Source organism: Streptomyces achromogenes (assembly GCF_030816715.1).
Classification (GTDB): domain Bacteria; phylum Actinomycetota; class Actinomycetes; order Streptomycetales; family Streptomycetaceae; genus Streptomyces; species Streptomyces achromogenes_A.
Genome location: NZ_JAUSYH010000001.1, coordinates 345,819 through 402,279, shown reverse-complemented (window position 1 = coordinate 402,279; position 56,461 = coordinate 345,819). Strand labels below are relative to the sequence as shown.

The 56,461-nt window shown below is 71.3% G+C and carries 51 protein-coding genes and 2 pseudogenes (1 of these 53 running past the window's edge); 15 read left to right on the top strand and 38 right to left on the bottom strand.

Annotation, left to right across the window (positions count from 1 at the left end):
- On the top strand, positions 1-676 hold the 3' portion of the coding sequence (locus QF032_RS01700; protein ID WP_307054562.1) for a response regulator transcription factor. Its footprint begins 50 nt before the window's first position; the window shows 676 of its 726 coding nt (coding positions 51-726); its start codon lies beyond the left edge, outside the window; its stop codon occupies positions 674-676.
- A gap of 33 nt (positions 677-709) precedes the next feature.
- On the opposite strand, the gene QF032_RS01695 is transcribed toward QF032_RS01700, so the two are convergent.
- Positions 710-1,717: a TauD/TfdA family dioxygenase gene (locus QF032_RS01695; protein WP_307039344.1), complete on the bottom strand. Its 1,008-nt coding sequence runs from the start codon at positions 1,715-1,717 to the stop codon at positions 710-712.
- A 113-nt stretch (positions 1,718-1,830) separates the two neighbouring features.
- Complete coding sequence (locus QF032_RS01690) at positions 1,831-2,670, bottom strand: ArsR/SmtB family transcription factor (RefSeq protein ID WP_307039341.1); 840 nt, start codon at positions 2,668-2,670, stop codon at positions 1,831-1,833.
- 64 nt (positions 2,671-2,734) lie between these two features.
- On the opposite strand from QF032_RS01690, the gene QF032_RS01685 reads away from it, so the two are divergent.
- Positions 2,735-4,210, top strand: a complete 1,476-nt coding sequence (locus QF032_RS01685) for an MFS transporter (protein WP_307054560.1) — start codon at positions 2,735-2,737, stop codon at positions 4,208-4,210.
- Between the two features lie 22 nt (positions 4,211-4,232).
- On the opposite strand, the gene QF032_RS01680 is transcribed toward QF032_RS01685, so the two are convergent.
- Entirely contained in the window at positions 4,233-5,414 is a 1,182-nt protein-coding gene (locus tag QF032_RS01680; RefSeq protein ID WP_307054559.1) for a pyridoxal phosphate-dependent aminotransferase, read from the bottom strand.
- Positions 5,411-6,067 (bottom strand): cysteine hydrolase family protein, encoded by a 657-nt coding sequence (locus tag QF032_RS01675; RefSeq protein ID WP_307039335.1) that lies wholly within the window; start codon positions 6,065-6,067, stop codon positions 5,411-5,413. The genes QF032_RS01680 and QF032_RS01675 overlap by 4 nt, the downstream gene beginning before the upstream one ends.
- Before the next feature lie 143 nt (positions 6,068-6,210).
- On the opposite strand from QF032_RS01675, the gene QF032_RS01670 reads away from it, so the two are divergent.
- On the top strand, positions 6,211-8,109 hold the full coding sequence (locus QF032_RS01670; RefSeq protein ID WP_307054557.1) for an FAD/NAD(P)-binding protein: 1,899 nt from the start codon (positions 6,211-6,213) through the stop codon (positions 8,107-8,109).
- Positions 8,110-8,172: 63 nt separating this feature from the next.
- Positions 8,173-8,583 carry a cupin domain-containing protein gene (locus QF032_RS01665; protein WP_306955534.1) on the top strand — a complete coding sequence of 137 codons (411 nt, stop codon included), beginning with the start codon at positions 8,173-8,175 and terminating at the stop codon, positions 8,581-8,583.
- Between the two features lie 76 nt (positions 8,584-8,659).
- Here QF032_RS01665 and QF032_RS01660 read toward each other — a convergent pair whose 3' ends face one another.
- From QF032_RS01660 to QF032_RS01595, 14 genes are all read right to left on the bottom strand, one after another.
- Complete coding sequence (locus QF032_RS01660) at positions 8,660-9,556, bottom strand: LysR family transcriptional regulator (RefSeq protein WP_307054556.1); 897 nt, start codon at positions 9,554-9,556, stop codon at positions 8,660-8,662.
- The gene (leuD, locus tag QF032_RS01655) at positions 9,553-10,161 is read right to left on the bottom strand and encodes a 3-isopropylmalate dehydratase small subunit (protein ID WP_307039331.1); all 609 of its coding nucleotides are present in this window, start codon (positions 10,159-10,161) and stop codon (positions 9,553-9,555) included. The genes QF032_RS01660 and leuD overlap by 4 nt, the downstream gene beginning before the upstream one ends.
- Positions 10,162-10,184: 23 nt before the next feature.
- Complete coding sequence (leuC, locus tag QF032_RS01650; protein WP_307054554.1) at positions 10,185-11,585, bottom strand: 3-isopropylmalate dehydratase large subunit; 1,401 nt, start codon at positions 11,583-11,585, stop codon at positions 10,185-10,187.
- A gap of 370 nt (positions 11,586-11,955) precedes the next feature.
- Positions 11,956-12,996, bottom strand: coding sequence for a TauD/TfdA family dioxygenase (locus QF032_RS01645; RefSeq protein WP_307054552.1), 1,041 nt, complete (start codon positions 12,994-12,996; stop codon positions 11,956-11,958).
- A 5-nt stretch (positions 12,997-13,001) separates the two neighbouring features.
- A complete protein-coding gene (locus QF032_RS01640; RefSeq protein ID WP_307054551.1) occupies positions 13,002-14,141 on the bottom strand; it encodes an amino acid kinase family protein in 1,140 nt (379 codons plus the stop codon).
- Positions 14,138-15,181: an aspartate-semialdehyde dehydrogenase gene (locus QF032_RS01635; RefSeq protein ID WP_307054549.1), complete on the bottom strand. Its 1,044-nt coding sequence runs from the start codon at positions 15,179-15,181 to the stop codon at positions 14,138-14,140. The genes QF032_RS01640 and QF032_RS01635 overlap by 4 nt, the downstream gene beginning before the upstream one ends.
- Entirely contained in the window at positions 15,178-16,170 is a 993-nt protein-coding gene (locus QF032_RS01630; RefSeq protein WP_306955543.1) for a DMT family transporter, read from the bottom strand. The genes QF032_RS01635 and QF032_RS01630 overlap by 4 nt, the downstream gene beginning before the upstream one ends.
- 38 nt (positions 16,171-16,208) lie before the next feature.
- Positions 16,209-17,147, bottom strand: a complete 939-nt coding sequence (locus QF032_RS01625) for a transporter substrate-binding domain-containing protein (protein WP_307054547.1) — start codon at positions 17,145-17,147, stop codon at positions 16,209-16,211.
- 127 nt (positions 17,148-17,274) lie between these two features.
- Positions 17,275-18,612, bottom strand: a complete 1,338-nt coding sequence (locus QF032_RS01620; protein WP_307054545.1) for a methylaspartate mutase — start codon at positions 18,610-18,612, stop codon at positions 17,275-17,277.
- Complete coding sequence (locus tag QF032_RS01615) at positions 18,609-19,061, bottom strand: cobalamin B12-binding domain-containing protein (protein ID WP_307049859.1); 453 nt, start codon at positions 19,059-19,061, stop codon at positions 18,609-18,611. Before QF032_RS01615 ends, QF032_RS01620 begins: the two co-directional genes overlap by 4 nt.
- Before the next feature lie 207 nt (positions 19,062-19,268).
- A complete protein-coding gene (locus QF032_RS01610; RefSeq protein ID WP_307039317.1) occupies positions 19,269-20,168 on the bottom strand; it encodes a LysR family transcriptional regulator in 900 nt (299 codons plus the stop codon).
- A 516-nt stretch (positions 20,169-20,684) separates the two neighbouring features.
- Positions 20,685-21,248, bottom strand: a complete 564-nt coding sequence (locus QF032_RS01605) for a CGNR zinc finger domain-containing protein (RefSeq protein WP_307039315.1) — start codon at positions 21,246-21,248, stop codon at positions 20,685-20,687.
- Positions 21,249-21,424: 176 nt separating this feature from the next.
- On the bottom strand, positions 21,425-21,853 hold the full coding sequence (locus QF032_RS01600) for a hypothetical protein (protein ID WP_307054544.1): 429 nt from the start codon (positions 21,851-21,853) through the stop codon (positions 21,425-21,427).
- Positions 21,854-22,042: 189 nt separating this feature from the next.
- A complete protein-coding gene (locus QF032_RS01595) occupies positions 22,043-23,110 on the bottom strand; it encodes an alpha/beta fold hydrolase (protein ID WP_307054542.1) in 1,068 nt (355 codons plus the stop codon).
- 348 nt (positions 23,111-23,458) lie between these two features.
- Here QF032_RS01595 and QF032_RS01590 point away from each other — a divergent pair, with 348 nt between their 5' ends.
- The 3 genes from QF032_RS01590 to QF032_RS01580 all read left to right on the top strand — a co-directional run bounded on the left by QF032_RS01590 (position 23,459) and on the right by QF032_RS01580 (position 26,334).
- A complete protein-coding gene (locus tag QF032_RS01590) occupies positions 23,459-23,662 on the top strand; it encodes a hypothetical protein (protein ID WP_307054540.1) in 204 nt (67 codons plus the stop codon).
- A gap of 237 nt (positions 23,663-23,899) precedes the next feature.
- A complete protein-coding gene (locus QF032_RS01585; RefSeq protein ID WP_307054538.1) occupies positions 23,900-24,619 on the top strand; it encodes a flavodoxin family protein in 720 nt (239 codons plus the stop codon).
- Between the two features lie 350 nt (positions 24,620-24,969).
- Positions 24,970-26,334: a glutamate decarboxylase gene (locus tag QF032_RS01580; protein WP_307054536.1), complete on the top strand. Its 1,365-nt coding sequence runs from the start codon at positions 24,970-24,972 to the stop codon at positions 26,332-26,334.
- A gap of 293 nt (positions 26,335-26,627) precedes the next feature.
- Here QF032_RS01580 and QF032_RS01575 read toward each other — a convergent pair whose 3' ends face one another.
- From QF032_RS01575 to QF032_RS01565, 3 genes are all read right to left on the bottom strand, one after another.
- Positions 26,628-27,677: a GDSL-type esterase/lipase family protein gene (locus tag QF032_RS01575; RefSeq protein WP_307039307.1), complete on the bottom strand. Its 1,050-nt coding sequence runs from the start codon at positions 27,675-27,677 to the stop codon at positions 26,628-26,630.
- 230 nt (positions 27,678-27,907) lie between these two features.
- The gene (locus tag QF032_RS01570) at positions 27,908-28,750 is read right to left on the bottom strand and encodes a hypothetical protein (protein WP_307039305.1); all 843 of its coding nucleotides are present in this window, start codon (positions 28,748-28,750) and stop codon (positions 27,908-27,910) included.
- A gap of 185 nt (positions 28,751-28,935) precedes the next feature.
- On the bottom strand, positions 28,936-29,103 hold the full coding sequence (locus tag QF032_RS01565) for a hypothetical protein (RefSeq protein WP_307054534.1): 168 nt from the start codon (positions 29,101-29,103) through the stop codon (positions 28,936-28,938).
- Between the two features lie 483 nt (positions 29,104-29,586).
- Between QF032_RS01565 and QF032_RS01560 the strand changes: the two genes are divergently transcribed.
- Together QF032_RS01560 and QF032_RS01555 are read left to right on the top strand one after the other, a co-directional pair.
- Positions 29,587-30,081 (top strand): hypothetical protein, encoded by a 495-nt coding sequence (locus QF032_RS01560; RefSeq protein WP_306945898.1) that lies wholly within the window; start codon positions 29,587-29,589, stop codon positions 30,079-30,081.
- A 42-nt stretch (positions 30,082-30,123) separates the two neighbouring features.
- Entirely contained in the window at positions 30,124-30,492 is a 369-nt protein-coding gene (locus QF032_RS01555) for a hypothetical protein (RefSeq protein ID WP_307054532.1), read from the top strand.
- Between the two features lie 214 nt (positions 30,493-30,706).
- Here QF032_RS01555 and pip read toward each other — a convergent pair whose 3' ends face one another.
- Positions 30,707-31,666: a prolyl aminopeptidase gene (gene pip / locus QF032_RS01550; RefSeq protein ID WP_307039300.1), complete on the bottom strand. Its 960-nt coding sequence runs from the start codon at positions 31,664-31,666 to the stop codon at positions 30,707-30,709.
- Between the two features lie 363 nt (positions 31,667-32,029).
- Here pip and QF032_RS01545 point away from each other — a divergent pair, with 363 nt between their 5' ends.
- Together QF032_RS01545 and QF032_RS01540 are read left to right on the top strand one after the other, a co-directional pair.
- The gene (locus QF032_RS01545; RefSeq protein WP_307039299.1) at positions 32,030-33,001 is read left to right on the top strand and encodes a glycoside hydrolase family 11 protein; all 972 of its coding nucleotides are present in this window, start codon (positions 32,030-32,032) and stop codon (positions 32,999-33,001) included.
- 80 nt (positions 33,002-33,081) lie between these two features.
- Positions 33,082-34,059 (top strand): polysaccharide deacetylase family protein, encoded by a 978-nt coding sequence (locus QF032_RS01540; RefSeq protein WP_307054530.1) that lies wholly within the window; start codon positions 33,082-33,084, stop codon positions 34,057-34,059.
- A 229-nt stretch (positions 34,060-34,288) separates the two neighbouring features.
- On the opposite strand, the gene QF032_RS01535 is transcribed toward QF032_RS01540, so the two are convergent.
- The 3 genes and pseudogenes from QF032_RS01535 to QF032_RS01525 form a co-directional block, all read right to left on the bottom strand.
- Positions 34,289-34,717: a hypothetical protein gene (locus QF032_RS01535; protein WP_307039295.1), complete on the bottom strand. Its 429-nt coding sequence runs from the start codon at positions 34,715-34,717 to the stop codon at positions 34,289-34,291.
- A 246-nt stretch (positions 34,718-34,963) separates the two neighbouring features.
- A pseudogene (locus QF032_RS01530) lies at positions 34,964-35,850 on the bottom strand (IS5 family transposase).
- A 33-nt stretch (positions 35,851-35,883) separates the two neighbouring features.
- Complete coding sequence (locus tag QF032_RS01525) at positions 35,884-36,273, bottom strand: RidA family protein (RefSeq protein ID WP_307039293.1); 390 nt, start codon at positions 36,271-36,273, stop codon at positions 35,884-35,886.
- A 72-nt stretch (positions 36,274-36,345) separates the two neighbouring features.
- On the opposite strand from QF032_RS01525, the gene QF032_RS01520 reads away from it, so the two are divergent.
- On the top strand, positions 36,346-37,257 hold the full coding sequence (locus QF032_RS01520; RefSeq protein WP_307049855.1) for a LysR family transcriptional regulator: 912 nt from the start codon (positions 36,346-36,348) through the stop codon (positions 37,255-37,257).
- A 168-nt stretch (positions 37,258-37,425) separates the two neighbouring features.
- Here QF032_RS01520 and QF032_RS01515 read toward each other — a convergent pair.
- Positions 37,426-37,733: pseudogene (locus tag QF032_RS01515) on the bottom strand (hypothetical protein); the annotation flags it as partial.
- 260 nt (positions 37,734-37,993) lie between these two features.
- Here QF032_RS01515 and QF032_RS01510 point away from each other — a divergent pair.
- Genes QF032_RS01510 through QF032_RS01500 form a run of 3 tightly spaced genes read left to right on the top strand, consistent with a single transcriptional unit; the run spans position 37,994 to position 41,139 of the window.
- On the top strand, positions 37,994-38,365 hold the full coding sequence (locus QF032_RS01510; protein ID WP_307039291.1) for a DUF4333 domain-containing protein: 372 nt from the start codon (positions 37,994-37,996) through the stop codon (positions 38,363-38,365).
- 19 nt (positions 38,366-38,384) lie between these two features.
- The gene (locus tag QF032_RS01505) at positions 38,385-39,104 is read left to right on the top strand and encodes an ABC transporter ATP-binding protein (RefSeq protein WP_307039288.1); all 720 of its coding nucleotides are present in this window, start codon (positions 38,385-38,387) and stop codon (positions 39,102-39,104) included.
- 19 nt (positions 39,105-39,123) lie between these two features.
- A complete protein-coding gene (locus tag QF032_RS01500; RefSeq protein ID WP_307039286.1) occupies positions 39,124-41,139 on the top strand; it encodes an FtsX-like permease family protein in 2,016 nt (671 codons plus the stop codon).
- 273 nt (positions 41,140-41,412) lie between these two features.
- Here the strand turns inward: QF032_RS01500 and QF032_RS01495 are convergent, their stop codons facing one another.
- The 12 genes from QF032_RS01495 to QF032_RS01440 form a co-directional block, all read right to left on the bottom strand.
- Positions 41,413-41,976 (bottom strand): snapalysin family zinc-dependent metalloprotease, encoded by a 564-nt coding sequence (locus QF032_RS01495; protein WP_307039284.1) that lies wholly within the window; start codon positions 41,974-41,976, stop codon positions 41,413-41,415.
- 99 nt (positions 41,977-42,075) lie between these two features.
- Positions 42,076-42,429: a hypothetical protein gene (locus tag QF032_RS01490; RefSeq protein ID WP_307039282.1), complete on the bottom strand. Its 354-nt coding sequence runs from the start codon at positions 42,427-42,429 to the stop codon at positions 42,076-42,078.
- A gap of 177 nt (positions 42,430-42,606) precedes the next feature.
- Positions 42,607-43,266, bottom strand: a complete 660-nt coding sequence (locus QF032_RS01485) for a DUF5825 family protein (RefSeq protein ID WP_307039280.1) — start codon at positions 43,264-43,266, stop codon at positions 42,607-42,609.
- Positions 43,267-43,317: 51 nt separating this feature from the next.
- A complete protein-coding gene (locus tag QF032_RS01480; RefSeq protein ID WP_307054528.1) occupies positions 43,318-45,270 on the bottom strand; it encodes a RiPP maturation radical SAM C-methyltransferase in 1,953 nt (650 codons plus the stop codon).
- Between the two features lie 92 nt (positions 45,271-45,362).
- Positions 45,363-45,485 (bottom strand): hypothetical protein, encoded by a 123-nt coding sequence (locus QF032_RS01475; protein WP_266720057.1) that lies wholly within the window; start codon positions 45,483-45,485, stop codon positions 45,363-45,365.
- 77 nt (positions 45,486-45,562) lie between these two features.
- Complete coding sequence (locus tag QF032_RS01470; RefSeq protein ID WP_307054526.1) at positions 45,563-47,410, bottom strand: alpha/beta hydrolase family protein; 1,848 nt, start codon at positions 47,408-47,410, stop codon at positions 45,563-45,565.
- Entirely contained in the window at positions 47,403-48,788 is a 1,386-nt protein-coding gene (locus QF032_RS01465; RefSeq protein WP_307054524.1) for an MFS transporter, read from the bottom strand. The genes QF032_RS01470 and QF032_RS01465 overlap by 8 nt, the downstream gene beginning before the upstream one ends.
- An 835-nt stretch (positions 48,789-49,623) precedes the next feature.
- Positions 49,624-51,534 (bottom strand): SMI1/KNR4 family protein, encoded by a 1,911-nt coding sequence (locus tag QF032_RS01460; RefSeq protein WP_307054522.1) that lies wholly within the window; start codon positions 51,532-51,534, stop codon positions 49,624-49,626.
- Between the two features lie 100 nt (positions 51,535-51,634).
- Complete coding sequence (locus QF032_RS01455; RefSeq protein WP_307054520.1) at positions 51,635-52,750, bottom strand: S8 family peptidase; 1,116 nt, start codon at positions 52,748-52,750, stop codon at positions 51,635-51,637.
- Between the two features lie 178 nt (positions 52,751-52,928).
- A complete protein-coding gene (locus QF032_RS01450) occupies positions 52,929-54,239 on the bottom strand; it encodes a glycoside hydrolase family 30 beta sandwich domain-containing protein (RefSeq protein WP_307054519.1) in 1,311 nt (436 codons plus the stop codon).
- Between the two features lie 309 nt (positions 54,240-54,548).
- Complete coding sequence (locus QF032_RS01445; RefSeq protein ID WP_307039265.1) at positions 54,549-54,896, bottom strand: DUF1330 domain-containing protein; 348 nt, start codon at positions 54,894-54,896, stop codon at positions 54,549-54,551.
- A gap of 168 nt (positions 54,897-55,064) precedes the next feature.
- Positions 55,065-56,264 (bottom strand): serine hydrolase domain-containing protein, encoded by a 1,200-nt coding sequence (locus QF032_RS01440; protein WP_373430274.1) that lies wholly within the window; start codon positions 56,262-56,264, stop codon positions 55,065-55,067.
- Positions 56,265-56,461: the final 197 nt, after the last annotated feature.

Genomic DNA, 56,461 nt, shown 5'->3' with positions numbered 1-56,461 from the left:
GGCCTGCGACGTCAGCGTCCTGCTCGCCGACGCCGATCCGGTGTCCCGGCACGTCCTGGCGACGGCCCTGGACGGAGCCGACCGGATCACGGTGCTGGACACCGCCGACAGCGGCCGGCCCCTGCACCGCTGGCCCCTGGACGGCGTCGACGTCGTCGTGCTCGCCGACGCCTTCCGGCCCAGGCCGGCCTCGCTCGTCCCCGGCCTGGTGCACAAGGGGGTGCGCGTGCTGCTCCTCGACACGCGGTGGACGGCGCGGACCGTCGGGGACGCGCTGGCCGCGGGCTGCGCGGGAGTACTGGTCAAGGACCCGGAGATCGGCCGACTCGCCGCCGCCGTACGGGCGGCGGCCGCCGGCTACGTCGTGGTGTCGCCCGAGCTGGTGGGCCTGTGCCCGCCCGCGCGTCGCACGGCCACACCCGCGCCCGCGCGCCCGCGCGGCGACCGCTCGGCCGGCCTGCGGCTGCGCTCCCTGACCGAACGCGAGCGCGAGGTGCTCACGGTGCTCGCGGCGGGCCTGTCCACCCGCGAGGCGGCCGGCCGGCTCGAGGTCACCCCGGCGACCGTCAAGAGCCATGTGTCGCACGCGCTGGCCAAGCTGTCCGTCCGCAACCGCCTGGAGGCGGTCCTGCTGATGCGCCAGGCGCTCGACGAGGACCGCCCACCCTGGTCGTGACGGCGCGCGCCGGGGACCGGCGCGCCCGGCACGTCAGTCGCCCACGCGTCCGCGCACCCCGTCCAGCCAGCGGTCCGCGTGGCGCTCGGCGGCCGCCTCGTCACGGAAGGCGTACGTCTTGAGCAGCCAGCGCTGCCGCGCCCGCGCCGCGTCGTTGATCTCCATCCTGTCGCGGCTGTGCAGACCGTCCTGGTTGGCGAAGACGAACAGGTCTCCGGTGCGGATGCGATGACGGGTCTTGTCCGCGCGCACCAGGGCGTCCTTCAGAGCCAGCAGCGCGTCCTTGGCGGACTCGGGAGCGTCCGGCGCGGCCGCCGTGCACGTGTCGAGGTAGCGGAAACTGTGGTGGTTCTCCAGGATCGGATGGACCTCGGAGACGGTCAGCTCCTTGTTGTTGTCCCGCGAGAACACGTCGAACGGTGTGACGAACTGCGCCGTCCTGAGCTGCCGTTGCTCCTCGTCCGTCAGATGCGCGAGCAGGTCACGCCCGTCGACGAACCCGGTGTAGATGAACTCGCCCTCGGGGCAGTGCATGCCGAGCAGCGAGATGAAGTCGGCCCGCACGGGATGGGCCGTGCGGTCGTTGTGGTAGACCAGCTCGCTGTCGCTGAACCCCGTCTGCATCCCGCTGTAGCGGTTGATGGCGACGACGTCCGTGAAGAAGTCCCCGTTGAAACGGGTCGCGTAGGACAGCAGGGGAGTCCTCACCAGCTGGGCGAACAGCTCCAGGAACGCCTCGCCGACGAACGTCTTCTTGCGCGCGTGCTTGTCCGCGACCGGATCGTCCAGGTCGAGCAGCGGAATGTCATCGTCCAGCGGGCAGTTGCGCAGCACGTGCGCGTCGGAGACGCCCGTCGCCCGGTCGCGGCGGACGCGTGCGCAGACGTCGGCGAAGAAGGCGGGCACCTCGCCGCGCGCGATCACGTCACCGACGGCGCGTGAGAAGTCCTCGTAGTCCTCGTAGGGGTTCTTGGCCACGGAGCGCAGCACCGCGGTCAGTTGCTCGCGTTCCGGCCCGGACAGTTCGTGGATGGGTTCCATGCCCCGAGCCTCGCCGCCGCATCGCCGTCGCACATCGGCCGTCGGAGGAGGCCCCCTCCACCGCGTCCGCCCCTGTCCTGTCGCGCCTCCACCGAAGTGGAGGCGGGGCCCCCTCAAGCGAACACGAGCCCCAGGGTCCGCTCCAGGCCGGCCGAGCCCTCGTCCGTCAGGTGCACCACGCGCGGCGCGGCGCCCCACCGCACCCAACCGCGTTCGAAGAGAGCCGCCTTGAGGGTCGCGCCGAGCCCGCCCGCGAGGTGGTGCTGGTGCTCGCTCCAGTCGACGCAGTAGCGGATCGCCGGGCGGCGCGGCGGCAACCGGTCCGTGTCGACGCCCAGTTCAGCGAGGACCGACGGTCCTTCGGCGGAGAGTTCGTAGACGATGTCGCGGCCGTACGACGAGGGCCGGTCCCGTACCGCCTCGGCGGGCCGGTGGATGCCGTCGTGGCCGGTGAGCACCCCATGGTCGAGCAGCGACTGCATCAGGGCGACGCCGAGCCGCCCGGCCAGATGGTCGTAGCAGGTCCGTGAGCGGTGCAGGGCGTTGGTGCGGCTGCTCTGCTTGAGGGAGGTGATGGCCAGCGGCGGGGCGATCAGCGCGAGCGCCTCCAGCGCGGCGCTCACGTCCGGCCCGAACAGACGGTAGTAGCGGTGCCGGCCCCGCGCCTCGACGGTGACGAACTCGCCCTCGACGAGCTTGGCGAGGTGCGCGCTGGCCGTGGCGGCGCCCACCCCCGCCTCGCCGGCCAGGGCGCTCGCCGGCAGGGCGCGGCCGTCGGCCAGGCACTTCAGGATGCGGGCGCGCGACGGATCGGCGATCAGGGCCGCGGCGCGGGCGATGTCGGTCTGGTGCTTGAGCGGCGCACCGGCCTGTTCGCCGGATGCGCGGCCGGGGTGCGATGAGGCGCCCGCGTCGCGGGCGGACGCCCTCGTGGCGCTGCTGCGGTTCGGCATGGCTCCACCGTACGACAACGACACTTCGCCCCGTGACGAAGTGTCCGGCGTCGATGCTCGTGGCATGACCACCACCGACCTCACCCCCGAAGGCGGGCGGACCGCCACAGCGCCCCGCGCCGCGGCCGCGGCGCCCGCCCCGGCCGTCCGGCCCGCGGTCACCCTGCCCCCGCTGATCGCCCTCAGCCTCGGCTACTTCCTCGTGATGCTGGACGTCACCGTCGTCAACGTCGCCGTCCCCGAGATCCGCACCGCCCTCGACACCGGGGCCTCCGCCCTGCAGTGGATCGTCGACGGCTACAGCACCGTCTTCGCCGGGCTGCTGCTCCTGGGCGGCGGGCTCGCCGACCGGCTCGGCCACCGGCGCATGTTCCTCACCGGACTCGGCGTCTTCACCGCGGCCTCCCTGGTCTGCGGCCTCGCCGGCACCTCCGGCGCCCTGATCGCCGGACGGCTCGCCCAGGGCGCCGGCGCCGCCCTGCTCGTGCCCGCCTCGCTCGCACTGCTCCAGGCCACCTACTCCGACCGCGCGGTGCGGGCCCGGGCGATCGCCGTGTGGGGCGCCGTCGCCTCGATCGCCTTCGGCGCCGGACCGGCGGTGGGCGGCCTCCTCGTCTCCGGGCTCGAGTGGCGCTCGGTGTTCTGGCTGAACCTGCCGGTCGCCGCGCTCGCCGTCGTCCTGACCGTCCGTCATATCCCGGCCACTGCCCGCAAGAAGCCGGCCCGCCGCATGGACCCGGCAGGCCAGATGCTGGGCATCGTCGGTCTCGTCGCCCTGGCCGGCGGCCTCAACGAGGCCGGATCCCACGGCTGGACCTCCCCGCTGGTCCTGGCGGCGTTCGGCACGGGCGCGGCCTGCCTGACCGCCTTCGCGCTGGTCGAACGCGCCCTGGAAGCACGCGAACGGGCCGGACAAGGCCGGCGGGCGCCACTGCTGCCGCCGTCCCTGTTCCGCTCGGGCGCGTTCACCGCGACCGCCGCGATCGGCCTGCTGATCAGCCTCGGCTACTACGGCATGCTCTTCCTGACCACCCTCTACTTCCAGCAGGAGCGCGGCTTCACCGTCCTCGACACCGGCCTCGCCCTGCTGCCGTCGGTGTGCATGGGCCTCGTCGCGGCCCCGTTCTTCAGCCGCCTGGCCGCCCGCACCGGCCCGTACGTCCCGATGGCCGGCGGGCTGGCCCTGGGCGCCGTGGGCTTCCTCGGCTGGCTGACCGCCCGGCCCGACACCCCGTACCCCGTCCTGCTGTTCGCCCTGGTCGCCACCGGGCTGGGCCAGACCATGACCGCCCTCGCCGCCACCGCCGCCATCATCGAGACCGCGCCCGCCTCCGGCGCGGGCATCGCCTCCGCCGTCTTCAACGTCGCCCGGCAGGTCGGCAGCGCGGTGGGGGTGGCCCTGTTCGGTACCCTCGCGGCGGCTGCGGGAGACTTCACCTCCGGGCTGCGTCTGTCGGCGGGCATCGCGGCGGCCGCCTTCGCCGTCGGCGCCGTGCTGGCCGTGGGCGTCCGGCGCCGTGCCGCCGGACGCACCACGTGACCCGCGGTCCGCGCGCCGGGTGTCAGCCCCGGCCGGCCAGCGCCCGCGCCATGCGCTCCAGCGCCGCCCGCAGTACCTCGGGCGACGTGGCGAACGACAGCCGGACGAAGCCCTCACCGCCCGGCCCGAACGCGGAACCCGGCATCACCGCCACCGCGGTCTCCCGCAGCAGCCACCGCGCGAACGTCGCCGAGTCCGCGAACCCGGTGCCACGTATGTCGGCGAAGGCGTAGAACGCCCCGTCGGGCGGCGAACAGGACACCCCGGGCAGCGAGTTCAGCCCGCGCACGAGGAGATCCCGGCGGGCCGTGTACTGCGCGGTCATCCACTCGACCGGCTCCTGCGAGCCGGTCAGCGCGGCGATCCCGCCCCGCTGCACGAAGGACGCCGTGCAGCCCACCGTGTGCTGCTGCACCTTCACCAACTGCGCCATTAGATCGGTGGGCCCGGCCGCGTAGCCCAGGCGCCAGCCGGTCATGGCGTAGCCCTTCGAGAACCCGTTCACCGTGATGGTGCGTTCGGCGCAGCCCGGCTGCGCGGCGAGGCTGAGGTGACGGCGGCCGCCGTAGAGGATCTTCTCGTAGATCTCGTCCGAGATCAGCAGGATGTCGTGCTCCTGCGCGAACCGGGCGATCACGGCCGCCTCCCCGGCGGTCAGCGACCGGCCCGTGGGATTGTTCGGCGAGTTGACCAGCAGCGCCTTCGTCCGCCCGGAGACGTGCCGCTCCAGCAGTTCCGCCGTGATCCGGAAGCCGTCCGCGCCGTCGAGGGCTACCTGCACGGGCCGCGCGCCGATCAACCGCGCCATCTCCGTGTAGCTGACCCAGCTCGGCGTCGGCACGAGCAGCTCGTCACCGGGGTCGAGCACCGTCACCAGCGCGGCGAACAGGGCGTGCTTCGCCGACGGCGTGACGACGATGTCGGTGGCCGCGGCCGCGGTGACACCGTTGTCCGCCGCGAGCTTCGCGGAGACCGCCCGCAGCAGCGCGGGCAGCCCACGGCTCGGCGTGTAGTGCGTGAAACCCTCGCGCAGGGCGCCCACCGCCTCGTCCACGACATGTCCGGCGGTGTCGAAGTCCGGCTCCCCGCCGCCCAGATCCACCACCTCCGTGCCCCGCGCGCGCATCCGCGCCACCATGTCGAAGACCGCGTACGTCGCCGATTCCTCCACGGCGTGGAAACGGGCCGCGGCGCGCGCGCTCACGACCGGACGCCCTGCGGCTCGGTGGCGCAGACCGGCCCCGGGGCCGGCAGCGCCTCGGCGACCGTGGTGACCGTCGAGATCCGGGACAGGATCTTCAGCGCGGCTTCGTGGATCTCGGCGTCGCCCGCCAGCGTCGCGTCCTCGAGCACCCGCACGCGGTAGTCCCGGTCGTGGGCGGCCTGAGCGGTGCTGAGCACCACCAGTTCCGTGGAGACGCCGGTGAGCAGCAGCGTGTCGATGCCCGCCGTACGCAGCAGCACCTCCAGGTTCGTGCCGTGGAACGGGCTGACGCGGTGCTTGACGACCACCGGTTCCCCGGGCCGTGGCGCGAGTGCGTCGTGCACCTGCGTCGCCCAGGACCCCAGGGCGAGACGGCCGTCGTCCCTCGCCTTCTCGAAGACCGCGGAACCGGCCGGCCACTCCGGATAACCGGGGGAGAAGCCCACGACGACGTAGATCACCGGTATGTCCGCGGCGCGGGCCCGCCGGATCGCGTCGGCGGCCGTGGCCAGGACACGCCGCTCACGCGCCTGCGTGCCGTAACCGTCGGCCGCGTACTTGCCGTCCGGGTGGACGATCTCGTTGATGAGGTCCAGCACGAGCAGCGCGGGTCGCCCGCCCGGGGCCCGCCGCGGTGTTCCAGCCCAGTCCATTCGCTTCTCTCTCCCTTTTCGCTCGCGCATTGCATGAGAAAAGCTCATGCAATGCATCAATGAATCAGTGTTGAACCCGGAAGTCGGAACTCCTACCTTCGAAATACGAGAGGACGGAAATTCGATTCCCGGAAGGGGTGCACATGAAGGTGGCTATCGTCGGCAGCGGTCCGCGCGGGGTGTCCGTGCTCGAACGCATCGCGGCGCGCCTCGCCGAAGGGCCGGTCCACGAGGCCGTGGAGATCTTCCTCATCGACTCCCACCGGGTCGGCACCGGCCGCATCTGGCGCGAAGACCAGCCGCGATGGTTCCTGATGAACACCGTCGCCGACGAGGTCTCGGCATTCTCCGGCCCACCCGACGGCGGCCCCGCCAGACCCGGCGCCGGCCCGTCGCTCGCCCAGTGGTGGAGTTCCGTCGACCCGGAATACCCGGGGCCCAACAGTTACGCACCGCGCGCCCTCCACGGACGCTATATGAGGTTTCTTCTCGACACGATCGAAAAGCATCTCCCGGAAAGAGTCCGGCTGAGTCCGGTCCATGATTGCGTGGACGCGCTGGAGCGCTCCGGCGGCGGATACCGGCTCACCCTCCGCGGCGGCACCCGTCTCACCGCCGACCGCGTCGTGCTCACCACCGGACACACCCGCCCCGAACTCACCGGCAACCAGCGGCTCCTCGCCGCCCACGCCGCCGGCCACCCCGGGCTGCGCCACATCGCGGGGGACAGCGCCGCCGACATGCCTCTGGACGAGATACCCGCCGGGTCGACGGTCGGCGTCCTCGGCCTCGGCCTGTCCTTCTACGACGTGATGGCCGCGCTCACCGAGGGCCGCGGCGGACACTACGACGAGGACGGGGACCGGCTCGTCTACCGGCCCAGCGGCAGCGAACCCGTCATCGTGGCCGGCTCCCGCAGCGGGATGCCGCTGCCCGCCCGCGGACGCAACCAGAAACACCACGACCACCGCCACCGCCACGTGCTGTTCACCACCGAGCGGGTCCTGGCCCGCGGCCGGCACGGCAGGCTCTCCTTCGCCGACGACGCCCTGCCCTGGCTGCTCGCCGAGGTCGAACTCGTCTACTACGCCACGATGCTGACCGCGCGCGGAGAACCGGGGAAGGCCGCCGCGTTCGAGGCGGAGGTCGTCGCCGCCGCCGAGAGCGGCGTACCCGACGTCCCCGCCCTCGCCGCCGGACACGGCCTCGCCGACGTGCCCCGCATCGACCTGGACGCCCAGGCCCGCCCCTTCGCCGGCCGGCACTTCGCCGGACCCGAGGAGTTCACCCGGGCCCTGACCGACGCACTGGCCGAGGACCTGGCGCACGCCGACGCCGGCAACGTCGACGACCCGCTCAAGGCCGCGCTGGACGTCATCCGCGACTCCCGCGCCGTGATCCGTTCGCTCGTCGACTTCGCGGGCCTGACCCCCGTCTCGCACCGCGAGGAGTTCCTCGGCTGGTACGTCCCCCGCAGCTCCTTCCTCGCCGCCGGGCCCCCACGCGCGCGGCTGCGGCAGGTCGACGCCCTGCTGCGCGACGGCGTCCTGCGCGTCGTGGGCCCCGACACCCGCATCCGCCCGCACCCCTCGGGACGCTTCGGCGTCCACTCGCCCTACGTGAGCGGCTCGGAGATCCTCGTGGACACCGTCATCGACGCCCGCGTCCCCACGCCCGACATGCGTCTCGACCCCCACCCCCTCACCCGCGGCCTGCGCGAGAAGGGCATCTGGACGTCGTACGTCAACCACGGCGCGGACGGAGACCGCTTCGACACCGGCGGAGTCGCCGTGACCGGCCCGCCCTTCCACCCCGTGGACCGCACCGGCCGGCCCGACCGCGGTCTGTACGTCCTCGGCATCCCGACCGAGCACACCCGCTGGTTCATGCAGGGCGGCAGCAGCAGGCCCGGCTTCTGGACGGACTTCGTCCAGAACGCGGACGCCGTCGCCGTGGACGTCATCGCGTCGGCCGTGGTCGCCTCGGACGTCACTGTTCCGGCGTCCGCGTCCGCGCCGCCGCTCCCGGCCCGAACCGGCTGACCCGCGCGGCCGCATCGCCCCCGCCCCACCTCCCGCCCCCGTCTCCGGAAAGAGAGCATCCCGATGTCCGTCGTCACCCGTTCCGCCGTCCCCGCCGCCTCGCCCCAGAAGCGCGAAGTGACCGTCCTGCGCGACGTCTTCGACCCCGTCGGACTGGACGCCCTGCCCTGGGAGCGCTGGGAGGAACCCGGTCGCGCCGGCGTCGACGTGCACCGCCTCTACCTGACCGACGGCCCCGACCCGGGCGCCGCGATGATCACCCGCATGGCTCCCGGGGCCCACGGCGACCTGCACGAACACCTGGGCCACGAGGTGATCCTCGTTCTGGAAGGGGAGCTCCTCAACGACAACGGCGACTGCTACCGCACCGGCGACCTCGTCGTCGAGCGGCCCGGGAGCGTCCACCAGGTCAGCACGGAGACCGGCTGCACCGTGCTCGGCGTCCGGCACGCGCCGACCCGCCTCGTGACCTGACCCCCCGCTCGGCGGCCGCGAACTGCGCGGTCCCGATCCCGGCGGCCCCGAGCCCTGCGGCCCGCGCGGACCACGGCTACACGGCAACGGGAAGCCTCCTCCAGTCGCTGCGCAGCGCCAGGGTGCGCGCCGCGTGCACGAACGCCCCCACCACCGGGGACTCCTCGGCGCCCGGACGCGTACCGATGCCCAGGTGCCGTACCACCGCCGGGGACAGCGGCACCAGCCGCACCTCCGGCAGCGCGGGCGGCAGGGCCAGCCAGGGAATGACGGTCGTGCCGAGCCCGGCGGAGACCATCGCGAGCAGCGCGTTGATGTCCCGCACCTGATGGGTGACCTCGGGCTCGAGACCGGCCGTGCGGAACGCGGCGCGGACCATCGTCTCGACCCCGCCCACCGGCATCAGGAACGGCTCCCCGGCCAGCTCGGCGATGCGCAACTCCGGCCGGGGGGACAGCGGATGGTGCACCGGCAGCACCGCGAACATCTCGTCCTGCAGCAACGGCGCAGTGACCAGGCCCCGCTTGGGCAGCGACACGATGCCGAGATCGATGCCGCGGGTGCGCAGCCACTGGGCGATCTGCGCGTCGCCGCCCTCACGCAACTCGATCCGCAGGCGCGGATATCGCATGTGCAGCTCCGACATCAGCGCCGGAAGCAGCCGTGCCGCGAAACTCTGACTGGTGCCGATCCGCAAGGTGCCCTCGGGTTCGGCGTCCGTGCCGCGCACCGCCCGTCGCACCCGGTCCGCCTGCGCCACCACGCCCCGCGCGGGCTCCAGGGCACGGCGTCCGGCATCGGTGAGTTCCACGCCGGAGCGGTCCCGCACCATCAGCGTCACCCCCAGCTCGCTCTCCAGGCCGGCGATGGCGTGACTGACGGCGGACTGACTGACGCCCAGCGCACGCGCGGCGTTGGTGAACGTTCCGGTGTCGGCGATCGCGACGAACGCCGCGCACTGGTTGAGCTTCACGACGCCACCGTCACCGCGGGGCGCGTCACCGGCAGCGCGGGCCGGCGTCCGGCCTCGTAGCGGGCGATGTCCGCCTCGTGCCGCAGGGTGTCGGCGATGGCGTCCAGGCCGCCCAGCAGCCTGCGCCGTACTTCCGGGTCGATGTCGAAGGCCTGGACGAGGCCGGCGCACCGCACCTCCCGGCGCTCCAGGTCGACGGTGACCCCGATGCGCGGATCGTTCTCCGTCAGCTCCCACAGCCGCTCCACCGTCTCCGCCGGCACGACGACCGTGAGCAGGCCGTTCATCAGCGCGTTGCCACGGAAGATGTCACCGAAGCGAGGGGCGAGAACGGCCCGGAACCCGAAGTCCCGCAAGGCCCATACGGCGTACTCGCGCGACGAACCCGTGCCGAAGTCCTGACCGGCCACCAGAACGCTGGCGCCCGCCCGCTCGGGCCGGTCCAGGACGAAGCCGGAACCGGCCCGCCAGTCGGCGAACAGCGCGTCCGCGTGCCCGGTGCGGCGGGTGCTCGCGCAGAACCGGGCGGGGATGATCTGGTCGGTGTCGACGTCGGTGCGGCGCAGTGGGACGGCCGTCCCGGTGTGCACGGTGAACTTCTCCATCGCGGGCCTTTCGTCTCACAGATTCACAGGTCGGTGGGGGAGGACAGGCGTCCGGTGACCGCGGTGGCCGCGGCCACCGCGGGCGACACGATGTGGGTGCGCGACCCGCGGCCCTGCCGCCCCTCGAAGTTGCGGTTGTTGGTGGAGGCGGCGCGCTGCCCCGGCAGCAGCCGGTCCTCGTTGAGAGCCGCGCACATCGAACAGCCCGCGCCTGCCCGGAAGTCGGCGCCCGCCTCGGCGAACACCCGGTCCAGGCCCTCCTCGACGGCCTGCCGCCGCACCCGCGCCGACCCGGGCACGATCATCATGTGCAGGCCGTCCGCCACCTTCCGGCCCCGCAGGACGTCCGCGGCGGCCCGCAGGTCCTCGATACGGCCGTTGGTGCACGACCCGAGGAACACGGTGTCCACGGCGACGTCCCGCAGCGCCGTCCCCGGCTCGAGATCCATGTAGGCCAGCGCCCGTCGTGCCGCGTCCCGCTGCGTGCCCGGCGCGAAGTCGCAGGGCGCGGGCACCCGCCCGTCCAGCGGCACGCTCTGCGCGGGATTGGTGCCCCACGACACGTACGGACTCAGGGTGCGCGCGTCCAGGGTGACGGCCTTGTCGAAGCGGGCGTCCGCGTCACCGGCCAGCGCACGCCAGTACGCGACCTCCCGCTCCCATTCGGCCCCGCGCGGCATCCCCGGGCAGCGGGCGAGGTAGGCGAAGGTCGTCTCGTCCGGCGCGACCGTCCCGGCACGCGACCCGGCCTCCACCGACATGTTGCACAAGGTCATCCGCGCCTCCATCGAGAGCGCCCGCACCGCCTCGCCGCGGTACTCGATGACGTGCCCCTGCCCGCCCGCCGTGCCCACCTCGGCGATCAGCGCGAGAACCAGGTCCTTGGCGCTCACGCCCGTCGGGAGGACACCGTCCACGGTCACGGACATCTGCCGGAGCGGCCGCATCGGCAGCGTCTGGGTGGCCAGCACATGCTCGACCTGACTCGACCCGATGCCGAACGCCAGGGCGCCGAACGCGCCGAGCGTGGTGGTGTGCGAGTCGCAGCACACCACCGTCATCCCCGGCCGCACCAGACCCAGTTCGGGCGCGATGACATGCACGATGCCCTGGTCCCGGTCCCCGAAGCGGTGCAGCGGAATCCCGAACTCGGCACAGTTGGAGCGCATCAGCTCCGCCTGCCGGCGGCCCTCACGATCCTTGATGACCCGGTCCAGCGCCAGCGTCGGGGTGTTGTGGTCCTCGGTGCCCACGGTCAGGTCCGGGCGGCGTACGGTACGGCCCGCCGCGCGCAGCCGGTCGAACGCCTGGGGCGTGTTCACCTCGTGCAGCAGCTGCAGATCGATGTACAGCAGATCGTCGCCGTCACCGGAGTGCCGCACGACATGGGCGTCCCACGTCTTCTGCGCCAGTGTCCTTCCCATGGTCTCCCTCACGTCGCTGCGGGCCGCTGCCCGACACGTCGATCATCGGGCGCGTGGACCCTGCAGGCACCGGTCCGCGGCTGGCCACGAGGGGCCTGACCGGTCCGGGCCATCCGGCGTCCCCGCGAGCCTTGGCCGCCCCGGACCGCCCCGCCCCGGCCTGCCCGCCCCGGCCTGCCCGCCCCGCCCTGGCCTGCCCGGCCGCCGGTGGTCCCCGGGCGGAGGTGTCCCGCCGCCCGACGGCGGGTCCGGGCGGACGAGAGCCCCGTGCCCCGCCGAGGGTCGCTCGGCGTGACACGGGGCTCTCCAGAGGCCCGGCGCGCCACCGGATCTCCGCGGTGACGCGGGGCGGTCGGGACCGGGCGGCCGGTCAGTAGTGCACCCGGCGGTTGTCCTCGGTGACCCGGTAGCGCACGTTCCACAGGCTGCGGCGCACGTAGGTCCGCTGCAGCCAGCGGTCCCTGCCGTCGTAGCGGGCGGCGAACGTGGATCGCGCGTGCACCCCCTTGCGGTTGTTGATGAGCAGGGCCTGCCCGGGGCGCAGCCTGACACTGTGCGCGACCTCGCCGCACACCGTCTGCAGGGTGTCCATCGCCGCGCGGGCTCCGCTGGTCAGCGGGTGCACCCCGTTGGCGGAGATCGCGATCTCGGGATAGTCGGTGTGACCGCTGATCAGCGGCACCGGCTCCGACAGCACGTCCAGGCCGCCGGCGACGTCGCGGACGTAGCTGCCCGGGGCGTTGAGCCGGAACAGCGGACTGCGCAGTGTCTCCAGGATCTCGGGCGGGAGCGCGGCCGACACGTCACGGGCGTCGGCGTAGTAGGTGCCGGCGACGCCCTCGTGGTCGGCACGCAGGCAGGACAGCACCAGGAAGTCGGGGTTGGCGACGTCGTAACGGCCGATCACGTCGTGCATGATGTCGCTGTGGAAGTTGAGGAAGACCTCGGAACCCTGGTTCGTCTGGGTCCGTGAGCCCCCGGCGACGGGGATGACGTCGTGGATCAGCTGTCCCGCCTTCTCCGTCAGCACCCCCATCGGCTCCCCGAGCAGACCACTGAGCCCGAGCAGTACGCCCTCGGCGACGAACGACCGCTTCTCGGCGCTGGGTCCGCCGTCGGACGGCGTGTCCGGCATCACCGGGTCCACCGGAAGGTTGCTGACGAGGCTGACTCCCGGTGTGTCGATGTGCCGGCCGAAGTCCAGGACCTGTTGCAGCAGTTCGGTCGGCAGCGTCGCGAAGATCTGCAGCAGCCGGGCGGACGAGCGGTCGATGTCGACGTTCGGATCGGGCAGGCCGCGCAGCTGTTCGCCGAGTGCGTCCCGTACCGCGTCGGGCAGGGCGATCTCACTGAAGGTCGGTGTGGCGGCGCCGGCCGGGGCGGGCACACCGTGGTCGGTGGTGGCGGTCATGGGGTTCACACTCCTTGCAGCTCGAGCAGTGGCGCGTTCGGATCGGTGCCCGCGCCGGGACGGTTCACGTGGTCGTGCAGACGCTGCGTCAGATGCAGCGCGTCCTCCTCGTCGGCCGCCAGCTGGGTCACCACCTGGCTGCCGCGCACCGCGGTCACCGGCACCCCGGCGTACTCGCCGGGCGTCAGACCGTTGCGCCGCTGGAACTCCGGCAGGTCCACGAAACCCCCGGTGACCGCGACCAGCGGCCCCGCCGTCAGACGTACCACGTCGATGTTGGCGCCGTGGAAGGCCGTGTACGCGCGGTCGGCCAGCTCCTCCGTCTCGTAACGCAGAGCCGCCGAACGCTGGTTGAGCACCACCGCCGCCACCGAGGATCCGGCGCTGCCGATGACCGAACCCGCGGGGAACGGCGGCCTGTTGTAACGGCAGACGATCTCGATCCGGTTGCGCTGCGCCAGCCGCACCGCCCGGCGGTGCAGCACCTTCGCGCCGTACAACGACATCAGCGCCGCCGTGTTGTACGAGACCTCGCTCAGCAGCCGCGATCCGCTGATCAGATGCGGGTCGGAACTGTAGATGCCGTCGACGTCCGAATGGATCTCGCAGCGCGGTGAACCGACCGCCGCCGCGACGGCCACCGCCGACAGATCCGAACTGTTCTTGCCCAGCCAGGTCGGCCGGCCCTCCTTGTCGGCGGCCTGGCCGCCCGGCACCACCACCACGTCGTGCGCACGCACGGCCGAGCGCAGCGGCTCAGGATCGGTGTGCTCCAGGCGGGCCCACATGAACGAGGAGTCGGTGGTGAGCCCCAGCTGGTGCCCCGCCAGCACCGTGGAGCTACGGCCCTGCCGGTGCAGAGCCGTCGCCAGCAACTGAGCGCCCACCGTGTCGGCCAGGGTCAGCAGGCCGGCGACGGTCTCGTCCTCGGGATGCGGGTTCACCTTGCTCAGACGGTCCCGGAACTGCTCGGTCTCACCGGGCCGGCCGCTCACCACGACCACCAGGCGGGTGTTCTCCTCCTCGACCCGCCGGGACAGCGCCTCGGCGAGTTGCCCGTACGCCGCCAGGGTCCGAAAACTGGACCCCCCGAACTTCACCACCGCGGGCGGCCGCTGCGAGGGGTCCAGCGGCGGTCGCGTCACAGGGTCCCCCGGGCTATGAGCTCCTCGGCGATCTGGACGGCGTTCAGCGCCGCGCCGATGGTGAGGTTGTCGGCGACCAGCCACAGCCAGAAGGCCCGCGGGTTGTTCGGGTTCACCCGGACCCGGCCGACGTGCACCCGGTACGGGTCGTCGATCGTGGCGGGAGTGGGGAACTCGTGCGGCGACCGGCGGTCGTGCACCGTCACCTCGGGCAGCGCGGCGAGCAGCTCCACCAGCTCGGCCCGGTCCACGACACCCTGCGTCTCGATCCACACGGCCTCCGAATGGCCGTTGACGACCGGCACCCGCACACACGTGGTGGTCACGTCCAGATGAGGCAGGCCGAGGATCTTGCGGGACTCCTGGAGCATCTTCTGCTCCTCCAGCGTGAAGCCCGAGTCCAGGAACCGGTCGATCTTGGGAATGACGTTGAAGGCGAGCGACGGCGAGAACTCCTTGCCGGGATACACCTCTTCGGGATGGTCCAGCGTCGCGCGGCTGGCCTCCCTCAGTTCCTCGACACCGGGATGCCCGAGCCCCGAAGCCGCCTGGTAGGTGCTGACCACGGCCTGGCGTACGCCGTAACGCCGCTCGACCCCGTCCAGCAGGCGCACCAGCGGGATCGTCGAGCAGTTCGGGTTGGCGATCACACCGGACCTCGGACGGGCGTCCAGCAGATGGGCGTTGACCTGCGGCACCACCAGCGGGGTGTCGGGGTCCATGCGGAAGGCGATCGTGTTGTCGATGACGACGGCGCCGGCCGCGGTGGCCCTGGGCACCCACTGCTCACTGGCCTCGGTGCCGGCGGAGAAGAAGGCCAGGTCGACTCCGGCGAAGTCGAACTCCTCCACCGCGTGCACCGGGTAGGCCACGCCGTCCACGCTCAGCTCCGTGCCGGCCGAGCGCGCCGACGCCACCAACCGGATGTCGCGGTAGCGCAGGCCCCGCTGTTCGATCAGTTCGATCAGGGTGTTGCCCACGGCGCCGGTGGCGCCGACGATCGCGATGCGCGGAGCCGTGGGGTCGGTCACGAGGGTCATCGAGTGCCTCCGGTCTTGATCTCGGTCCTGGACGCGGCCACCGCACCGGCGGCCGGTGCGGGCTCCTCGACGGGTGCGACGGGCGCCCGGCGGCCGGCGAAGGACCAGCCGAGGTTGATGCCCAGGCTCGCCGCCACGATCAGCGGGATGCCCAGGGCCTGCAGCAGACTCACGCTGTGCCCGTACACCGCCCAGTCCATGAGCATCGCGACCGCCGGGTACACGAACGCCAGGACGGCGATCTTCGGGGTCGGCAGCTTCTGGTACGCGGAGTACATCAGGACGTACATCACGCAGGTGTGGATCACTCCGAGGCCCACCAGCCAGCCCCAGTCGCCGCCGAGCCCCTTCATCTCGCCCAGCTGGGTGAACGGCAGCAGCAGGAAGATGCCCAGCACCAGCTGCACCAGCGCGACCAGATGCGGCCGCACCCCGGTGACCCGCTTGGTGATGACCGTCGAGATCCCGTAGAACACCGCGGCCAGCAGCGCGTATCCGAGGCCCGCCAGGTAGGCGCTGTCCCCGCTGCCGGTCAGGTCGGCCGCGGACACCCCCGCCACCAGGATCAGACCGACGAACGCCACACCCAGCCAGCCGAACTTCGCGGCCGTCAGCTTGTCCCGGAACAGCACGGCGCCGAGCAGCATCACGTAGAACGGCTGCGTGTGGTAGACGACGGTCGCCACCGAGATGGAGGTGTCCTCGTAGGACTCGAAGAGGAACGCCCAGTTGAAGACGATGAAGACACCGCCCAGGGCGGCCAGGCCCAGCTTCTTCGGGGTGAAGCCGTGGTTCTTGAAGAAGCCGCGCGCCAGGCAGTAGAGGCCGAGCGTGGCCGTGCCGAACAGGCAGCGGAAGAAGACCACGTTGAAGGGCGACGCGCCGGACTCGATGACGAAGACGCCGAGGGTGCCGGAGAGCACCATGGCGAGGGTCAGCTCGATCGCTCCCTTCGTCTCCGGGTTCGCCGGCCGGGTGTCAGTACTCATGGTGGGACGCCTTTCCAAGGAGGAGGGGGGAGTGGGGGTCAGTGGAGGGGGACGGCGTACTGCAGACCGCCTCGCGTGAACAGTTCGTTGAGCCCTCGCGGCACGTCCAGACCCGTGGCCGGCCCGAGGTTGCGGTCGTACACCTCCGCGTAGGTGCCGACGGCGGCCAGCACACGGGCCGCCCAGTCGTGGTCGAGGCCGACGGCCGGCCCATGGGCGCCCGCCGTCTCGGCGACCTGGGCCAGCGCCTTGTCCCGCTCGCCCACCTCGACGACGTGCTGCTCGGCGGAGACCAGCAGCAGCTGCACCCATCGGCACAGCCGGAACCAGGCCGGATCACCGTCGCGCACGGCGGCCGCCATCGGCTCGCGGGAGATCGCCTCGTCGAGGATCCGGTGCGCCGCCGGGTCGTCGAGCGCCGCCCGCTCCCCGGCCAGCGCGACCCGGTCCAGGACGTACGCGGCGCACTCACCCGCCGCGTACGCCGCGAGCGTCTCGGCCGGCGTGGCATGGGCGACCGGCTCGACGGCGAGACCCCGACCGCCGTACCAGGCCGCCAGGTTGGCCGCGCTGGTCGTACCCGCCTGCACGGCCACCCGCCGCCCCGCCAGCTGCTCGGGCCGGGTCACGCCACTGTCGGCGGGCACGAGGAACCCCTCACCGTCGTAGCAGGTGACGCCGGTGAACAGCACGGGCAGGGACGCCTCGCGGCCCAGCGTCCAGCTCACGTTGGCGACGGTCAGTTCCGCTTCGCCCCCGACGAGCCGCGTCAACCGGTCCGCGGGGTCGGACGGAACCCACTCGACCGCCTCACCGTCGCCCACCGCAGCGGCGGCCACGGCCCGGGCGACGTCGGTGTCCAGTCCGCACCAGCGGTTGTCGTCACCGCACAGGGACAACCCGCGGATTCCGCGGCTCACCACGGCGCGCAGGGCACCGCGTTCCCGCACCGCGTCAAGAGTGGGAGTGATGGTCACAGGACGCTCCTCGGACGAGAACGGACACCTAGGGCGAGACGGCCGAAAGCGCGGATCCGCGGACGGCGGACACGGCGCAGGGGCGGTGAGGGCAGGCCGATCCGGGCGGGTTCACCGGCGCTCGGCATCACGACACGCGCCTTCGCCCGGCGGGAGCCGCGTACTGCAACTGCCGCAGATGCCCCTGCGTCATCTGCTCACGGTCGAAACGCCGCTCGTTGAACCCGAGCATCGTCAGCAGGCCCCTCGCACTGACCGGCCGCCTGGAGGCGCCGCGTGCCACCCGCAGCGGCATCCGCCCCGGCTCCGCCCACTGCAGCATGCCCGCCGGATCGACGTAGGCCCGGGACTTGTTGGCGTTGTCCTGGTGGAGGCAGTACGGCACGTCCAGATGACCGCGGCCGAAAGCGCGCACCAACGCCTCGCCGACCGTGGGCGCCATCTCCAATGTGCTGTCCACGAGCAACCGCGCCTCCTCGTAGATGCCCGTGTCGGTCGCCACGGTCTCCGGCGCACGCTCCGCCTCGTCCCGCGCGATGGACGCCGCGAACTCCAGCGCGTCCACGTTCTCGGTGATCGTCGGGATGCGGTGCGCCTCCGCCGGCGTCTTCACGATCAGCCGCTCGCTGCCGGTGCGCACGGCGAGCCGCACACTCTCCTCGAGGATCCGGTACGACCCGACCGACGTGCGGGGGAAAACCCCCATGAACGTGTAGAGCACGACATGCCAGTCGGCCCGCGCCAGCCGCTCCCCGGCCAGCCGACGCAGCGCGGCGATCGCCTCCATGTCCTGCCCCGGATGTGTCTGCTGCGCGTAACTCAACGAGATGTCGCTCAGTCCGTGCTCCCGGAAGAACAACGCCTCCAGCACACTGAGCGCCACCAGCAGGCTCGGCGGGCACAACTGCCCCAGCATGCAGCCGCCGAAGCTCTCCAGATGCATCGGATCGGGCTGCGCCGCGATCAGTTCGCAGCACCGCGCCCAAGCCTTGACCGCCTCACTGATCGGCGCCCGGCTGTACGGCAGGCAGTACGACACCGGCCCGCCCTCGGTGGCGTCCACGCCGGCCTCCACCATCGCCCGGAACAGCGGGTACGGCAACGCCGAACCGTGACGCACCTGCACCGGGAAGTCCGGCCCCGACACCGAACCCAGTAACTCCCGGGTGGCCTCGGGTCCGTGGGCGACCAACGGGAACCCGTTCAGCTCGGCCCCGGTGCGCAGCGCCTGGCGGGCGGAGTCGTGGTCGTTGACACGGGTGTAGCTGTCCAGCGTGATCGTGCCGATGGCCGTGGCGTGGGCTCCCCGCACGCCCAGCAGCCCTTCGCGCATGGTGGCCAGGTCCGCGAACCCCATGCGGGGCTGCACCACCAGCCGGCCTCGGGCATGCGCCCCCCGGACGTGGCGCGAGAAGCGTCCCCGCGCGGGCGCGTACCGCTCGGGGATCCTCGCGAGGCTGCTCATGCGGCCGCCCCCGCCGGCTCCAGAGCGGGGCGCTCGGCGCTGTCGAGCGACCCCAGGAAGTCCTGGAAGGCGTCGATCCCGCCGTCCGCCTCGAACACCGCGTCGAAGCCGTTGAGCGCCAACTCCTCGGCGAACACGATGTTCTCCGCGCCCCGTACCCCGAGCTTCCCCCCGATCACCACCCGCAGGTCCGCCAGCTCCGGCTCACTGCGGATACGGCGGATGAGGCGGAGGCCGTCGAGGTGACCGTGCCCGTTGACCGTGCTGATGACGAGCGCGTCCGGCCGCGACCTTCGGCACTCCTCGATGATGAGGTCGTCGGGCACGCAGGCGCCGAGATTGGTGACCTGCGCACCCTGCTCCTCCAACAGCAGCTGGAGGAAAACCAGATTCCACATGTGGGCATCGGACGAAACGCTCGACACGACAAACCGTTTAGCCGGGAGCATGACCTGTGCGGACATAAGAACTCTCCTTGCCGTATTACTGGGACTGCACAACATTCTTCATGCCGCCCGAGAAGGAAGTCCAGAAATCCCATTCGGCTCTGTAGATGACCATTATCGACTTCATCGATCGATAAAGCCGATACGTTCATACGCAGCATGCAGACCGCTCATGAAATCCCGGCACGTCACCGTTTCTCGCGGATGCCGTCAGGACTCCTGGTACTCCCGGCTCAGGAATTCGATGACCTGCTCCACGAACACCCGGCGCTCCCGCGACAGCTGCGCCCCCTTGCGCCACGCCAGCTGGGTGAACAGCTCGAAGGGCGGCTCCCACGCCAGCGGCACCAGCGTCCCGGCCGACAGCTCCTGACCGACCGTCATCCGTGGCAGCAGACTGATCCCGAGACCGGCGCCGACACCGCGCTTGATGGCTTCGATGTTGCCGAACTCCAGGAACGGCACCGGCTCGCCCGTGCCGTCGTTGAGCTCCGCCTCCAGCAACTCCCGGTAGGCGCACCCCGCCTCCGGGGCCAGCACCGACTCCTGCCGCAGATCGTCGGTCTCCACCTTCGTCGCCCCGGCGAGGCGATGCCCCGGCGACGCCACCACGACCAGCGGCTCCACGCCGAGAACCTCGCTGTGCACCCCGGAGTGCTGCGTCTCGGCCTCCATCAGGAAGCCCGCGTCGAACAGCCCCTGACGCAGCGAGTGCAGCGTCTCCGCGCACAGGCTCGGTCGCAGCGCGATCTGCAGCCGGGGGTAGCGGTGGTGGAAGTACTCCAGCACCGGCGGCATCCGGTAGGAGGTGATGCTCTCCATGGTGCCGATGGTCAGCACGCCCTCGGGCTGCGCGTCCGGGGACGCGGCGCCCCGTGCCTCGTCCGCCAGGGCCAGCATCTGTCCCGCGTAGGGCAGCAGCCGCGTCCCCGCCGGGGTCAGCTTCACCTTGCCCCCGAACCGCTCGAACAGCTCGCCCCCCAGGGACACTTCAAGGCTCTGGATCTGTGCGGTCACCGAGGACTGCGCGTAGTTCAGCTCGGCCGCGGCCCGGGTGAAGCTCCCCAGCGCGGCCACGCGGTGAAAGGTTCGGAGTTGCCGGATGTCCATTTTGGTCTCTCCCGGAGGGGCTCGACGGAGGCGACCCGCAGTGGTCGACACCCTTGAGCCTGCCGACCGTTCCCCTCCCCTTGGAAGAACCTCCACCTGGCACACAGTGCCCACGACACCAATGTGCCGGACCCCGGCTCCGGGTTGTGGAGATGACCGCGGCGCGGGGGAGGGGCCATCGCCGGAACCTGGTCCTCCGGGCGTCGGCGCCCGCCGTTCCTCCGCTCGACTGCATCGTCCACCCGTTCTGGGGGGCGGACGACGACTGTGCGATCCGGCGACGCGGATTCGCCCTGCCGGTGAATTGCCGAACCCGTCACCCGTTTCGCGCCGGCGTCGAACCGGCCGATTTCGCACCGGTCGACTCATCGCCGGGCGCGCGACGAGACAGGCGCGGGTTCCGAGAATTCTGCCGGTCCGCGTGCGGGCTGTGGCGGTCCGCACGCGGCAGTCCGCACATGGTGAGCCCGTGGAGACGGCCGTCCCGATCGTGGAGGACGGCACCCGGTCGCGGAGTCAGTGCGTGGTCGCCGCGGGCGTGGATTTCCTGCGCGCACGGTAGGCGGCCGCCTTGATCTTGTTGCCGCAGGAATCCATGCCGCACCACTGCCGGCGCATGCCGCGCGAGCGATCGATGTAGACGCGGGTGCACTCGGGGTTGCCGCACTCCTTCATCAGCGGGACGTCGGGGCCGCTGAGCAGTTCCACGGCCAGCCGGGCCACGGTGGCCAGCGCCTGCCCGGGGGTGGCGTCGGTGTGCCGCCCCGCCAGGGTGAGCTGGGGTGTCGCGGGGGTCGTACGTGCGACGGCGTTGACAACGGCCAGTGACCCCCGGTCGAAGTTTTCGCGGAGGCGACGGTTGGTGACCAGCCGGTACACGGCCTCGCGCAGGACGATCGCCTCGCGGACGTCGTCCTCGTCCGCCGGGGGGATCACGTCGACGAGCCCTGATTCCAGGTACCAGGCATTGAGCCGCTCCGGCGTCGCGAACATCTCGAAACGGGTCGAGCGCCGGGCCCTCAGGGTGGCCGCGAAGTCGAGGACAGGATGTCCGCACACGAAGACGTGATCAAGATTCACGTCACCATTCTGACGGGTGACCGTCCGGTGGGCAAGTACCCCGTGCCCGCTCGGGCGGCGGCCGCCTCCGGCCGGAGCTCGCCGCCCTGCCTCCGTGCGGGGCACGACGGCCGGCCGGCCGGACCGACTCCGCCTGTCGCGATGCGGCCCGTCGGGCTGCCGTCAGGCTCGGGGCGTCATCGTGCTTGCAGGGGCCCGGCGAGCGACTTGCGCAGGGACGCCGGAGCGACGACCGGCAGCAGCGCTGCCAGCAACCTGCCCTTGAGCGTGCCGGGCAGGCGCGTCAGCTCCACGTCCACCCGGGTGCCGTCCGCCTCGGCCGTCGTCCGGAACACCCAGCCGCCGCCGGCTCCGAAGAGCCTGGAGTCGAGAGTGGTGGCGGTGACGGTGTCGCCGTCCGGTTCCCACTCGTAGCGCGCCCGCTCCCAGGCGGCGGCCGTTCCCTCGGTGACCTCGGCCCAGGTGTCTCCGAGTCCGTGCACCTCGAAGTGGTCGGCGTCGATGGTGGGCCAGATGCGGGCGCGCGAGGGGCTGAAGTCGGTCAGGACGCCGAGCACCCCCTTCGGGTCGAGGGCGGAGGTGAAGTGGAGGCGTACGACTGTCATGGGGATTCCTCACTGATGCGTGACTGCTCCGGCCGGTGACGTGAGATTTCCGTGGCTTGCGTCACCAGTCAAGGAGGTGACGCACGGCCGGGATCGCGTCGCCGGCTCCGTGGGCCCGGTCTTGCCGGCCCGGGCGCCCTTCCCGCACTCCGGTGTGCGGGAACGGCGGTCGTGGGTAGGTGTGGTGGCTCAGAGGTGGTCGGCGTCCACGATTGCCTGCGCGAACGCGCTGGGCGCTTCCTGTGGCACGTTGTGTCCGACGTTCGCGAGGGTGCGGTGGTCGTAGCGGCCGGTGAAGTGGTGGCGGTAGGCGGAGCCGTCGCCTGGCGGGGTGAAAGGGTCCAGGGCCGCGTCGAGCGCGAGGGTGGGGACACTGATGGGGGGCTGGGCGGAGAGCTGCCTCTCGTAACGGTCGTAGCGCCGTTCTCCCTCCACGAGGCCGATGCGCCAGCGGTAGTTGAAGAGGACGACGGCGGCGTAGTCGGGGTTCGTGAAGGCCTCGGCGGTGCGTTGGTAGGTGGCGTCGTCGAAAGCCCAGTTGGGGGAGACGAGCGTCCACACGTAGCGGCACAGTGCGATGCGCTCGGTGGGGTTCTCCATGGCCTTCTTGCCGCGATCGCCGGCGAAGTACCACTGGTACCACCAGTTGTGCTCGACGGCGGGAGCGGCGGGCTCCAGCTGCGCCTTGCGGTCGGTGATGAGGTATCCGCCGGTGGACAACAGGGCTTTGACGCGTTCCGGCCACAGGGCGGCGATGATGTCGGCGGTCCGCGAACCCCAGTCGAAGCCCGCGAGCACGGCCTTGTCGATCTTCAGTGAGTCCATGAAGGCGACGATGTCCAGGGCGACTGCGGACTGCTCCGCGGTGCGCGGGGTGTGCCGGGAGAGGAAGCGGGTGTCGCCGTGACCGCGGAGATACGGCACGAGGACGCGATAGCCCCGGTCGGCGAGGATCGGGGCGACGTCGACGAAGCTGTGAATGTCGTAGGGCCAGCCGTGCAGGCAGATGACGACGGGTCCGTGGGCAGGCCCGGCCTCGGCGTAGGCGATCTCCAGCAGCCCCGCCCTGACGTACTTGAGCGCACTGAAGCCGATGTGGGTTCCGTGGGTGACGGCGGACACGGCGGGAACGGTCATGCCGCGCGTCCTGGCCGGCGTGGTCGCGGCGGAGGCGTTGCTCGGCAGACCTGACAGTGAGACCGCTGCCGCGCCGGTGCCCAGTCCGGCGGTCTTGCCGAAAGTGCGCCTGTTGAACATCTGTACCCCTTCGTCGCGCCGCTGCGGATGGCCAGGGGCCGATGCGCCGGGGGCCGACGCACCCCGTACCGATGACGGTTTTGCTCCGGACGTCGACGGCTCGGACGGTATGCGGTCTCCGGGGCCCTGGATACGACGACACTCGCACGGCATTCATCACCAGTCAAACAGGTGACGTAGATTGTCTGCCGAAGCAGTGCTGGGGACGTTGTGTCGCGTCCTTGAAGGCATGAGTCAGAGAACTCCCTGAGTGTCACCGGCTTGACAGGTGACGATTGCTGCGTCCACGCTGGTGGCCGAGCGAAGCGCCGGGGTGATGCGGCCCCGATGGAGAAGTGGGGACTGGCCATGAACGGGAGACTCGCGACCGACGCCGCCGCGGACGCACGTCACGTGCGCTACGGCAGCCTTCCTGAGCGAATCCGCTTCGAGGACATGACGGAGGAAGTGGCGACCGCGCAGGGAGGCCGCGACGACCCCTACGGCCCGGACGGGTCGTGGAAGTTCTTCTCCTGCCTCGCGCTCGACCTGGGGCTCCAGGCGTGTTCCTGAAGTCCCGTCCCCCCCGGCGACGCCTGGCGCGCCCGCCCTGGTCGATCGGCCGGCAGGCGTCGCGCCGGGTCGGGCCCGGAGGCCCGGTGTCGCCCGCGGGTGAGTGCACGCGCACGGCTGCGCCAGGAAGCAGGCGTATCGGAATCCTTGGATCCGCCGGACGCGTCACCGCTTCGTAAGGCCTCATGGGCGCGTCGAACCGGGACAAAACCTCGTCCACGCGAGACGCTGCCCGTCATGGACACACCCCCTCCCCACCGGTTCGACGACCTCGCCGCGCTCTACATCAACTGCACCCTCAAGCCGTCCCCCCAGCTCAGTCACACACAAGGGCTGGTGGACAGGAGCCGCGCGATCATGGAGGCGCAGGGAGTGGCGACGGACGAGATCAGGGCCGTCGACCACGACATCGCCACCGGCGTGTATCCCGACATGACCGAGCACGGCTTCGCCTCCGACGAGTGGCCGGCGCTCTACGCGAGGGTGATGGCCGCCGACATCCTGGTCGTGGCCGGACCGATCTGGCTGGGCGACAACAGTTCGGTGACCAAGAAGGTCGTCGAGCGCCTCTACGCCTGTTCCTCGCTGCTCAACTCCCAAGGCCAGTACGCCTACTACGGCCGGGTCGGCGGCTGCCTGATCACCGGCAACGAAGACGGCGTCAAACACTGCGCGATGAACCTCCTCTACAGTCTGCAGCACCTCGGCTACACGATCCCGCCCCAGGCGGACGCCGGCTGGATCGGCGCGGTCGGCCCCGGCCCGTCGTACCTCGACCCCGGCTCGGGCGGCCCCGAGAACGACTTCACCAACCGCAACACCTCCTTCATGACCTGGAACCTCATGCATATGGCGGCCCTGCTCAAGCGCGCCGGGGGCTTCCCCGGGCAGGGCAACCAGCGTTCGCAGTGGGACGCGGATTGCCACGCGGGCGCTGACAACCCCGAGCACCGCTGAAGCGAGGCTCGGGGCCACGCAGCCGGACGGTTGAGGCGGAGAGGAGGCGCGGAGGAGGTGGGCGGCTTCAACCCGGCCCGCCCCGTGCCGTCGACGACGTAGGGGCCGGGCGCGGTCTGCTCGGGGGCGTGGATGGTGAACGTGTTCCACAGCCCCATGGCGTGCCCGGTGCTCTAGGCGTAGGCATAGGTGTAGCGGTAGTTCCGTCAGCCACGTCCGGCGAGGGCGCGCTCGCCGCGGGTCGCACCGAGCGGCCGGGAGGGACACCCGTGCTGCCCCGGTCGGTGAGCTTGGGTGTGTTCCGTGTGTCCCTCGCCCGCGGCAGGGCCCGACGCTGTTTGAATCGCCGTATGGCTAACAGTGATGACTCGGTTCTTTTCGGTAACCGATTCCTGACCATGCCCGCTCCCTCGCAGACGTTCCCCGAGCAGGGCATGACCGCGACGGACGCGATGCGGCTCGTGGACGTGGATCTCGCCATGGAGGGCGACCCGCAGCGCAACCTCGCCACATTCGTCACCACGTGGATGGAGCCGGAGGCACAGCGGCTGATCGTCGAGAACCTGCACCGCAACTTCATCGACCATGCGGAGTACCCCATCTCCGCGGAGATCGAGCAGCGTTGTGTGCGCATGCTCGCCGATCTCTTCCACGCCCCGGGCAGGACGACCGGCTGCCGGACCCAGGGATCGTCCGAAGCGATCATGCTCGGCGCGCTGTCGCTGAAATGGAAGTGGCGCCAGCGCCGCCAGGCAGCCGGGCTGTCCGCCGACCGGCCCAACCTGGTCTTCGGGGGCGACGTCCACGTCGTGTGGGAGAAGTTCTGTCGCTATTTCGACGTCGAGCCGCGGATCGTGCCGCTCGCCGAGGGCAAGTACACGATCGGTCCGCAGGACGTGGAGCCCCGCATCGACGAGAACACGATCGGCGTCGTCGCCGTCCTCGGCACCACGTTCACCGGCCACAAGGACGACGTCGTCGGGATCGACGCACTCCTGAGGGACGTGCGCACCAAGCGTGACCTCGACATCCCGATCCACGTCGACGGCGCCAGCGGGGGGTTCGTGTGGCCCTTCCTCTACCCGGACTCGACATGGGACTTCCGGCTCGAGCAGGTCCGTTCGATCAACGTGTCCGGCCACAAGTACGGCCTGGTCTACCCCGGCATCGGTTGGCTTGTCTTCCGAGAGGAGTCCGACCTTGTCGAGGACCTGGTGTTCTACGAGAACTACCTGGGCAAGACGGACGCGACGTTCACACTGAACTTCTCCACCGGCGCCTCGATGGTGCTCGCGCAGTACTACAACTTCGTGCGGCTGGGGCGCCAGGGTTACACGTACATCATGAAGATGATGCAGGACAACGCCCGGGCGCTGGCGGACAACCTGCGCGACAGCGGCCGCTTCGAGGTGATCGGGAGCGACCTGGAGCAACTGCCGCTGGTCGCCTTCCGTCTCGTCGGCGAGAATGCCTACGACGAGTCCGACATCGCCTGGCAGCTCTCGGCCGAGCGCGGATGGATGGTGCCCGCGTACACGCTCCCGCCCAACGCCGAGCGGGTGAAGATCCTGCGCGCGCTGGTCAAGGAGACGCTGAGCCGTGAGCAGGTCGATCGCCTGAGCCAGGACATCGCCGACGCGTGCCGCACCCTGGACCACAAGGGCGCGACCCACGGGATCGAGCGGAACCAGGTGAAGCGGGGAACCGGCTACTGAGGAGACGCGGCGAAGCGGTGTCCACACATCTGTGTCCGGGCTCAAATCCCCATTCCCGAGCATGTGTTGACACCGCGTCGATCACCGGTCTCCGTGATTCACCCGGGCCGCCGCAGCGCCGACCTCGGCCCGTTCGTTCTTGTGCGCGGCCGGGGCCGGGCGGCGCACAGGCGGCCGCTGCCGTCGTCGGCCGGGCTGCCGTCGTCGGCGTGCGCCGCGTGCGCCGGCACCACGGCAGTCTCGTCCCATCCCGAGGGCGCCACGGGCGACTCGACCGTCTGGTCGCACAGGAGTCAGGACGCCGAGCACGTGGCCGTCACCGATGGAGTGTCCGCCGCCGTCGACGTACTCGCGAGGAAGCCGAACGTGGTGCTCGCGCCCGCCCTCACCGTGCCGTTCCATCCGGCGTTGCGCACCGTCGTCCCGGTCAGCGCGCCGTTCCAGACCTGGGTGAGCCGACTGCCCGCCGGGAGCGCCAGGTTCACCGACCAGGAGGAGATCGCCGCCGTGGACGAGGTGTTGGTGACCGTGATCTCGCCCTGGTAGCCGCCCTGCCACACCGACACGGCCCGGAACGCCGCCGAGCAGCCGCCGCTCCCGGGGCCGCCGGGATCGCCGGGGTCGCCCGGGGTGAGCAGGGCCGACAGCGCCGGGTACCAGCGGGCCGCCATCTTGGCGTCGCCGGAAGCATTGGGGTGGACGCCGTCGTAGGTGTCGGTGGCGCTGTCGAAGCCCGTCCACTGGTCGACGACGGTCACCGGCGACTGCGCGGTGCTGATGCCACGGGCCCAGGCAGGGATGCGCTGGTTGAAGGCCACGGTCCGGGCGGCGCACTCGGCGCAGCTGCTCGGATTGATCGGGATGAGCTGGGCCACCAGCACCTTCATCGACGGGTTGGCGGCCCGCATCTGGCCGACCAGTTTGGTGAACGCGGCGAGGACGGTGTCCGGCGCGATGCTGCTCCAGACGTCGTTGGTGCCGAAATGCATGACAACGATGTCCGGTCGGGTCGCCGCCAGCCATCCGGGCAGCAGGTTCTGGTCGGCGGTGGCGGTGGCCTGGAAGCCGCCGTGGCCTTCGTTGTCGGCGTCGTGCGTGAGGGCGCAGCTCTGGGCGTTCAGTGTGCCGACGAAGTCGATGTCGGTGTAACCGGCGTTCTGCAACTGGTTCCAGAGCAGAGAGCGCCAGCATCCCGGGGAGCCGGTGATGGAGTCGCCGAGCGGCATGATCCGTATCGGGGTCGCGGCGGCGGCGGACGGGGCGCCGGCCAGGCCGAGACCGGCGACGACGAGCAGGGCGGCCAGGAACGTGGCGAGGAGGGGGTGACGTCTTCTGCTGCGCACAGGATGTCCTTCCCGAGGTGGGGCGGGAGTGGGAACGGCGGTGCGGACGGTTGTGGGAGCGCTCCCACAGCTCGTACAGTTCATCAAGCCACTGTTGTCGCTAACACGTCAATATCCCGGACGGGTGAACTGAAGAAGACGGCCGGAGCCGCTCGGGAGGCGGGTGAGGGGCCTGCGGTTCCGTGGTCTCGGCGCCGGTGCTCTCGTTGTCGATGGCCGGTGCTCGGGCTCTATGAGTGTTCGCCGAGTTGGAGGACGCCTGCGAAGGAGAAGCACAGGGCGCCGGTGAGCGTGCCCCAGTTGGCGATGTCGGCGTTGACGAGGCTGCCGGTGGCGGGGCGGGTGTAGGCGGCGACCGCCGAGACCAGGAACAGGACGGACCCGAGCTGGTTGACGGCGACGATCCACCAGCCGAGGTCGTGCCGCCGGACGCGGAGCCGTCCGTGGCAGATCTCGACGAAGGCCAGGTGGCCTGAGATCAGGAAGAGGACGCAGCCGATCACGTCGGGCGCCCAGATCAGCCGGTTGACCTGTTGGGCGGTCAGGCCCTGCAGGAAGGAGTCCAGCAGATCGACGGCGAAGACGAGCGTGCCCGAGAAGAGGACGAAGGTGCTCAGCCAGTCAACCCGCGCGGGCTCATAGCTCCACCACCGCCAGGGGCCGGTCACCAAGTGTCCCTCACCGCCGGGGACGTGGCGGGGTGCGTTGATCACCTGGAGCAGCGAGGCGTACCCGCCGATGGTGAAGAAGAGGCCGCCCGCGAAGTAGATCGAGGCGCACTCGGTGGCGTCGGCGGCGCCGAATTGCGCGACGGCCGCGCCGGCCGTGAAGAGGGCGCCGCCGATGACGAACGCGATCGCGGCGATGACGTTGAGCCGGCGCAGGCGCGTGCGGGAGACGGCGTCAGCGCGGACGTGATGAGTGACCGCGCCATGCGGGGGCCGAACGGCGAGCACCCCACGCCGGCGCGCGAGCCGGGACTCCCACACGGCGGTGCCGCCGTCGGCAAGGTGCCAGGTGAGCCGGGTGGTGAACGGTCCCGCGCCTTCGGCGCGCTGCTCAGGTTGCCCCACGGTCCGAGCCTAGAACGGCGGGTCGGACCGCGGATGAGCGAAACGCCGCAGGGGTGGGCCGGCCCGAACGAACTCCGGCGCATCTGCGCGGGTGCCGGGGCGGGGGCCGCCGATCAGCGTGCGGTGAGAGCGGCGGTCCCGGGGCGGCCCGCATGCGTGGATCGCCCTGAGAGGCTGTGAGTCCGTCAGGCCGGTGGACTCCAGGGGATGCTCTGATACAGCGCGGTGACCTGATTGGTCGTCAGAGCATAGTCGTACGCCTGGACGCCGCTCACGGAACCGTTCGTCCAGTCGTCCTGGCTGCCGTTGTACAGCCCCCGCCCGAGGACCAGGGGTTTCCGGTGGCGGCCCATGGGGTGACGCTGGCGCCAGGACCGGGCGGGAGGTACAGAGGTCAATGAGGTCTTCATACAGGTCCCGGACCCGGTCGATGCCTCGGAGGTCAAGGGGTGGGTACGCAGTTATCGGAACCCCGGGCCGTCCGAAGTGACGGCCTGGCAGGACAACTTACCGGCGCCCAGCGCGATCACCGTACCGAAGGCCGCGGCGCGCGCCGTGCGACGTTCTTGCGGCGGGTCGGTGCGGGGGAATGCGAGGACACACGTGCTCCCGTACGAGACGATGAGACTCCTCCCGCACGGTGCGGGTGCGATCGTCCGAACCCATGATGCGCCGGCGCGGGCATGCGGTCGTCTGCACGGTGACACCGACGCGGTCCCGACACGGCGGTCGGCCGAGTGCCGCAAGGTTTTCGCAAGGTCGGTGCTTCAGCGTTGACGTCACGAAACACAGGGGACGGTCGCGCCTCGGGTGGTGCCGCCGGACAAGGAGGGTGCGTGGACATGCACATGCGAGGGCCTGCCAAGCGGTTCGGCACCGGGCGGGTCCGCTCGGTCATCGTCGTCGCCGCGCTGGGCGCCGCCGCCGTCGTGGGCGTGGCGCCGAACGCCCAGGCGGGCACGGGCTGCACGCTCGGCTTGTGCTCGACGACCGTGAACGACAGCGCCTACGGGGTCACCGCCTACTTCAACTGGTGCCGGGGCGGCGACAGTACGGGCGACTCGACCGCCACCGAACCGAGGTGCGCCTCCGACGGGGCGAGTCAGAAGTCCCAGAACCTCACGGCCCGGGGCGGCCACACGCCGTACAACCAGGACTGGGACGCCTTCCGCGTGGACGCCGGCTGGTGCTACAAGGTCAAGTTCGTCCGCACCGGGCAGTCCGACTTCACCCGCACCTACGACCGACGGGGCACGTCAGCGCTGTGGGTGAAGGTCGGGGACAACGCCGACGCGCACGTTCTCGACCAGGGAACGGCGTCCTGCCCCTGACCTGGCGCACACTCACCCCGCCGTAAGCGGAAGGAGACACACATGAAATTCAGAACGCAGGCATCGATGCCCAAACGGCTGGCCGTCGTCGCCGTGTCGGCAGCCGCCGCCCTGGTCGGCTTCTCGGCCGGTCCCGCCCAGGCGTTGACCTACAACATGAGTACGACAGGCGCCGCGGGTACGGCCACCTATGTGGGGAACGGCGACTGGTCGCTCCACGCCCATGACCCGCTCACCGACGGCCACTGTGCCCGTTTTCAGGTGAAGGACACGGACGACACCGGTTGGCGGTGGTACGGCGACATGGTCTGTTCCTCCGCCGACCAGTACGTGACGGGAGCCCGCTCGCTGTGGTCCGTCCGGATCTGCCGGACGGGAATCGGGAACTGCTCCGCCGCCGTCAGGCTCTGACCCGCACAGCCGGTTTCCTCGGCCGCTCGTCCGGCTTCAGGGTTGCCCCGCCACGGGGGGCAGGACAACCCTGTACCGGGCGGCCGGGGGAGGGGTGACGCCGTTACGGTCTGCGCCCCGTGGCGCCGGCGAGACGTACGCAGGTCCGATCGTGGTCCTGTTCCGGCACCCGCAGCCCGGAGCGTCATGCCTCGGCGGTCTCGAACGACGGGACTCAGACAGGCCGGAAGCGGTCTGTGGCCGTCAGGACGGCCTCCATAGTGCCTCCTCCGGACAGTCCGTGTCCCTCCTCGCCGATCAGCACGAGCTCCGCGTCCGGCCACACCTGGGCCAGCCGCCACGGGACGTCCGGGGGACTGCTGATGTCCAGGCGTCCGTGGACCAGCACGCCGGGGATACCGGCGAGCTTTCCGGCGTCGCGCAGCAGCACCCCGTCCTCCAGGAAGCCGGCGTGCCGCCAGTAGTGCGTGACGAGGCGGGCGAAGCGCAGCCGGAAGTGCGGGTCTTCGTAGCGGGCGTCGGGCTTTGACCCCGGGCGCGTGGACACGTGCACGTCCTCCCAGCGGCACCACTCCCGGGCTGCCCGCTCCCGTACGGACGGATCGGAGTCGGCGAGCATCCGGGCGTACGCCTCCGCGAGGTTGCCGTCGCGCTCCCGCTCCGGGACGGCGTCGCGGAAGCGTGCCCATTCTTCGGGGAAGACCCGCCCCATGTGCCGCGTGATCCACTCCACCTCGCTCCGGGTGGTGTGGGTGACGCTGAAGAGCACCAACTCCGATACTCGTGAGGGCTGTTGCTCCGCGTAGGCCAGCGCGAGGGTCACCCCCCAGGAGCCGCCCACGATCAGCCACCTCTCAACGCCGAGGCGCTGCCGCAGCAGTTCGATGTCGGCGATCAGGTGTGGTGTGGTGTTCGCGGCGAGCGAGGTCTGGGGATCAGCGGCGTCGGGGGTGCTGCGCCCGCATCCGCGCTGATCGAAGAGGACGATCCGATAGGCCGCGGGGTCGAACAGCCTGCGCCAGAAAGCTCCTGCGCCGGAGCCCGGCCCACCGTGCAGGACGAGGGCGGGCTTGCCTGCGGGGTTCCCGCAGGCTTCCCAGTACAGGCGGTTGCCGTCGCCGACATCGAGAGTGCCGTGCTCGTAGGGCTCGATCGGTGGGTACAGCTCGGCCATGTGGGGTGCACCTCGGCAGTCCAGATCCGTGGAGTCGGGAAATCATCATGATCCACCAGTCGGTGGCATCGACACACGGAACGGAAGCTTTTCGAAACATTCGAGATTGGCTGAAAGAGATCGCGATCTTGAAGCCCGAGGGTCAGGGCCACTTTCTCCGTCCACTCTTCCCGGGAAGCCGTCTACCAGCTGTCATGTGCACCTGGCGCGACAGTTCCGTTCGCGAATGTTTCGGGATTATTGCCGAAAGGATTGACAGTTGGCATGCCCATACCGAAACTGTCGGTCAATCCGGGGGCCTGCTGCGCCCGTCGGCCCCCGTCGGCCCCCGTCGACCTCACGAGGACGAGGAGGAAGAGCGACATGAACGCACCCGCACGTCTCAGGCTGTTCATGAGCGGTGTCTGCACCACGGTCCTGGTCGCCGTCGCCGCGCTGACGTCGCCCGGCACCGCCCATGCCGACACCGTCGTCACCACCAACCAGACCGGCAGCAACAACGGTTACTACTACTCGTTCTGGACCGACTCGCCCGGCTCGGTCTCCATGAACCTGGGATCCGGAGGCAGTTACGGCACTTCCTGGCGCAACACCGGGAACTTCGTCGCGGGCAAGGGCTGGAGCAACGGTGGAAGGCGAAGCGTGTCCTATTCGGGCAGCTTCAATCCGTCCGGCAACGCCTACCTGGCCCTCTACGGATGGACGGCCAATCCGCTCGTGGAGTACTACATAGTCGACAACTGGGGCACGTACCGGCCCACGGGCACGTACAAGGGCACCGTGACCAGCGACGGCGGCACGTACGACATCTACCGGACGACGCGGTACAACGCCCCCTCCGTCGAGGGCAATCGGACCTTCGACCAGTACTGGAGCGTCCGGCAGTCGAAGCGGACCGGCGGCACCATCACCACCGGCAATCACTTCGACGCCTGGGCGCGGGCGGGGATGCCGCTCGGCAGTTTCAACTACTACATGATCCTCGCGACCGAGGGTTACCAGAGCAGCGGCAGCTCCAACATCACGGTGGGCGGCACCGGTTCGGGCGGCGGGGGCGGCGGAGGCGGAGGCGCGTGCGCCGCGACCCTGTCCGCGGGCCAGCAATGGGGCGACCGGTACAACCTCAACGTATCGGTCACCGGATCCAGCAACTGGACGGTCACCATGAACCTGCCCTCGCCCGCGAAGGTCCTCTCCACCTGGAACACCAGCGTGAGTTACCCCAGCGCCCAGGTGCTGACCGCCAAACCCAACGGCAGCGGCAACACCTTCGGCGTGACCGTCCAGCCCAACGGCAACTGGACGTGGCCGACGGTCTCCTGCGCCGCAGGCTGATCCCGTCCGTCACTCCAACCCCCGCTCCTGCCATCGCAGCCCGTCCCCACCCCCGCCCCCCGGTTGGAGGACCACTCCTCATGAGCACCAGACCACCCCGCTCGTTACGCGCACTGGTCGCCAGGCTGGTCGTCGTCGCCTTGGCCGCCGCAGGCACCCTCACCGTCCAGGCCGCCGCCCCGGCGCAGGCCGCGACCTGTAACGGGTATGTCGGGCTCACCTTCGACGACGGCCCGTCCGGCAACACCTCCGCCCTGCTCAACGCCCTCAGGCAGAGCGGACTGCGGGCCACGATGTTCAACGAGGGCCAGTACGCCGCGGCCAACCCGTCCCTGGTGCGGGCCCAGGTCGACGCCGGGATGTGGGTCGGCAACCACAGCTACACCCACCCGCACCTCACCCAGCAGAGCCAGGCGCAGGTCGACTCGGAGATCTCCCGGACCCAGCAGGCCATCGCCAACGCGGGCGGCGGGACCCCGAAACTGTTCCGGCCGCCCTACGGCGAGACCAACTCGACGGTCAGGGCGGTCGAAACCAAGTACGGTCTGACCGAGATCATCTGGGACGTCGACTCGCAGGACTGGAACGGCGCGAGTACCGACGCGATCGTGCAGGCCGCCGCCCGGCTCACCAGCGGCCAGGTCATCCTCATGCACGACTGGCCGGCGAACACCCGGGCCGCGGTCCCGCGGATCGCACAGGGTCTGGCCGCTCGTGGCCTGTGCGCCGGCATGATCTCCCCGCAGACCGGCCGAGCCGTGGCCCCCGACGGCGGCGGCTCCGGTGGCGGCAACAGGTGCACGGCGACTCTCTCCGCCGGTCAGCAGTGGAGTGACCGGTACAACCTCAATGTGTCCGTCAGCGGAGCCGCCAACTGGATCGTCACCATGAACATCCCTTCACCAGCCAGAGTGCTCTCCACCTGGAACACCAGCGTCAGTTACCCCAGCGCCCAGGTGCTGACCGCCAGACCCAACGGCAGCGGCGACACCTTCGGCGTCACCGTCCAGCACAACGGCAACCGGACCTGGCCCATTGTCTCCTGCGCCGTAGGCTGACCGGCCGGCCCGAGAGCGGGGCGTCGTCGTGGTGCGACACGGCGGGACGAAGCCGACCCGCCGGACTGCCGGTCGGCGCGACGTCAGGTCGTAACCGATGTCGGGTCTCCACCCGTGTCTCCACCCGTGTCTCCACCTGTGGCTTCACCCGTGGATGACCCGACATCGGTTCGTCCGTTCTCCGGCGGTTCACCGTCGTGTGCGTGACCCACCCATGCGACCCCCGTCGCTAGAGAACGGCTGTCGCCTCGTCGTCGGCGTACCGGAATCCGTCGTTGTCGAAGTAGAAGACGGTGACCTCGACCTTGTCCCCCTTGTCGAAGTGCGACCCTGCGGCCGGGCGCATGCTCACCAGCGCGACATGGTCCTTGTAGTCGCAGACCAACTGGTCCTTCTTGACGGTGCCCGCAGCGATGGACTGGTCATGGGAGCTGTGGTTGAGCGTCCTCGCGTTGGCGACGAGTTCGTGGTCCATGCCGACGTCGCAGGAGTAGGTGACCTTCACCTGCAGGCCGGGGGTGCGCAGTGACACCTTCTCGATGGACAGCAGGTTGGCCTTGGCCGCCGCGGAGGGCGCGGTCGCCAGGGCGCCGGCGCCGATCAGAAGAACGGTGGCTGCGGTTCCGGCGACGCGCCGACGCAGACTGGATGACGTCATCTCGGTTTTTCCTTCCCCCTTGCGCGGTCACCCTTGGTCGCGGTGCGGAGAATTCTCCAACTAAGCGGGTAACCGCGGCAGTTGACTGATTCGGCCTGAATGTTACGTGGTCCAGGAGCGGTCTCGTAACCGGATCGCCGACGGCGCCTCGTGAGGAACACCGCACCAAGCCGGATGAACCATTCCCGGTCCGCCATCGTCGGTCTCGTTACGGTACGGGGGCTCGGCTAGGGCCTGTCCGGCGGATCATGGTCGGAGCCATAAGCGGATCGTGGCGAGGGTGACGGTGCCGGGGAAAACGTAGGCGCGCTTGTCATAGCGCGTGGCCACGGCCCGGAAGTTCTTGAGCGCGTTGATGGTGCGTTCGATCTCGTTGCGGCGTCTGTAGATCGCCCTGTCGAAGCCAACGGGTCGGCCGCCCCTGCGTCCGCGCCGCTGCCGGTTGGTCCGTTGGCTTCGCGGTTCGGCAATGGTGTGCTTGATCTGGCGTCTGCGAAGGTAGCGGCGGTTGTGGCGGGAGCTGTACGCCTTATCTCCGCTGAGATGGTCGGGGCGGGTACGCGGGCGGCCGGTAGTGAGCCGGGGGACGTTCAGACGTTCCAGCACCGGGATCAGCTGCGGGGCGTCGCCCCGCCCGGGGTGATCAGGAACGCCAAAGGCCGGCGGCCGCCCTCGCCGACCAGATGAACCTTGCTCGTCAGACCGCCCCTTGAACGTCCCATTCCTTCATCTGGCCGATGCTGAGAGGGCAGAGCCCGGCGTCCCGGGATGCGCGGGGGTGTCGTGCGCGCGCCAGCCGCGTGCTGATGGGCCCGGCAGGTGGTGGAATCGATACCGACCAGGCTCCAGTCGATCCGGTCTTCAGCGTCGGCGTGCGCCAGGAGCGAGCGGAGGGTCTTGTCCCAAGTACTGTCCGCCGACCAGCGGCGGTGACGCTCGTAGACGGTCTTCCACGGCCCGTACTGCGCAGGCACGTCACGCCAGGGCGTGCCCGTTCGCAGGCGGAAGAGGATTCCGTTGATCACCGTGCGATGGTCGCTCCACCGTCCGCCCGGCAATCCGCCGCCGGGCAGCAGTGGTTGGAGCCGTGCCCACTCGGCATGTGTCAGATCGCCCCGCCCGACCTCGGGCACGGTGCCCCCGTTCACCCAGACCGGACTACGCGGTTACGCGGTGATCCGCCGGGCGTACACCTCGATCTCGATCTTCATGCGGGGATCGGCGAGGCCGCACATGAGCATGGTGGCGGCCGGCCGGACCTCTCCGAAGGCGCGACGCAGCACCGGCCAGCAGGGCTCGAAGTCGGCCCGGTCGGGCAGCAGATAGCGCACCCGCACCACGTCAGCGAAGGTGCACTCCGCTTCGGTCAAGGCGGCCTCGATGTTGCGCAGGCACTGCTCGGCCTGCTCCACCACGTTGTCCGAGATCGTCATGGTGGTGTAGTCGAATCCGGTCGTCCCGGACACATGAACCCAGTCACCGTCGACCACGGCGCGGGCGTAGCCGATCTGCTCCTCGAACGTCGAGCCGCTGAGGATGGAACGTCGCTCTGTCATGCGCCGAACGCTAAGTGACCAGCACTGATACGTCTAATACACTTTAGAGCATGGAGTGATATCTCTATGCGTATGGAGCGCCCTGAACTTCCCCTCCCGCAGCTGCACGCCTTCGTCGTGCTCGCCGAGGAACTCCACTTCGGCCGCGCCGCCACCCGCTTGGGCATCGCCCAGCCGCCGCTGAGCCAGCAGATCCGCCGCCTGGAAGACAAGGTCGGGTACGCGCTCTTCAGCCGCGAACCCGGGAATATCGGCCTCACCCCGGCGGGCCGGGAACTCCTGCCCGCTGCCCGGCATGCCCTCACCGACCTGGCAGTGGGCCTGACCGCAGCCAGAGAAGTCGGCAGCGGCAGGGCTGGCCGCCTGCGGATCGGCTTCGCCGCCTCCCTCGCCCTCACTGTCCTCCCCGGCCTGCTGCGCACCTTCCGAAAACGATTTCCCGCCGTGGACCTGGACATCCAGGAGATGACCACCACACCGCAACTGGCCGCTCTGCGCGAAAGGACGATCGACATCGGCCTGTTGCGCGAACCGCCCGCCCATGACGCGGACCTCGGATTCAAGACCGTGTTGACCGAACCGTTCGTGGCCGTCCTGCCCTCCTCACACCCACTCACGGCACAACGGACCGTCAGAGTCGAGCAGTTGGCAGAATGCCCCTTCGTGCTCCTGCCCCGCGCCGTCGGCCCGCCGCTGTACGACCAGATCACCAACCTGTGCACCGATGCGGGCTTCACCCCCCAAGTGACCCAGCACGCCGTGGAATGGCAGACCGTCTGCGCCCTGGTGGAAACCGGCCTGGGCGTATCACTGGCCCCGGAGAGCATCCGCCGCATCCGCCTCAAGGGCGTCGCCTTCCGCGGGATCGAGCCCGGCACCGCGCGCACACGAGTCGCCGTCGCGTGGCGCAAGAACGATGCAAACCCCCTGGTCCTACGCCTGTTGGCAGCTCTCAAGCAAGATCCGCCGGACAGGCCCCAGTGACCTGAGTCGGAGATTCGTCGTTGGTTCGGTATGAGTCGTCCGGGTCCGAAGATTCCGCCCGCTGTCACTGACTGATGCCCAGCGGGCTGTGCTGGAGGGCTGGGTGCGTCGCCGCACGACGGCTCAGGCGCTGGCCCAGCGCTCGCGGATCGTGCTGGAATGCGCCGACAGCGGGCGGACCCGGTCGTCACCGGCCACGAACAGCGGGCCGCGGCGGCTATGTACGTCGAGCCCGCCTTCTGCTGCTGCTCGGCCGTGAGCCGGGTGGCGGTGTCCGGTGAGCACAGCGGGTCGTGCGCGTCGCCGCCGTAGGAGAAGTCGTCCTCGGCCGGTGCCGTGGCCTGGCCGGGGGGCCACTCGCTGTTGAAGTAGTTGTGGTTGGCGCCCGTCATGTGGACCGCGCTGTGCAGGGCCCTGCCGCGGCTGACCCCGCGCGTACCGTCGACGTAGTACTCACCCTGCAGATCGATGACGTCGCGCGTGCCGTGACGGCTCCTGGGCGCAGCACCGCAGCCGGCCCTCGCCACCCCGGGACGCATCGACGACCTTTGCCGAACGGCGTCCGTCCCGCCTTGCACGACGCCTCGTCGGCCGGGGCTCCGGCAGAGGGATCGGCCGAATGGTGGAGGGCCCGGGAGGATCCGGACCGCGATCCCGACCGTTCGGCCGAGGCGTGCGCACGGCAGTGCGGGCGAGGCTGGAGCCGCATCCTCACCACGGACATCAGGAGTACGCGATGCAGCGCAACAAGTTCCTGGTCGGCGCCGTCGGGGGCGCGACCGCAGTGGTCGCGCTCGGCGGAATCGGCACCTATCTGCTCTCCGGCACCGAGTCGACCACGGGCCTCGACGCCCGGAACACCGTGTCGGTGGACGGCCACCGGGCGCTCGCGGCGAACATCGTCGCGGGCCGCACCGAGAACAAGTACCACCCGCTGCCCTGGGTCGGCGACAAGCTCTCCGGCGTCACCTGCCCGACCGGGCTCAAGGCCGTGGCCGGAGCCACCCTCACCTGCACCGGGAAGAAGAGCGACGGCAAGACGGTCGAGATCCCCGTGCGGGTGACCGAAGCCGGCGCCAAGAGCATCACCTGGGCGTTCGAGCGCTGAGACGGAGGAACGACAGACCATGAGCACGGTACTGGCCGGGCACGGCCTCATGAAGAAGTACGGCACCACCGCCGCCCTGGACGGCGTGGACGTCGAGGTCCGCGAGCGCGACTCACTCGCGATCATGGGCCCGTCGGGGTCCGGAAAGTCGACCCTCCTGCACACTCTCGCCGGCATCATCCGCCCCGACGGCGGGCAGGTGCTGCTGCGCGGCGAACGACGCGAGAACGGGGCCCCCGCCGAAGGCCTGAGGCGTATCGACGACCTCGGCGAGAGCAGGCTGAGCGCCCTGCGCCGCAAGCGCTTCGGGTTCGTCTTCCAGTTCGGCCAGCTACTGCCCGAACTCCCCGCCGAGGAGAACGTCGCCCTGCCGCTGATGCTGGAGGGCATGCCGCGCCGCGAGGCCGTCACCCGCGCCCGCCGCTGGTTCGTCCCGCTGGGCCTGGAAGGCCTGGAGCACCGCCGCCCCGGCCAGCTCTCCGGAGGACAGGCGCAGCGGGTCGCCATCGCCCGCGCCCTGGCCGTCGAGCCGGACGTGGTCTTCGCGGACGAGCCGACCGGCGCCCTCGACCAGCGCACCAGCACGGAGGTGGTCCAGCTGCTGACCTCCGCGACCCGGGAGACCGGCGCCGCCCTGGTCATGGTCACCCACGACGCGGACGTCGCCGCCCACTGCGGGCGGGTCCTCCAGGTCCGCGACGGCCGTATCAGCGGCCACACCCAGTACACCGTCGCCTGATCCCGCTGGAGTGACTCCCGTGCGTTCCCCTGTCCTGCCCCTGACCTGGCACCTCGCCAGGTCCTCCGGTCGCCGCGGCCTCCAGTCCCAGCTGCTCGCGGCCGGCGCCGCCGCCGTCGGCTCGTTCCTCCTGCTGGTGATGATCGCCGCCGCGCTCGGCGCGGGCGCTCGCGCAGACCACACGACATGGCGCGCTCCCGACGCGGTACCGGCGCAGCGGGCGACGGCCGTGCAGGTCACGACCGCCACGTACGCCCGCGACGAACCCGTCACCGTCGTGAACCTCGCGCAGTTGGCCGGCCGGGAGCGGACCCCCGCGCCCCCCGGTCTGCCCGCCTTCCCGAAGCCGGGCGAGGTGTATGTCTCACCCGCCCTGGCGGTGCTGCTGCACGAGCTTCCCGCCGGCCAACTCGCCGACCGATTCCCGAAGGCGGGGTCCTACGGCACGATCGGCGCCGCCGGCCTCGCCTCGCCCGACGAACTGGTCGCGGTGGTCGGACGGGCGCCCTCCGACCCGGCGGTCGCCGTGAGCGCCGGCGAACAGAACTACTACGACGAGGGACTGACCGAGCGCGCGCTGATCTCCGGTTTCAGCGGCGCCAGGACGAGTCTGTTCACCCGCACCGACCAGGGAACCGTCCTGCTGGGTGTGGTGCTCCTGGTCATGCCGGTCGTCGTGCTGGCCTCGGCCGCCGGACGGCTCGGCGCGGCCCGCCGTGAACAGCGGCTCGCCGCGCTGCGGCTGGCCGGGGCGACCCCGCGGCAGATTCTCGCCATGACCGCGGTCGAGGCGGCGGCCGTCGGCGCGGTCGGCGCCCTGGCCGGGGCACTCGCCTACACGGCACTGCTGCCCGCGCTCGCCGAGCTGCCGTACGGCGTCGGCGCCTGGTACACCGGCCGGCTGTGGGTGGGACTGCCCTGGCTGGCGGCGGTGGTGGCGGCCGTCACCGCGCTGATCACCCTGAGCGCGGTGACGATGCTCCGCCAGGTGGCCACCTCACCTCTGGGCGTCGCCCAGCAGGCGGATCCGCGTCGCACCCGCGCGATCCGTCTGGTGCTCTTCGTCGCGGTGCTCGCCTACATCTGGCTGACCACGGGTGACAGCGGCCAGCTGAAGACCCGGCAGCTGATCGCCCTGCTGGTGCTCTTCTACGGCGCGTTCTGGCTGTTCGGCCCCTGGGTCGTGGACCGGCTGGGCCGGATCGTGGGTCGCCGTGCCAAGCGCCCGGCCACGCTGCTCGCCGCGCGCCGGCTCAGCGACGACCCGCGCGGGGCCTGGCGCACCGTCAGTGGCTTGGTACTCGCCGGGTTCGTGGCCGGGTTCTTCTCGGTCAGCACGCTCAGCATCGACGGCACGAGCCACCACGGACAGGTCGCGGTGATCACCGCGAACGCCGCCGACGCCCGGCACGCCGCGACCGAGGCCCGCACGCTCCTGGACAGGGCGGGCGTCACGGCGACCGTCGCCGTGAGCAACGAGGACGCCTTCGACAGCCTGCTCGGCGGCGTGGACGGTGTGATCGCCCAGGTCTCCGGCGGCCGTGCGGCCATGGACACGGCCGCCACCGCGCTGACGCCCCTCGGGGCGGGCAGGTACCCGGTGACGCAGGAGTACGTGTCGGCGCAGGACGACACCGTCACCGCCCGCGTCGCCACGGTCAGCACCGCGACCCTGGTGCTGAGCTTCCTCGTCGCCGCCGCCTCCGCAGGGCTGACGGCGGCGGCGAACGTCCTGGACCGGCGCCGGGTGTACGGCCTGCTGCGACTGTCCGGCACTCCTTTGAAGGTGCTGGACCGGGCCCGGATCCGCGAGACCGTCATCCCGTTGGTCGTGCTGGCCGGCGGCACCACCGCGATGGGTGCCTTCGGCGCCATGCAGGTCAACAAGGCGGCGGGCACCACGGTGAACACCTCCGGCGGCGTGCAACTGGTGATCTGCCTGGCCGTCGGGGCGCTGGCCATGCTCGCGGCGATCACCGGCAGCAGGCCGCTGCTGCGCAAGGTGACGTCGGGGCCGGCGCAGACGGCGGACTGACGCCGTGCCGACGGTCGGACCGCCCCCGAGGCACCGGACCGGACGGTCCCGGTCCACGTCGCCCCCGTCGGCGCCGGCCGCCTGTCGCAGTCCGACCGGCGGGGTCTGCGACAGGCGGCCGGATCGCCTCTCCGGGAAGCCGGCCCCGGGGCGGTCCTGACGGTCGTCCACGAGGCGTCGGTGTCGTGCGGAGTGCGGGAGTTCACCCTGCCCCGTGTCACCGCCGGGCGTGCGCGACGCGGTACGTGACGTGCGTCAGGCACGCCAGGTACGTCAGTCCACGATCACCCCGCGGTGCGGCGCCGGAGCCCGGCCGACGAGGGCTCCGCCGAAGTTCCCCTCCACCTCGGCCTTCTCCGCGGAGTTCGGGTACCGGTTCGTGCACGAAGTGCCGGCGCTGGAACCGGACATCAGACTCGAGCACGGCCCCGGCTTGCGATCCGGCAGCCCCAGGATGTGCCCGAGTTCGTGCGCGGAGATGCGGACCGTGTCGTAGCCCTGGTCCACGGCTTGACGCCCGATGTACACCGTGCCGCTGCCCAGGGTGGTGGGCAGGGCACGCGGCCAGCCGTCGTCCGCGAGGACCCGTATGTTCGCCCGTTGTCCGGCGGCAGCGGGCCTGAGCTCCACGGCGTCGACGCTCTCGTTCCAGATCGCCGCCCCCCGGTCCACGGCGCTGCGGAACTCGGCGGAGCCGCCGGCGTCGTAGGTCAGGACACGGGCGGCGGCCGCCGGGACGCTCGCGACGTGGGGGGCCGCAGCGGCGTGACCGCCCGCCATGGCCAACGAGATCAGACAGGCAGCGGCCAGGCCGCCGGTCAGTGTACGGACGTGCATGATCGACCTCCTCGTGGGGAAAGGGCAGTCGTGCTCATGACATTCATGGAGTCCACTGCCCAGGCGGAGGCCCGACGAATCCAGGGACGGGTCAGGGCACTACGAGCGGTGGACGCTGACGCCGCCGACGAGGCCCCATGCGTCGATGCGCACCGTCGGGCCGCCCGGCTCACTCGGGCCGTCGTCCTTGACACCGCCGAGACGCAGCCCGCGGACCTCCACCCTCACGTCACGGCGGACCCTGAGAGTGACGCCGCCGATCAGGCTCAGTTTGGTGATGCGGAGCCGGGCGCTGTCGGGGATGTCGACGTCCGTCAGGTCGATGTCCGCGCCCCCGATGAGGGAGGCGGTGACGGTCCGCTCGTGCAGCGTGGCGCCCGCCAGGCGGTGACCGCCGATCAGGCTCACCTTGACCTCGGTCTTCTGCGGGCTCTCCCCGTTGTTCTTCGTCATGGGAAGTACCGTACGGACGAGGCCGATCGGGGTGTCAGTGCCGGTCGTCCGGTGTCGCGTATGACAAGTGTCATGCCGGCGTCGGCGCGGTGCCCGACTCGTCGACCGAGGGCCCGATCAGCACGGGGCGGCCGGGGCACGGCCGAGCGCGGTGACGGCGGCAGGGGACTGCGCGGTTCACACGGCCATGGCCTCCTGGAGCCAGCGCGAGACCCGGTACGGCAGCCACCAGGCGAGCTCGCCGACGCGCAGGACGAGGTGCTCGGCCGTGAACTCCCGCAGGACGTCGGCGTCCACGTCGGCGTGCTGCACACCCGCACCGAGAAGGACGATGGCCTCCCGATAGCGGGGTTCGTCGGCGGTGAAGCGGCGAAGGTCTCCCCAACGACGGTCCCGGATCTGGACGAACCCCGGCCCCTGACGCCAGACGAGCTTGCACAGGTAGTGCCGGGTCCGCCAGGCGTGCAGTGCCTCCTGCGCGTCTTCGAGGCCGGTGATCGTGCGCGGCGGCTGCAGGTGCGACAGGACCTTCCAGTGGTGAGCGGACTCCCGGGGCGGGAGGCGAAGATCCCAGTCGACGGAGACGGCGCGTGCGGTGAGGTCGCGGACCAGGCACAGTCGGTCGACGGCCCGGCGGTGGGCCGCCGGATCGTCGGTGGAAAGGTCGACGGCCGCGTCGAGTTCGGCGTGGCGCACACCCAGGTCCCAGAGGCGGTCGACCTCGTGGGTCTGCGCGGTCACCGGGAGGGAGCCCAGCGACATGCCCGGCAGCCGACGGGCCTGCGGGTCGAAGTCGCGCCAGGCGCGTATCGCGAAGTGCGGTGCGGTGGCTGTCATGTGCGGTCCTTCGTCCGGTTCGGGCAGCGGGCAGCGGGTGGTGGGTGCCGCTCAGGACGGGACGGGCGCGGGCTGCGTCCCGGCTCCGGACGCTGCCGTGGTCTCGCCGCGGGCGTGGGTGTGGCGCATGTAGTCCAGGCGCAGCAGGTCCTGGTTCACGGCGGCGGGGGCGATGTGCACGTACTGGCCCGCGTCGGTGAACACCACACCGTGTGCGACCCATTCCTTGAGCAGGCCCTCCACGTCCGGCGACGTGCACGACGCGCCTTCGGCCGGGCCGGTGGCCGACGTCAGTTTGCGGTGCAGAGCCGTGACGGTGTGCGGCTGGTCCAGGAGGCGGAAGGCGGCGGTCTCGAACGGGTCGGTGAGCTGCATCGTCCGCCAGGGGAAGGACGGCCGCCTGCTGACCAGCAGGATCCGGTCTCCCAGGTCGGTGTGGGTGAGGCGGGCGTCGGCGTGGTGCTTCTTCCAGGCGGCGATGGCGTCGTTGAGCAGGGCGACCGTCGGTTCGCCGATGCCGCGTTCCGGCGCCTGGAAGACGTACGCGAGGTCGTGCAGTTCCGCCTCGGGCAGGTCGTAGGTGAACAGGTAGTGCTCCTCCGGCCGCAGCCCGGTGAAGCCCAGTTCGGGCCGCTTGAAGTACGGGCTGAAGCGTTCGATGGCGATGCGGGCGGACAGGTCGACCGGCGGGTTGAGGTGTTCCAGGGCGGGGAGTTGACGGATGACGGGTTCGTAGTCGTCCGCGGTCTCACCGGGGAACCCGTGCAGGTAGTTCCATGACACCGACAGCCCGGTCTCAGCCGCGTCGCGGAGCATGCGGACGTTCTGACAGCCGCTGACGCCCTTGTCCATGAGGTCGAGGACGCGGCTGTTGAGGCTTTCGATGCCCGGCTGGACGTAGATGAGCCCGGCGTCCGCCAGCACCTGCAGTTGGGGGCGCCGCATGTTCGCCTTGATCTCGATGTGCATGCGCAGGTCGTGGCCGCTGTCGATGATGCGGGGCAGGACGGTGGACAGGTAGCGCATGTCCAGGATGTTGTCGACCACGTACATGTCGAGCACCCGGTGGCGCTCCGCCAGGTCCATGATCTCCCGGTAGAAGGTGTCGGGGCTCTTGCTGCGGAACTCCATGAAGGAGCCGTTGAGACCGCAGAAGGTGCAGTGGTGCTTCTCTCCCCACCAGCAGCCGCGCGCACCCTCCACGACCAGTTTCGGCTCCACCCAGTTGTGTGCCACGGACGCGGCGAGACGTTCGAAGTAACCGCTGTAGTCGGGGGGCAGGATCGCCGCGGGCGGCAGCGGCCCGCTCGGCATGGGGTTGGCCAGGTGACGGGAGTCCGGCGTGCGGTGACACAGCCCCGGGACGTCGGCCGCGGCCGCCGGGTCGCCGTCGCGCAGCGCGGCCAGCAGCCGGGGGAAGGCGTCCTCGCCCTCGCCGCGGACCACGTAGTCCACGAAGGGGAAGTTGCGGTGGACTGCGGCGCCCTGCTCGGCGTCGCAGTTGGCCCCGCCCATGACGGTCACGACGTGCGGGGCGAGACGCTTGATCTGCCGGGCCGCCGCCAGTGCCGCGGTGTTCTGCTGGAAGGTGGAGGTGAACCCGACCACGTCGGGCCGCAGATCGACGACACGACGGGCCACGTCCGCGACGAACTCGGGTACGAGGCGGTGCAGTTCACGGGTCATGCGCATCCTCGAACGGCGCAGCCTCGACGTCATCACGTCGACGAACTCGGACTCCCTCCACTCCGGGTCGTCGTAGAGCGCCGAGGAGAACACCCAGTCACCGCAGCCGAGGAAGTAGGAGGACAGGGCGTAGTACTCGTAGTCCTCGGCGGTGAACTCGGTGCGGCTGGTGATCCAGTCGGTGAACTCCAGATTGGCGTGCAGCACCTCGCACGTCGCGTCCTGGACTTTGTCGTCGACGCTTCGCTTCAGGATGCCGAGCGCCAGTGAGGGCAGGTCGATCGGGGACCAGGGCATGTTGACGAGAAGAACGCGCACGGTGGGCTCCTTGCGCACGGGCGGCCGGCAGGACGGGAGGTGCGGGGGGAGCCCGGCCGGCCCTTGTCGCGTCGGGCCGGCCGGGCCGCGGGTCACTCCTCGTCGTCGCTCTCGGCGGCGTTGCGGAACGGGATCGTGATGGTGATGCCGATGCCCGGCTTGCGATTCTCCTCGTCGCCCGCGAGCGGATCGTTGTGGATGATGTCCTTCTGCATGGTCGTCCTCCTTCTCGGGTTCATGGCGTGTGCTTCGGGCGGGTGGTGCTGTGCACGGCCCGGTCCCGTTGCGTCGGTCAGCAGCGGGACCGGGGTCCACCCGGCGGCTGTGCCGGGGGACGCGAGGGGGCGCGGGGCGCCGGTGCGGGCAGATGCGCGCGCAGGAAGATCAGGGAACGGCGCAGGACGGCGACATGCGTGGCCCCGTCGTAGCCGTCGTGGCCGGTGTCGAGCCACATCTGCTCGTGGGTCACTCCGGCCGCGGTCAGGGCGTCGAGATAGCTGCGGATCTGCTCGGGCGGGCATTTGACGTCCCTGTGCGCGCCGACCACGAGCAGGGGCGCCGTCACCTGCGGGGCGAAGGTGAGGGGCGAGCTGCGGGCGTAGCGGTCCGGCACCTGTTGCGGAGTGCCGCCGAACCAGCGCACGTCCAGGGCGCGCAGCGCGGGTGTGGTCAGCCGGTGGGCGGTCACCCAGTCGGCGACGGGCTTCACCGCGACGCCGGCCTGCCACAGCGCCGGACGGGTCCCGAGGGCGAGCAGCACCAGGTACGCCCCCCAGGAGACCCCCCACAACGCCGTGGCGCGGTCGTCGGCGAGTCCGCGGCGGACGAGGTCGGCCCGGACGGCGGCCAGGTCGTCCACCTGGGGGTGACCGACACCGGCTGCGAGGGCCCGCCGCCACCGGGGACCGTAACCGGTCGAACCGCGGTAGTTGACCCGCGCGACGGCGTAACCGGAGGCCACCAGGGAGTGCACCGTGGCGTCGTACGCGTCCCGGTCGTGGTCGGCGGGCCCGCCGTGCACCAGGAACACCGCCGGCGGCGCCACAGCGCCGGCGGCGGTGTCGATGTCGGCGGCCCCGTCGGCGGCCTGGTGGCCGGCGGAGTGCGGCAGGCTGAGCAGGGTGTGGACCGGGCCGTGCGGCGTCGGGGTCCACAGCTCGGTGTGCCGTCCGGGCACGCGGGGCAGGAGACCGGGCGTCGGCAGCGCGACCCCGTCGGTCGCGTGCGGCACGGGCGGGTGGGCGGTGTCCGTCCACAGGTAGTGCAGGGCCCCGGCGGCGCGCGGGGCCGCGTCGAGCAGGGTGCCCGGGGGAGTGGGGACGATGCGGCGGGTACGGCCGTGCAGGGACACCCGGTGCAGCAGCGAGCGTCCGTGGCGCTCCTGACGCACCAGCACGTCGTCGGCGTCGGGGTACCAGTGGGCGGTGATCTCCGTGTCGAAGCGGCACCAGGAGTGGGTGACCAGGCCGCGATGCGGTGTCCACGTGGCCGGCTGGTAGCCGTCCGCCAGCTCGTGCACCAGCAGCAGTTCGGACCGGCCGGGCCGCGGTGAGAAGCCCCGGCACCAGAACTTCCCCGCGGGGCCGCCCGTTTCGGGCAGCTCGGCGACGACGCGGCCCGTCGAGGCGACCACGGTGACACTCGCCTCGCCGTCGGACACGCTCGCCAGCGCCACCAGGTCGCCCTCCGGTGTGACACCGCCCAGCCGGCCCTCCCCGGCGATGCCGAGGATGTCGCGAGGGGCCCGGCCACGCCGGCCCCACAGCAGCCGCGTGCCGCCGTGCCGGAGTGCGAGCGCCGCGGCGACCGTCCCGTCGGCCGTGACCGCCAGACCACGTGGCAGACCTGCCGGCGCCCCCGGCAGGCCGGGCAGCCGGCAGCCCCCGTCGAACGGCTCGAACCACCAGTGCCCCCGGCCGTCGGCGTCCTCGTCGAACCACCACACGTACGCGTCGGCGTCGACGGCGCAGTGCACCGTGCCCTCGGGCCGGTCGGTGACCTGCCGGGTGCGTCGCGTGGCCGCGTCCCAGGTGAAGACCTCGCACCGGCCGTCGGCGTCGGCCGTCAGCACCATGCGGCGGGCGTCGCGGGGGCACACGTGCGGCAGGGCGCTGAGGTAGACCTTGAAGGCGTCACCCACGGCCGTCTCCCGTCCCTGCCGTGCCGTCCGCGGCGGCCGCCGCCGCACACGAACGCAGCACAGCGGGGGCTCTGAGCTGCGTGTAGACGGCCAATGCGGCGAACAGCGCGGTGCACAGCAACGCGGGCGTGCGGAGGTTCCCGCCGGTGACGAGGACCCCGGCGAGCGCCGGCGCGCTCCCCGCCGCCAGCGCGGAGGCCGAGCCGAGCACACTCGCGGTGCGCGACTGAAGGGCGACGGGTGTGCACGCCACGGCGGCACTGGACAGGACCACGGTGATCAGCGGTACGAGCAAGGACAACCCGGCGAACGCCGCTCCCCAGCCGATCGCGCCTTCCGCCCACACCAGCGAGCCGCAGGGAAGGGGCAACAGCCAGGCCGCCAGGGCCAGTAGACGGGCCGCACCGAGCCGTCGCACCAGCGGGGCGGCGACCAGCGAACCCAGCAGGCCGGCAGCTCCGGCCGCGGCGAGGACCAGGCCGGCGGCAGCGCTTCGCGCGTCGCCGCCCAGCCGGAACAGCGCCGTGTAGAACAGCAGCGTCAGGGCGCCCCCGGCCGTCGACGTCCAGACCAGGACGAGGCGCAGCACCGGGGAGGCGGCCACCGTCATCGCACCGGCCTTCGCAGCGCCCAGCCGGTCGGTCCACGTCCCGCGCCGACCGGTACCGGTACCGGTACCCGTACCGGTGCTGGTGCCGTTGCCGATGCCGGTGCCGGACGGTGTGCGTGGGAGCGGGCCAGGGGCAGAGGACCGGGTGGAGGCAGGGGTGTCGAGAGGAGTGCGGACGGCTCGTACGCCCAGTGCCACCGCCGCGTAGGTGAGGGCGTCGGCCAGGAACGGGACGGCCCGGGCGAGCTGGAAGAGTGCGCCGCCGAGCGCCGGACCGGCGATGAGCGACACCTGGTCGCCCACCTGCATGCCGGCCGCCGCCCGCGGCAGTTCCTCGACGGCGGCCAGGCGGACGAGGGCTCCGCGCGAGGCCGCCTCGTAGGCCACGGCGCACAGCCGCTCCGCCAGGGCCAGGGACACCACGACCCACAGCGCGGGGCGGCCCAGACAGGCCAGAGCCAGTGCCCCCGTCGCGAGGGCTGCGAGCGCCGCCGACCACGTCATCAGGCGTCTTCGCCGTCCCCGGTCCGCCGGCACCGCGAGGAGCGGCCCGAGGACGACCCCGGTGAGCGCGGCGACGCCGGCCAGTGAGCCCGCGGTGCCCGGACTGTGGCCGAGCTCCAGGAGCAGCAGCGGAAAGACCAGCCCGGAGGCCTGGCTGCCGAGCCCGTCGACGGCGTTGACCCACCACAGGATTCTGAGGTCCCGGTGCGCCCGGGCGGCCGGATCGACCGACGGCGGGCCGGGACGCTTCGGGCCGCGCGGCACCTCGGCGGTGGGTAAGTGCTCGTCGTGCGCTGACGCGGGGCCCCGGGGAGGCCGGCGGATCGGTGACGCGTCGACGTTCCCCACCCCCCGTACGCCCGGGACGCCGCGCCGTGCGGCCGACATCCAGGTGGCGAATGTGTGCGAGCCGTGAAAGTGAGCGGGAGCCTAACCATTGCTCAGCGTCAGCGACAAGTGCCGCACAGTACGCAGTCGTCGCCCTGTACGGAGACATATGGCCGACGACCGACTGTTCACGAACGAGCGCCCGTGCAGGCGTGGTGAGCCGGGAGCCGGGGCGGGCGCTTCACCGGTGTGCGGGATTCCGCTTCACATCCGCATATCGACGGAGTCATCCTCCCGGCTGCGCGTCACACCGGGTGGAGCGCGTCCATCGCACGGCACGTGTCCGTGTTCTCGGGGTCCCGCGCCCCGCTCTGCCGGCGCTCCCGGTCCGGGCAACCGTTGCGCAGCCGAACGAGGACGCCCGTGAGCGACGCCGACGTTGCGCGGGACGCGCCGCCGCCGGGCCCGCGCGCGCCGCACCGACAGCTTCCGCAACTGCGGTTCGTGGGCGAGGTATTGGCCGACAATCCGCTGTGCGTGCGGCCCTGCCGCTGCCCTGTGTGCTGTCCTGCGTGCTCGGGGCTCTCGGCCGACGCCGGGATGGCGGTGGCGGTGGCGGTGGCGGTGGCCGATCACCGTCATGCTGAGCAGCTCCGCGCACCGCCGCCCCGGCTCCGCCTGCGCCGCTGCAACGACGGCGTGAGGACGGTCCTCGCCGGCCGGGCAGCCCGCGTCCCTGCCCCTGGCCCCCGAGCCACGGGCCGCCCCGAGCTCAGGGCCGATGCTGGTGCCGTACGAAGCTGAGGTAGGCGTATCGCTCGCCCGCCTGAGGCGCGCGGGTCCAGGACCGGGTGGTGAAGGTGCGAAGCCTGCCCCGGGTGAGCGCGAAGCGGGGCAGCGACAGACCGAGTTCGACGTGCAGAGCCTCCAATGCGCGTAGCTCGCTGTCGAGTTCATTCGCCTCCGGGCGGAACAGCCGTGCGGGCTCCAGGCGCTCGGGTATCCGGCCGGAGCGCTGGATCTCCGTACCGCGCACGGTGAACGCGTAGATCTCCTGGCCCCGCTCGGCGACCGAGAGATGGAACGCGGCCGGACGATGCCTAGGCGACGAGTCCCTCGGGCCGCGCCACACCACAACCGCTCGGCCGGCCGCGGAGGCGGCCGCAGCGGGCGACGTGAACCGTTCGTTCAGATGGCGACCGGAGTGGCCGTCGAAGGCGAACGCCCACGCCTGCGCGGTGCGTCCGACGGCGACCACAGCACGGTCCTCCCAGTGTTCCGCCGGTTCCGCTCCGTCCCGCTCGCGCGGTCTGAACGCCCGCCAGGCCAACTCGCGCGCACTGGTGGGCGCGCTCAGTTCGGCACCCTCCCGTCCCAGCAGGGCGGGCAGCGCGACGGGGTCGGCGCCCTCGACCCAGACACAGCGGTACCCGTCGAGCGGCTGCCCGTTGACCGCCGGTTCCGTCAGCCAGGCGAGGCCGGGCGGGTCGAGATCGGGCGCCGGACCGGGCACCGGCTCACGAGCGGGGTCCGCCTCCCCGGCCCGCGGGGTGGCGAGGATTTCACGTCCACGCTCGGGGGTGATCAGCGGGCCGAGGAAGGGATCGGCGAGCAGCCCGACGGGGGCGATCAGGGAGGGCCCCGGCGGTTCCCACAGGGCAAGCGCGTCCCGCAGCACCCGCCACGCCGCGTCGGTCGCGCCCCAGCGGGCCTCCTCCCAGGCCTCGGCGACGGCCCGGCCCCACGGACCGGGCGGCGCGTAGCGGTGGACACCGTCCCGCAGCGCGCTCAGCACGGTCTCGGCGGTCTTCCGGTCCACTCCGCGGGCGGCCATCATCCCGAGCCAGTGGTCGTCCCCGCCCAGCCGCCACTCGCCGCGCGCCGGCGTCATGGCCTCCACCGGCAGGATCTCCGGAAGATAGCGCGGGTCGGCGGCGAGGAAGCCGTAATCCTGCGAACTGCCCGGTGCCATCAGGTGCTGGAGCTGCTGCAGCAGGACGCGGCTGTGCGGCCGTCCGAAGGACGACGCCTCCTCGAGCAGGGTCAGGGCCTCTGCACATTGTCCGCGCAGGGCCAGCACGCGGGCCTCCTCCACGCGGGCGTCCTGGGCGCGCGTGGTCGCGTTCACGAAGTCGGCCCTGCCCGCGCGGCTGCCGTGGAAGCCGCGGTACATGGCCTCCATGTACGCGCGGAACGACGGGTAGCGCTTGGGCAGCTCACCGCTCCACCCCTGGTACAGGTAGAGCGCCCACTCGCCGTCCTGGTCGCTGTCGCCGGGGTCGAGCAGGGCGTGGGACATGTCCGAGTCCGTCTCCAGCCGCAGCGCCCGTTGCCACATCCCGGCCAGCAGGACGTCCGCCTCGCGCGGGGCGTCGCCCAGTTCCTGCTCGTACAGCGGGGTCAAGCCGTGCGGATCGCGGAACCATCCGATGTCCGCGATGCCGCCGAGCACGTAGACGCCGGCCGTCTGGTCCACGCGCCACCCGTCACTCGCGGCCAGGAAGGCCCGGTACGAGGGCGGCAGCCGCCGCCCCAGCCGCTCCTCGGCCGCGACGATCGCCGCCTCGTCCGCCCCGGGCCTGCCCATGGGGACGTCGCGTCCGTCGTCCCCGTCATCATCCGGGACCCACTCCTCCTGCCAACGTCCGAGGACGTCGTGCCAGTTGAAAGACTCGCCGCTCATGCCCCGATGGTGCCACCCGGCACTGACAACGCCCGCCGTCCCGACGGCTTCCGGCGGGCGTGAGCGAGGGCGCGGGGTGCGTGGACGGGCGGGCGTGCGGTCAGATGCCGCCCGTGTCGAGCAGTCGGTTGGGGGTGTCGGAGCGGACACCGCGCAGGACGCCACGGGTGGCCGTGTGGTCGAGCCACACGTGGACCTGCTGGGCCGTGGCGTGCGGGTGCGCCGAGAGGTACAGGGCGATCACGCCGGTCGCATGCGGTGCGGCCCAGGACGTCGCGCCGCCGTCCTCCGTCGCCGTGCCGCCGCCGGACAGCGCGGCGGTCACCTTCTGGCCGGGGGCGTACAGGTCCACGCACCGTCCGTAGCCCGATCCGTAGGATCCGCTGTCGTTCCACGCGCGGTCGGTCGGGGTGGAGGCCGCGACGACGATCGTGCCGGGGACGCCGGCGGGGGAGTGCTTGCAGGCGTCGTCATGGTAGTTGCCGGCCGACACCACCGTCGGAATGCCCGCGTCGACCATCTTCTTCACCGCGGTCTCCAGGGCCGCCGACCGGTGGTCGAGGTTGAGCGACATGTTCACCACGGCGGGCTTCTGCGCGTGCGCGGTGACCCACTTGACCGACTTCACCAGCGCCGCCTCGGCCGCCGCGGGGGTACTGCCGCCGCCCTCGCTCTCGCACACGATGCCCTGAACCCGTACGAGGTCCGCCTTGGGAGCCACCCCGTACTTCGCCCCGCCGATCACGCCGGCGACGAACGTGCCGTGGCCGACCCCGTCTTCGCCGAAACAGTCGCCGGAGTCCTTCGGGCCCACGAAGTCGGCGCCGAGGCGGGCGCGTCCGCCGAACTCCTTGTGCGCGATGTCCATTCCGGTGTCGATCACGTACACGTGGACGCCCTTGCCCGTGGCGGCGGTGGTGAGCTTCCCGTTCAGCGGCCGGGACCGCTGGTCCAGAATGTCCAGGTTCCACGGAACGCGCCGGGTGAGGGAGGATGCCCCGCTCCGCGCGTTCGCGGACAGCCGCTCCACGGCGGCGGGAGACGCCGGCGCCGAACGCGACCGCGTCCCGTCTCCGGAAGGCGCCGCGGACGGCGCCTTGCCGTGCGCGGGAGGCGCTCCGCCGTTCCCGGACGTGGCGCCGGCCTGCCCGCCGCCGCAGGCCGAGGTCCCGAGCGCCGTCGCCATGGCCACCACCACGAGACCGGCCTTCGTCATGTTCCGTGCCACCGCGTCCCCCAGAGCCCCGGCTCGTACCCAGTCGGCGCAGAAGACGACCAGGGTCGGCGCACGGTTCCCGGCGGGACGCGGGCCGACGCCCCGCGATCCGAGAGGGGCCTCTGAGGGGAGGTCACGTCGACGAGGGGACGGGACGTCACGCCGGCGGCGGTCTGCGCTACCCGGTGACCAGGGTCGTCACGCTCTGAGCCGGGAGCTGGACGGTGAAGGCGCCGTTCGCCACGGTGATCCTGCTCTGGGCCGCGAGGTTCCTGCTCGCGTCGGTCAACCAGGCGGACACGCCGGAGGAGTTGTTGTTCCGCAGGGTGAACTGCTGACTCACCTGCGAGGTGCCCTTGTTGACGGCGACGACGACCACCCGTGAGCCGCTGCCCCTGTACGCCGAGGTGTAGACGTTCGGCTGGGGATTGGGGGTCACGGCGATCCGCACGTGCCCCGGGCGGACGAACTTGGCGAAGTGCGCCATGCCGGCGCCGCGTTTGCTGATCCGCCCGTCCTCCCGCATGGGCCCGTAGCCGCGCCGGATGTACCACCACACGTAGGCCTGGAACTCGGCGTCCACCATCGCGCGGTGGATGTGTTCCGCGACGTCGAGGGCCTGGGGCCACAGATCGGCCGAATCGCTGCTGTTGGGGTAGTAGACCTCGGTCATCCAGAGTTCCTTGCCCCCACCCTTCTGCTTGAAGAGGGGGTAGGGGAAGTTCGCGAACGACGTGCCGTAGAGGTGTGCCCCGAGAATGTCCAGGTTGGCGAGCGCCGCGGCGTCGTTGAGGAGGGGGTCGGAGAAACTCTTCACGTACTGGAAGGACTCCGGAGCGATGACCTTGGTGCTGATGGACCCGGCGTTCTCGCGCAGGAACCTGGCCATCTCGCTCGGAGTCCACCACGTCCAGTCATGGGCGTAGTCGGGCTCGTTCTGCACGGAGATGGCGTACAGGTTGACTCCGTTGCCCTTCATGAAGGCGACGAAGTCGTTGAGGTGCTGTGCATACGCGCCGTACATGGAGTAGCGGAGCCGTTTCGCGTTGGTCTGCTGGCCGCGGACGAAGGTCTCCACCATGGAGGCGGGCGGATTCCACGGCGAGGCGAACACGGTCGCCCCGAGTTCGGTGGCTCGCCTGGCCGTTGCGACTTCGCGGCTCCAGTTCGCGCGGTCCTCGGAGACCGGGATGCGCAGCACGGAGAAGCCGAGCTGACCTTCGCCGTTGCCGAACGCCATGTCCCTCTGGGCGGCTGTCAGGTCGCCGATCCAGAGCGGGTGGTTCATGCCGCCGAACCCACGGATCGTCTGCCGCGTCGCCGACGGGTCGACGGTCACCGCTGCCGCTGCCGCGGACGGTGTGCGGGACGCTCCGGAGGCCGGGGTCGCGGACACGAGGACGGGCAGGGCGCTCATCGTCGCCAGAACGGCGCGGCGGCTGGGTAATCCCGGTCCGGTGCTGTCGGAAGCGCGGTCGTGTGACGCCATGGTTCCTCCTGGACTCGGCCCTGATGGGCGCCTTCTCGTCCCCGTCGGTGACGCTGCGCCGCCTCGGCACGCTTCGGTGGCACGGTGCCGAGAACGTCGCCATCCGTGCGTTGATCGGGAGTGGCGGCCGGAGTGGAGCGCGTGTGACGTCGGTCGAACCCTCGGGTGGAGCCCGGAGCCCGACGGAGTGGCAGCGCTCCTCCGTCGAAAGTTTCGGAAGGTCGACCGATCGTGTAGCGGTGTAGAGAGGACCGTAGGTGCACCCCCTTGCATCGTCAAGCCTTGGGGAGAAGCGCTGTCGCGCGTGGGCTATCGAGGGGGCAGCGTCTCCCGGATGGCCCGGGCGGTGGTGGTCGCGTCGTATCCCTCGGCGACGCCCGGGACCAGGATGATGTCGCCCTCGATGTGCCGCGAACGCAGCGGAGCGATCTCCTGATACGCGGCGGAACCCCACCACGCCCGTGCCCGGGCGAGCGAGGGGAACCCGATCACCACGACGTGTCCGGGCCAGCTGCCCTCCTTCACCTCGTGCTGTGCGCCGTGCACCAGGAAGCGGCCCCCGTACGGGGCGAAGGTGTCCGTGATGCGTTCGATGTACTCGGCGATCTCCCGATGGGGAGCGGCCTCTTGCAGGTGTGCGATCGCGTAGGCGGACATGGCGTCCTCCGGGCTCGTCGGGTCCTTTGTGCGGACGAGCCTGACACCACGGCGTGCCGAGGTCGATGACCTGTCAGGTAAGTGCGCCGGACGGGCCCGGCCGCGACCACGTGCCCACGCCGTCGGCCGGGTCCCGTGGCCGCCTCCTCGGACGAGAGCCGAGCGCGCTCAGCGTCCGTCGCGCAGCAGCGCGCAGACGAAGTTCTCCTGGATGGCGCGCAGCCGCTCGAGCCGCGCGGGATCGCCGACCCCGTTGATCTGGCTCGTGAGCGAGAACGTCAGTGAGCGCCGGCCGTCGGGAGTGGCGGCCACCAGTTGCGTGTAGCCCGGGAAGTTGCCGGTGTGGCCCAGCACGACACCGCACCGTGTGGTGTAACGGAAAATGGCCAGACCCGCGGCGTTGCGTCCCGGTCCGGCGGGCACGGACGCGCCCGCGATCCAGCGCCGCTGCTCTCGCACCACGCGTTTGCCGTAGAGCGCGCCCGAGGCGTAGCCGCGGATGAAACGGGTCATGTCGAGCGGAGTGGAGACGATGCCTCCGGACGCCCACGCACCGGACGCGCTGACCAGTTCGCTGACGTCCTCCGCAGCCGTGGGGTCGCTCACGTCGTACCCGTGCAGGTAGGGCTCGGGCATGCGGTAGCCCTGCGGGAGACTGGTGTCGCGCAGTCCCAGCGGCCGGTAGACCAGTCGCCGCAGGAGCTGCTCGTACGGGGTGCCGGTGACCGCCTCCGCCATCAGGGCGACGGCGATGTTGTCGGAGTTGGAGTACGCGTACCGGCTGCCGGGGGCGAACAGCAACGGCTCGTCGGCCACGTAGTCGAGCAGGTGCCGGGAGTCGAAGTGGTGGCGCGGGTCGGCTGCGAGCTCCGCCATGAACGCGGGGGACTGTGAGTAGTCCGGCAGTCCGCTGGTGTGTTGCAGCAGCTGCCGCAGCGTCACCTGGCCCCATGTGTCCGGGAGCCGCGGCAGGCGCTTGCGCAAGGTGTCGTCCAGACGCAGTGCGCCACGGTCGACGAGGGACAGCGCCACCGCTCCGCTGAAGGCTTTGGCCGTGCTCGCGATCCGCATGTGGTCGTCGACGTGCGGCGGGCGGCCGGTTGCGAGGTCGGCGGCGCCGGCCCGGAACACGCGGGTCTGCTTGCCGTCGCGCAGCACCGCGATGATGGCCGGGGGACCGCCCGGCGCACGCACGAACTGCTCGATCTGACGCTGCAGTGTGCGGTCGTTCGCCGGCCCGGCAGTGCCGGCGGCGGTGCCCGCGGTGACCGGCGCCAGTACCGCCAACGCGGTGGCCGCGACGACGACCACGGTCCTTCGCCGCGGTCGCCGGAAGGTACGGGGAGGCCGAGCGGGGCGTGGTGACATCGAGACTCCTGACGGTGGGCGACGCATGGCAGCTCCAGCCTCACCGGCCGCGGACACCGACGCCGATTCCTGTTGCTGCAAACAGCCCAGTGGATCTCCAGCGCCTGCGCCGTGGCGCCGGTCTCGCACGGGGCGTCGATCCGCAGTCGCCCGCCGACACGCCTGCGCGGGCGTGTCGGCCGGACTCGCACGGCGGA

What these genes read in the sequence shown, in the direction of transcription:
- QF032_RS01545 (WP_307039299.1), top strand. Translation starts at nt 32,030, where the DNA reads ATGAACGCACCCGCACGTCTCAGGCTGTTCATGAGCGGTGTCTGCACC.
- QF032_RS01600 (WP_307054544.1), bottom strand. Translation starts at nt 21,853, where the DNA reads ATGACAGTCGTACGCCTCCACTTCACCTCCGCCCTCGACCCGAAGGGG.
- QF032_RS01445 (WP_307039265.1), bottom strand. Translation starts at nt 54,896, where the DNA reads ATGTCCGCCTACGCGATCGCACACCTGCAAGAGGCCGCTCCCCATCGG.
- QF032_RS01695 (WP_307039344.1), bottom strand. Translation starts at nt 1,717, where the DNA reads ATGGAACCCATCCACGAACTGTCCGGGCCGGAACGCGAGCAACTGACC.
- QF032_RS01670 (WP_307054557.1), top strand. Translation starts at nt 6,211, where the DNA reads ATGAAGGTGGCTATCGTCGGCAGCGGTCCGCGCGGGGTGTCCGTGCTC.
- pip (WP_307039300.1), bottom strand. Translation starts at nt 31,666, where the DNA reads ATGGCCGAGCTGTACCCACCGATCGAGCCCTACGAGCACGGCACTCTC.
- QF032_RS01665 (WP_306955534.1), top strand. Translation starts at nt 8,173, where the DNA reads ATGTCCGTCGTCACCCGTTCCGCCGTCCCCGCCGCCTCGCCCCAGAAG.
- QF032_RS01455 (WP_307054520.1), bottom strand. Translation starts at nt 52,750, where the DNA reads ATGACGAAGGCCGGTCTCGTGGTGGTGGCCATGGCGACGGCGCTCGGG.
- QF032_RS01535 (WP_307039295.1), bottom strand. Translation starts at nt 34,717, where the DNA reads ATGACGTCATCCAGTCTGCGTCGGCGCGTCGCCGGAACCGCAGCCACC.
- QF032_RS01685 (WP_307054560.1), top strand. Translation starts at nt 2,735, where the DNA reads ATGACCACCACCGACCTCACCCCCGAAGGCGGGCGGACCGCCACAGCG.
- QF032_RS01690 (WP_307039341.1), bottom strand. Translation starts at nt 2,670, where the DNA reads ATGCCGAACCGCAGCAGCGCCACGAGGGCGTCCGCCCGCGACGCGGGC.
- QF032_RS01540 (WP_307054530.1), top strand. Translation starts at nt 33,082, where the DNA reads ATGAGCACCAGACCACCCCGCTCGTTACGCGCACTGGTCGCCAGGCTG.
- QF032_RS01510 (WP_307039291.1), top strand. Translation starts at nt 37,994, where the DNA reads ATGCAGCGCAACAAGTTCCTGGTCGGCGCCGTCGGGGGCGCGACCGCA.
- QF032_RS01485 (WP_307039280.1), bottom strand. Translation starts at nt 43,266, where the DNA reads ATGACAGCCACCGCACCGCACTTCGCGATACGCGCCTGGCGCGACTTC.
- QF032_RS01440 (WP_373430274.1), bottom strand. Translation starts at nt 56,264, where the DNA reads ATGTCACCACGCCCCGCTCGGCCTCCCCGTACCTTCCGGCGACCGCGG.
- QF032_RS01595 (WP_307054542.1), bottom strand. Translation starts at nt 23,110, where the DNA reads ATGTTCAACAGGCGCACTTTCGGCAAGACCGCCGGACTGGGCACCGGC.
- QF032_RS01620 (WP_307054545.1), bottom strand. Translation starts at nt 18,612, where the DNA reads ATGAGCAGCCTCGCGAGGATCCCCGAGCGGTACGCGCCCGCGCGGGGA.
- leuC (WP_307054554.1), bottom strand. Translation starts at nt 11,585, where the DNA reads ATGGGAAGGACACTGGCGCAGAAGACGTGGGACGCCCATGTCGTGCGG.
- QF032_RS01645 (WP_307054552.1), bottom strand. Translation starts at nt 12,996, where the DNA reads ATGACCGCCACCACCGACCACGGTGTGCCCGCCCCGGCCGGCGCCGCC.
- leuD (WP_307039331.1), bottom strand. Translation starts at nt 10,161, where the DNA reads ATGGAGAAGTTCACCGTGCACACCGGGACGGCCGTCCCACTGCGCCGC.
- QF032_RS01590 (WP_307054540.1), top strand. Translation starts at nt 23,459, where the DNA reads ATGAACGGGAGACTCGCGACCGACGCCGCCGCGGACGCACGTCACGTG.
- QF032_RS01475 (WP_266720057.1), bottom strand. Translation starts at nt 45,485, where the DNA reads ATGCAGAAGGACATCATCCACAACGATCCGCTCGCGGGCGACGAGGAG.
- QF032_RS01505 (WP_307039288.1), top strand. Translation starts at nt 38,385, where the DNA reads ATGAGCACGGTACTGGCCGGGCACGGCCTCATGAAGAAGTACGGCACC.
- QF032_RS01610 (WP_307039317.1), bottom strand. Translation starts at nt 20,168, where the DNA reads ATGGACATCCGGCAACTCCGAACCTTTCACCGCGTGGCCGCGCTGGGG.
- QF032_RS01555 (WP_307054532.1), top strand. Translation starts at nt 30,124, where the DNA reads ATGAAATTCAGAACGCAGGCATCGATGCCCAAACGGCTGGCCGTCGTC.
- QF032_RS01615 (WP_307049859.1), bottom strand. Translation starts at nt 19,061, where the DNA reads ATGCTCCCGGCTAAACGGTTTGTCGTGTCGAGCGTTTCGTCCGATGCC.
- QF032_RS01675 (WP_307039335.1), bottom strand. Translation starts at nt 6,067, where the DNA reads ATGGACTGGGCTGGAACACCGCGGCGGGCCCCGGGCGGGCGACCCGCG.
- QF032_RS01490 (WP_307039282.1), bottom strand. Translation starts at nt 42,429, where the DNA reads ATGACGAAGAACAACGGGGAGAGCCCGCAGAAGACCGAGGTCAAGGTG.
- QF032_RS01635 (WP_307054549.1), bottom strand. Translation starts at nt 15,181, where the DNA reads ATGACCCTCGTGACCGACCCCACGGCTCCGCGCATCGCGATCGTCGGC.
- QF032_RS01630 (WP_306955543.1), bottom strand. Translation starts at nt 16,170, where the DNA reads ATGAGTACTGACACCCGGCCGGCGAACCCGGAGACGAAGGGAGCGATC.
- QF032_RS01495 (WP_307039284.1), bottom strand. Translation starts at nt 41,976, where the DNA reads ATGCACGTCCGTACACTGACCGGCGGCCTGGCCGCTGCCTGTCTGATC.
- QF032_RS01520 (WP_307049855.1), top strand. Translation starts at nt 36,346, where the DNA reads ATGGAGCGCCCTGAACTTCCCCTCCCGCAGCTGCACGCCTTCGTCGTG.
- QF032_RS01450 (WP_307054519.1), bottom strand. Translation starts at nt 54,239, where the DNA reads ATGGCGTCACACGACCGCGCTTCCGACAGCACCGGACCGGGATTACCC.
- QF032_RS01525 (WP_307039293.1), bottom strand. Translation starts at nt 36,273, where the DNA reads ATGACAGAGCGACGTTCCATCCTCAGCGGCTCGACGTTCGAGGAGCAG.
- QF032_RS01565 (WP_307054534.1), bottom strand. Translation starts at nt 29,103, where the DNA reads ATGGGCCGCCACCGGAAACCCCTGGTCCTCGGGCGGGGGCTGTACAAC.
- QF032_RS01580 (WP_307054536.1), top strand. Translation starts at nt 24,970, where the DNA reads ATGGCTAACAGTGATGACTCGGTTCTTTTCGGTAACCGATTCCTGACC.
- QF032_RS01460 (WP_307054522.1), bottom strand. Translation starts at nt 51,534, where the DNA reads ATGAGCGGCGAGTCTTTCAACTGGCACGACGTCCTCGGACGTTGGCAG.
- QF032_RS01585 (WP_307054538.1), top strand. Translation starts at nt 23,900, where the DNA reads ATGGACACACCCCCTCCCCACCGGTTCGACGACCTCGCCGCGCTCTAC.